The following is a 57,671-nucleotide window of genomic DNA, read 5'->3' on the forward strand; positions in this document are numbered from 1 at the left end:
ACTTAATTCTTGAAGTATATAAAGATTTTGGCTTAAACGAATACTCATTCCGCTTGTCTTACCGCGACCCGCATGATAAAGAAAAATATTACGATGATGATGCGATGTGGGAAAAAGCGCAAAGCATGCTGCGTGAAGCGATGGACGAGCTTGGGCTTGAATATTATGAAGCGGAGGGAGAAGCGGCGTTTTATGGTCCAAAGCTAGATGTGCAAGTGCGCACGGCGCTTGGAAAGGATGAAACGCTGTCGACCGTTCAGCTTGATTTCTTGCTGCCAGAGCGTTTTGATTTAACATATATCGGCGAGGATGGAAAACCGCACCGACCAGTTGTCATCCATCGTGGCGTCGTGTCCACCATGGAACGCTTTGTCGCTTTCTTAATTGAAGAATATAAAGGAGCGTTCCCTGCATGGCTTGCTCCAGTGCAAGTGGAAGTCATTCCAGTATCGCCAGCCGTTCATGCCGACTACGCGCATCAAGTGAGAGAAGCGCTACAATCGCAAGGATTTCGCGTGGAAGTTGACGAACGCGATGAAAAAATTGGCTATAAAATTCGCGAAGCACAAATGCAAAAAATTCCGTACATGCTTGTTGTTGGAGACAACGAGGTAAAAGAGCAGGCTGTCAATGTCCGCAAATATGGCGAACAAAAAAGCGAAACGATGCCTCTTGCCGCTTTTATCGATGCATTAAAGGCAGAAGTGCGCCGTTGAAAAAAAGTGTTGCTAAAATAGAAAGAGTTAGATATAATAATATGCGTTGTGTTGAAAAATGCTTATATTGACATGCTGCTTCCAATATGGTAATCTATATAAGTCAAATTGAATACTTGTTTGTGACAAAAGCAGAAGCACCCGGCTTCTCACCTGTCTGACGCGGATCGCTGTTAGCGGGTTGTTACGGTTCGTCTATGAAAAGTCCGATCGTAAAAGCATGGGTGTCGTATGCACTCATGCTTTTTTGTATGCAAGGCTGCGAGTCTTCCAAAGCCCCGTATTCTTCATGAGTATATGGTGGAGAGGAAAGACAACGGCCAAGCAAAAATGAAACGCAGAAACGAGTGTTTCGCTTCGGTTTCCTAGCAAAGGGTGCATTATGCAAACAAGTCATTCGTAAAAAACCTTGGAGGTGGCTAGTTATTAGCAAAGATTTTATCGTTAACGAAAGCATTCGTGCGCGCGAAGTTCGTTTAATTGATCCAAACGGAGAGCAATTAGGCATTAAATCAAAACAAGAGGCGTTGGAAATTGCAGCCAGATTGAACCTTGATTTGGTTATGGTCGCGCCAAACGCTAAACCACCGGTATGCCGAATTATGGATTACGGCAAATTCCGTTTTGAGCAACAAAAGAAAGAAAAGGAAGCGCGTAAAAAGCAAAAAGTCATTAATGTGAAAGAGGTTCGTTTGAGCCCGACAATTGAAGAGCATGATTTTAATACGAAGCTTCGCAATGCGCGCAAATTCCTTGAAAAAGGCGATAAAGTAAAGGCAACCATTCGCTTTAAAGGGCGGGCTATTACCCACAAAGAAATTGGCCAGCGCGTGTTGGACCGTTTTTCTGAGGCCTGCGCTGATATTAGCGTTGTTGAATCTGCTCCGAAAATGGACGGACGCAGCATGTTTTTAGTGCTCGCACCGAAAAACGACAAATAACCGAACGAGGAGGATACACCCTATGCCAAAAATGAAAACTCACAGAGGCTCTGCAAAGCGTTTTAAAAAGACGGGTACTGGTAAATTGAAGCGTTCTCATGCGTTTACTAGCCACTTGTTTGCTAATAAAACTCAAAAGCAAAAACGCAAGCTTCGCAAAGGAACGCTTGTATCTTCTGGAGATTTTAAACGTATTCGTCAAATGTTAGACAACTTAAAATAATTTTTGGAATGAAACATAATCGTAGGAGGGAATAACAGATGCCACGTGTTAAAGGCGGAACAGTAACGCGCAGACGTCGCAAAAAAGTTCTTAAACTTGCAAAAGGCTATTTCGGTTCTAAGCATCGTTTATATAAAGTCGCAAACCAACAAGTAATGAAATCATTAATGTATGCATATCGCGACCGTCGTCAACGGAAACGCGATTTCCGCAAGCTTTGGATTACGCGTATCAACGCGGCAGCTCGCATGAACGGACTTTCTTACAGCCGCTTAATGCATGGCTTAAAGCTTGCTGGTGTAGAAGTAAACCGCAAAATGCTTGCTGAGTTGGCTGTAAACGATGCAGCAGCATTCGCGCAACTGGCTGATATTGCAAAAGCTAACTTAAATAAATAAAGAGACAGATGGAAGTTGTAGACAAAGTCGGTGTTGACTTTGTCTACAACCATTTTAAGCATCATGTATTTCCACATCAGGCCGGATGTAAAACGCTTAACCAAACATGGAACGAAGCCGGATGAAGACGCGAAGCGAACAAAAGAAGCTCATGAGCGGGCGAACGCGGTCATTGGCCCAAGATGCAAGCGTTGAACAACAGTCTGTGATGACCATTCTCCAAACGAGAATGGTCATTTTTTCATCAGCATGGTCATCCGGTCATGACTCAAGAGAGGTGGAGAGGAGCATGGAATGGTATATGGCGATTGTGAATGCCGTTAGCTTTTTAATAATGGGGCTTGATAAACAGAAGGCAAGAAAAGGGAAATGGCGGATTGCTGAGCGGACGATCTGGTTGTTTGCTTTTGCCGGAGGCGCAATCGGAGCAGCCATTGGCATGTATGGCTTTCACCATAAAACGCGACACCGCCTCTTTCGTTATGGATTGCCGCTTTTGGCTATTTTCGATATGCTTATTTATGTTATTCTTTATCAATAGCGGGGGAGAAGAAAATGAACGTACAAATGCTTTATTCATTGCAGCGCCAGCTTGATGAACGAATTGAGACACAGCATGGGCTGCAACATGAAAATCTTGTCGACCGGAAAGTGCTAGCTTTGCTTGTTGAGCTTGGAGAGCTCGCCAATGAAACACGCTGTTTTAAGTTTTGGAGTGTGAAGCCGCCAGCGCCGCAAGACAAGATATTAGAAGAATATGTGGATGGCTTGCACTTTATTCTATCGCTTGGTTTGGAATGCGGATTTGATTTTACAGCTGATGATCGAGTATCAGAGACTCGTTCGTTAGTTGAACAGTTTTTATTCGTTTTTCAAGCTGCCCACCAGTTTTATGAAGCCAAATCTTTGGCAAGCTACCAGCATTTATTTGCTGAATATTTGCGTTTAGGCAACCAACTAGGTTTTTCCCTTGAGCAAATGGAACAAGCCTATAGGAAAAAAAATGAAATTAATCACGAACGGCAAAATCAGAATTATTAACAAATTTTGTACATTGGTACTTCTTTTCGCTATAATGGGGATGAAGTACATATGAAAGGAGTTTGAATATGGCAAAGCTAGATCCGACGTTAACCATGCTAAAGGAATTAACCGATGCCAAAGGTGTGCCCGGCAATGAACGAGAAGTGCGGGAAGTCATGAAAAAATACATAGCTCCTTATGCCGATGAGGTCACAACAGACGGGCTCGGCAGTCTTGTCGCGAAAAAAGCAGGAAAAGAAAACGGTCCGAAAATTATGGTGGCTGGCCACCTTGATGAAGTCGGTTTTATGGTGACGCAAATTGATGAAAAAGGATTTATCCGCTTTCAGACGCTTGGAGGCTGGTGGGGACAAGTGATGCTCGCCCAGCGTGTCACCATCATCACGAAAAAAGGAGAAATCACCGGTGTGATCGGTTCAAAGCCACCGCATATTTTACCGCCGGAGGCGCGCAAAAAACCGGTCGAAATCAAAGATATGTTTATCGATATCGGCGCATCTAGCCGCGATGAAGCGATGGAATGGGGGGTGCGCCCGGGTGATTCGATCGTTCCGTATTTTGAATTTACGGTCATGAATAATGAAAAAATGTTGCTTGCGAAAGCGTGGGACAACCGTATTGGCTGTGCCATTGCCATTGATGTATTAAAGCAGCTGAAAGATGTCGAGCATCCGAACGTCGTTTATGGTGTTGGTACTGTTCAAGAAGAAGTCGGATTGCGCGGCGCGAAAACGTCGGCAAATTTCATTCAACCGGATATTGCGTTTGCTGTCGATGTCGGCATTGCTGGAGATACACCAGGTGTTTCGGAGAAAGAAGCGATGGGCAAACTCGGTGCTGGCCCGCATATCGTGCTATATGATGCGACGCTCGTGTCGCATAGAGGGTTGCGCGAGTTTGTCATTGATGTAGCAGAAGAATTAAATATCCCATACCATTTTGACGCGATGCCGGGCGGAGGAACGGATGCGGGCGCTATCCACCTGACGGCAAGCGGTGTTCCGGCGCTGACGATTGCCATCCCGACACGTTACATCCACTCGCATGCTGCGATGCTTCACCGCGACGATTATGAAAACACGGTGAAACTACTTGTCGAAGTGATTAAGCGCCTTGATGAAGCAAAAGTGAAAGAGATTACGTTTGATTGAGGAATAAACGGACTGTCATACGATGTAAGAAGAATGCTCCATTTCATACGATGGAGCATTTTTTGTTAAAAATGCTTGGAAATAATGGAAAGACGAACTCAATCCAATATGGGCTGTGAGGGGGAAAGTCAATGGCGTCTTTGAATGCATGGGATCCAAGTTTATATGATAAAAAGTTTCGTTTTGTTTCTGATCTCGGAAAAGGAGTCATTGAATGGCTGAATCCACAAGCAGGGGAGAGAATCCTTGATTTAGGTTGTGGCACGGGCGATTTGAGCTATGAAATTTCTAAATCAGGAGCCATTGTTGTCGGAATGGACGCATCTTCTGAAATGATTGCGAAAGCTCGTGAAAAGTATGAAGATATTTGCTTCATTGTAGACAACGGGGAGTCATTTCGAACAAGTGAGCTGTATGATGCAGTGTTTTCCAATGCAGCATTACATTGGATGAAAAATGTGGAGAAGGTGGTTGAATCCATTTTCCTGTCATTAAAGCCCAACGGAAAGTTTGTGGCTGAATTTGGTGGAAAAGGAAATATATCAGCGATTGTTCAAGCGATTCAAATGGTGCTAGCGCAGTACGCCGGAATTTATGAGAAGAGGAACCCGTGGTATTTTCCGAGCATTGGAGAGTATAGTGCGTTGCTTGAAAGGTATGGATTTCGCGTGTTGCACGCAATCCATTTTGACCGTCCAACTCCACTGGCTGATGGCGAACAAGGCCTTATCCACTGGCTTGATAGTTTTGCCGGCGATTTTTTTCTAGGAATCGATGTAGAAGAAAAGCTATTTCTCTATGAAAAAATAAAAGAATCACTAAAGCCTTATCTATGGAAGAGAGGAGAATGGGTGGCGGATTACAAGCGCATACGCATTGTCGCGGTGAAAGAACAGAAAGCCTTATGACCTTTTTAATTTTAAGGGAGGTGCCGATGATAAAAAAAGCGTGGCTATTCATCATGGCCTTTGTTATATTCATTGTTGCTTGTTCTCATCCAAAAGATGCGGAGAATCAACTTTCTGATAAAATACCTGTCACTATCAAAATCGTAGATCAAGACGGCCAATATTCTAAATTCTTGGTCCATGTCGTTTCAGAAGGATATCAAAACAAAAACATTGCTCATATTCCTCAAGTTCAATTGATGATTGTAAATAGTAAATCCCTTAAGTTGCATTTATATTCCGGCGTTACTTATACGTTTGAGGTTTCTCCTACTCACTACCGCACGATTGACGAGTATTTAAAAAATAAAAAAGAGGGCGTAAAGGATAGCAAGAAAGAACGGTTACCAACGGGAAAAACAACATTTACGCCTCATGCAAAAAATGCGGCATTAACCATTGATCTGAAATAGATAAACTGGATTATCAGCATTTGTCCCAAAATAGGCAGAGGATGAACCCGCTCGTCTTTGACTATTACAAAAATGGGAATGTTGTTTTGGAATCGTTCATGCGTTCCCATCTTTTCGTTCACAGATGCAACAACCGACATAAACAAAGACATCGACTTAAAAATCAGTCATAAAGAAAACGCCGTCCCGCTGCATCATTTGATGGAAAGCGGCGGGACGGACATTTTCGAGAGTCTGTTTTATTGTTTTACTGCCTGCTCAAGCGTCACTAGCATATCGTTTTTTTGTTCCGGGGATGAGTGATTCCAAATCGCTTCAAACAAAACGCCAAGACCTGGCAAATATTTTTCCTCGCCGCGTTGGATCGCATCCATAATCGTATCTTCAAGCTGTTCTTTTGTATTGTTGGCTACATTGTGCATGACTGCATGCCGTAAATTTAGATCCAAATTCCTCACCTCGCTTTATGTATTACACATTTATTTTTGTCGTCGTTTTCGTTTATTATGTATAGTGACAGGCAAAAAAGAAAAGGAGAATGGAGATTGAAACGGATTGAATCGACAAAAAATCCGCAAGTAAAGCAATGGAAGAAGCTGCTGACAAGAAAAGAACGAGACAAGACAAGACTTTTTCTGATTGAAGGGTTCCATTTAGTGGAGGAAGCTTTAGCAAGCGGTGTTTCGCTTGTTCAATTGATCATTGAGGAAAGCAAGGCCATTCCTTCAGAATGGAATGTGGGCCATATTCCGATTACAGTTGTTACAGAAGGAGTAATGCGGGAGATCAGCGATACGGAAACCCCGCAAGGAATTGCGGCCGTATGCAGGCAATTAAGCGATGAATCGCTTGATTGGAGCAAAGCTAAGCTGCTTCTTGTGGATGCGGTGCAAGATCCGGGGAATGTGGGGACGATGATTCGCACAGCTGATGCGGCCGGCGTGGATGCTGTGATTCTTGGAGAGGGATGTGTAGATGTGTACAATCCGAAAGTCATTCGCGCTACACAAGGTTCGCTTTTTCATTTGCCGATCATCCGCGGTTCCCTTAGCAAATGGATGCAAACGTTAAAGGAAAAAAATATTCCAATTTACGGGACATCTTTAGAAAATGGCGATGATTATCGAAAAGTACACGCTAGCGGTGCGTTTGCTCTTCTTGTCGGCAATGAAGGAAGCGGCGTCAGCAAGGAATGGCTTGAGCAGACGACGAAAAATTTGTACATTCCTATTCATGGACAAGCTGAATCACTGAACGTGGCAGTGGCCACCGGGATTTTGCTTTACCATTTGCGGGGATAAACGTAAAAGATACACTACTGAATGAATCCTAAAAGAAACGATTCAATATGGAAAAGCATTGTTCCATGCGGTTATTGAACGGCTCGATGTACAAAATGCCCGAAATGGAACAAATGAAGAGGGGCATTGCTCATTTGCAAGGAGAGGTGATGCGGTTCAAAGAAGACGCCTCTGCGCAAAAAGAAGATGTGGCTATGTTAAAAAAGAGAGAGTTCCAGTTTAACATCATCCACCGAGAAGTCTTCCATTTCTTAACGAGGGGGAGATGGGGAGGTTCGTCAGAGGAACAAGCACGGCAAGTAGAGCGGCTTTCGGCTCACACAATGGAGCAAGAAGCTGATATAGTGGAATGGCGAAGCATGAGATAGTAATCGTATATGTTTGTTCGCTCAGCAGATAGTGGTTGCAACAGATGGATGGATTGCCTATAATATAAAAATAATGAAATAAGAAAAATAACGATGAAAGAGAAGAGTAGCTTGTCCCTCGCCATCCAGGGAGAAAACGCCGGAGACTGGGAGCGTTTTTATGGTAGAAGCAAGTGAATTCACCTCTGGAGTTGACGCTTGGACCATTTTGCTATTGCAAAATGTAAAGGCGTTCCGGCCATGGCCGTTATCGCAATGAAGTGAACAGCGCTTTTTCGCTGTTAACAAGGGTGGTACCGCGATTTCACTCGTCCCTTATGCAGGGGGCGAGTTTTTTATTTTTGCATAGAGGAGGTTTTTTCATGAAAGAACGTTTACAGCAGCTTCAGCAAGAGGCGCTTGAAAAAATTACGCAGGCGAATGACTTAAAAGCGCTCAATGAGGTGCGCGTAGCGTATCTCGGCAAAAAAGGACCGATTACCGAAGTGCTGCGCGGAATGGGAGCATTGTCTCCTGAGGAACGCCCAGTGATGGGGGCGCTTGTCAATGAGGTGCGTGAAGCGATCCAAACAGCAATCGAAGAAAAACAAGCAGAGCTTGAGCAACAGGAGGTCGAGAAAAAATTAGCAGCTGAAGCGATTGATGTAACGCTTCCAGGGCGCCCAGTGCGCCGAGGAAATCATCATCCTTTGACGCGCGTAATTGAAGAAATTGAAGATTTGTTTATCGGCATGGGGTATACGATTGCCGAAGGGCCAGAAGTCGAAAAAGACTATTACAACTTCGAGGCTCTCAATCTTCCGAAAGGTCATCCGGCGCGCGATATGCAAGATTCGTTCTATATTACAGAGGAAATTTTGCTGCGCACGCATACATCTCCGGTACAGGCGCGCACGATGGAGAAGCATCAAGGACGCGGTCCTGTGAAAATCATTTGCCCGGGAAAAGTATACCGACGGGACAACGACGATGCGACGCATTCACATCAGTTTACTCAAATTGAAGGGCTCGTTGTCGATGAGAACATCCGCATGAGCGATTTAAAAGGAACGCTGCGCGAGTTTGCCCGCAAGATGTTTGGCGAAGATCGCGACATTCGTTTTCGTCCAAGCTTTTTCCCGTTTACGGAGCCGTCTGTGGAAGTGGATGTCTCTTGCTTTAATTGTGGCGGCCATGGCTGTAACGTATGTAAAGGTACAGGCTGGATTGAAATTTTAGGGGCTGGAATGGTACATCCAAATGTATTAGAAATGGCCGGTTTTGATTCAAAAAAATATACCGGCTTTGCGTTCGGGATGGGGCCTGAACGCATCGCGATGCTGAAATACGGCATTGACGACATCCGCCATTTCTATCAAAACGATGTTCGTTTCTTGCAACAATTCAACCGGGTGTAAAGGGAGGTTTGATGGATGTTTGTTTCATATAAATGGCTGCAGGAATATGTTGATTTAACAGGAGTAACAGCAAAAGAATTAGCAGACCGCATCACGAAAAGCGGAATCGAAGTGGAAAGTGTTGAAGTGTTAAACAAAGGGGCGAAAGGCGTCGTGATCGGCCATGTCGTGGAGCGTGACCAGCATCCAAACGCCGATAAATTAAGCAAATGCCTCGTCGATGTTGGTGAGGGAGAACCGGTGCAAATCATTTGCGGCGCTCCGAATGTCGCTAAAGGACAAAAGGTAGCAGTCGCAAAGGTTGGCGCGGTATTGCCAGGCAATTTCAAAATTAAACGTGCGAAATTGCGCGGTGAAGAATCAAACGGAATGATTTGCTCATTGCAGGAGCTTGGCATCGAGCCGAAACTTGTGCCAAAAGAGTACGCTGACGGTATTTTTGTGTTTCCTAGCGATGCTCCGGTGGGAGCCGATGCGCTTGAACTGCTCCATTTGGATGATGAAGTGTTGGAGCTTGGTTTGACGCCGAACCGCGCGGATTGTTTAAGCATGATCGGTGTCGCTTATGAAGTGGCCGCGATTTTAGGCCGAAGCGTGAAGCTGCCTGAGAGGGGGGTTCATGAAAATCATGAAGATGTTCACCATTACATTTCTGTGCGCGTCGATGCACAAGAGGATAATCCTCTTTATGCCGGACGAATTGTGAAAAACGTCAAAATTGGCCCATCACCGCTTTGGATGCAAGCGCGCTTGATGGCGGCCGGCATTCGTCCACACAATAACGTTGTTGATATTACAAACTACATTTTGCTTGAGTACGGCCAACCGCTTCATGCTTTTGATTATGACCGCCTTGGCTCCAAAGAGATTGTCGTCCGCCGCGCGAAAGCGGGTGAAACAATGGTAACGCTAGACGATGTCAAACGAACATTAACCGACGATCATCTTGTTATTACGAACGGAAGCGAGCCGGTTGCGTTAGCCGGAGTGATGGGCGGCGCGAATTCCGAAGTGCAAAATAATACGAAGACGGTATTTATTGAATCGGCCTATTTTACAAGTCCGATTATCCGCCAAGCGGTAAAAGACCATGGCTTGCGCAGCGAAGCGAGCACGCGCTTTGAGAAAGGGATCGATCCAGCACGTACGAAGGAAGCGCTGGACCGTGCGGCAGCGTTAATGGCGGAGTACGCAGGCGGTGAAGTGGTCGGTGGCGTAGTGGAAGCAAATACATGGCAGCCGAAAGAAGTGACGGTCACAATTACGCTTGATCGCATTAATCAAGTGCTTGGCACAGCGATTACGAAAGAAGAAGTGGCCCATATTTTGACGAACTTGCAATTTGCTTTCACGGAAGATAACCAAACGTTTACGGTAACTGTGCCATCACGGCGCCGCGATATCGCCATTGAAGAAGATATCATTGAAGAAGTGGCACGTCTGTACGGCTATGACAACTTGCCGGCCACTCTCCCAGTTGCTGAAGCCACTCCGGGCAAGCTGACCGCATATCAGGCGAAACGCCGCAAAGTGCGCCGTTATTTAGAAGATGCTGGCTTATTCCAAGCGATTACGTACTCGCTCACCAATGAGGCGAAGGCGACTATGTTTGCGCTTGAGGCTGCCGCGCCGATTCGTTTGGCCCTACCGATGAGCGAAGAGCGAAGTGTTCTGCGGCAGAGCCTGGTGCCTCATCTGTTAGAAGCAGCCAGCTATAACCGCGCTCGCCAAGTCGAAAACGTATCGTTATACGAGATCGGCTCTGTCTATTTGACAAACAGCGAGAGCGAGTTGCCAAACGAAAAAGAACGTCTTGCTGGAGTGATGACAGGGGCGTGGCATGTGCACTTATGGCAAGGAGAGAAAAAAGCGGTTGATTTCTATGTAATCAAGGGAATTTTAGATGGATTGTTTGCGCTGTTAGGATTAGAGAAACGCATCGAATACAAGCAAGCGAAACGCGAACATCTTCATCCGGGAAGAACAGCCGATATTTTGTTAGACAGCCAAACGATCGGCTTTGTCGGCCAGCTTCATCCGGTCGTGCAAAAAGAGTATGACTTAAAAGAAACGTATGTGTTTGAACTTGCGTTAGCGGACGTATTAAACGCCGATGTCGAAGAAATCCGCTATGCGGCGATTCCGCGCTTCCCATCGATCGCGCGCGACATTGCCCTTGTCGTCGACGAACATGTCGTCGCTGGCGATGTGCAAAAAGCGATTGTCGCAGCGGGCGGTGCGCTGTTGAAAGACGTCGCGATTTTCGACGTGTATAAAGGCGACCGCCTCCCAGACGGGAAAAAATCAATCGCCTTCGCGCTCCGTTACTACGATCCAGAGCGCACGCTTACTGATGAAGAAGTTACAGTTGTTCACGAACAAGTCATTAAAGCAGTGGAACAACAATTCGGCGCTACGTTGCGTGGATAAAAAGGAAATCCCCATCTTATGCCAAGGCGTAGGATGGGGGTTTTTATCATCATGAACTTTTCCGTACTAAAAATAACTTACCTCCCACTGTTGAAAAATAGAATCTGTTTTTGAATATATGTCCCAGCTTGATTATTCGATTTATATCGCTCTCCAATAGATCCAATACCGAAAGCTTATACCGATTTTTCAATCTGAGTCAATCGATCTTTATATTTTTTTGATTCCATGTGTCATTTTTTTGATATAATACCAGTTCAGAGAAATTAAACTTATAGGTCCCCCTCTCTTTATTTTATGGAATAATTTTGAAACCTATTGCAGCCTATGTTCGTTATTATGGAGGGAGGGGAATGGATGAACATGATCTCATATCTTATGAGGCTGTCTTGATCGAAGCATGGCTGTTCTATGATTTGAAAAAAGAGAATTCGTTGATAGGTCCATTCATAGGGAACCGTGTAGCGATTTTTTGCTTTTTCTTGGCGCTTGGAGGATGGCTTCATGCAGGACAGCAAGAAAGAAGGGATCAGAAAACGAGGCAAAGGAGAGAAAAAGCTTATGAACCCGCTTTTGCAGTTAAAGAATGTCCGAAAAGATATTGGAAGTAAAACGATTATTCATGATTTGTCACTCGAGGTATTTGCCGGTGAAGTATTTGGCTTTCTTGGGCCGAATGGAGCCGGAAAAACGACAACCATCCGGATGATTGTGGGATTAATGGATATTACGAGCGGCGAAGTGCTGATCAATGGCATCGATGTCGCTAAAAATTTTGAAAAAGCGATTCGGTATGTTGGCGCTATCGTTGAAAATCCAGAAATGTATAAATTTTTGACTGGGTACCAAAACTTGCTGCACTATGCCCGGATGACAAGTGGAGTGACGAAAGACAGAATTGATGAAGTGATCAAACTAGTAGGATTAGAGCATCGCATTCACGACAAGGTCAAAACATATTCACTCGGTATGCGGCAGCGTTTAGGACTCGCCCAAGCACTGCTTCATCGTCCCTCTCTGCTTATTTTAGACGAACCGACAAATGGACTTGATCCTGCGGGTATTCGTGAAATTCGCGATTATTTACGGAAGCTGGCCAGAGAAGAAGGATTGGGAATTGTTGTATCCAGCCACCTTTTATCTGAAATGGAGATGATGTGCGACCGTTTTGCGATCATCCAGCATGGAAAGCTAGTGACGATTGAAGCGGTACAGGAGCTGTCAAAACAAGCGCAAAAGGTATTATGGATCGTAGACCCGATTGAAAAAGCGGCACAGGTGGTTCAAGAACGCTTTCCTCACTATCATATTCAGCAAAATGGGCAAGGGATAGAAGTGGACATCGATTATCACGACATTCCAAAGCTCAATGCCGCTTTAGTAGCCGAACATGTCCAAGTATACGGAATTCAGGTGCTAGCAAAATCGCTGGAAGAAAGATTTCTTGAAATGACGGGAGGAAACGAAATTGTCTAACTTTTTTTCACTTATTCGCAATGAAAACATGAAAATTTATTATCGGTTTGGCACATGGTTTATGATTGGGTTGCTCGTGCTAGTTGCCGTTGCCGGTGCGATTATCGTCAAAACAAGCTATCGCGAACCGACGGACTGGAGAAAGGAGGTAACAGCAGAGACTGCTAGTTTTAAAGCAAGTTTAGAAGAAGGGAATATTTCAAAAACATATAAAGATTATTTAACACAGCAGCTGAAAATTAACGAATATCGTCTAAAACATGATATTAAACCGATCGCGTCCAATACATTTTGGGGATATCTTGAAAGCTCGGCTGGCATGATTTCTCTTGTTACGTTGTTTACAATCATTGTCGCCGCAGGAAGTGTGGCTAGCGAGTTTTCATGGGGAACGATTAAACTGCTGCTGATCCGGCCGACAAACCGCGCTAAAATTTTGCTTTCGAAATACATGGCTGCTTTGTTGTTTGCGATTGGGTTGCTCGTTCTTTTGTTTGCGGTTTCCGCGATAAGCGGCGCTGCCCTTTTTGGGATCGAGACGATCAAAGAGCCGTATTTAGCGTATCAAAACGGCGAGGTCGTAGAAAAGAGCATGATATGGTATGTATTGCAAATGTATGCGCTCAATTGCGCTGACTTAGTGATGATGACCACTTTCGCTTTTATGATTTCGACCGTTTTTCGCAATCAATCGCTTGCGATTGGCTTAGCCACTTTTTCCTTATTTATTGGTCCGCAGATCACATATTTCTTAGCGATGAAATTTGACTGGGCTAAATATTTGTTGTTTGCCAATACCAATTTGTCCCAATATCTTGATGGAATGCCGATGGTCGAAGGAATGACGATGTCGTTTTCGATTATGATGCTGCTTCTTTATTTTCTCGTGTTTAATGCACTTGCATGGTTGATTTTTCAAAAGCGTGACATCGCTGCTTAAAAGAGGAGGACACGAACGATACAAGTTTGAGAAAGGATGCCGAATTTTAAAGGCATCCTTTTATGCTGGAAAAGCAGCGATTGGCTTTAAAGCTCATTCGGTGATTGGATCTTTGCAAACGGCTTTTCTTTTCGAAAAAATCATTTGGATAGCAACATCATCCACTGAAAAGTCTTCCACTTCTTTAACCAAGTGTCGGTGGGAGACATACATTTATCGGGGGTTCCGAAGCACCTGCTTGACGAACTCCCCTACGTTTTGGACATGAGAGCATCGCTGTCGTCAAAATTTGAAAGTAAGAGCATATGATTAAGAATGGCCGCCCCCATATTCTGAAGGTTACACGCTATAAGCCTCGCATAAGAATGCTATTGCGACATAAAATATATGTGCGGTTTTTTGGCGTCTCCGATTTCATCTCATTCTTTCGCTTTTTATTATGGCATGATCAATATTTTTCTCATTGACTTTTTCGAGTGTAATAGTTATATTGTTTAACAGTTAAATAGTTTAACTATTGGGTGGTGATTTTTTGCAGTCGAAAAAAGTAAAAGAGCTGGTTGAACGGTATCTTTCCGTTTCATTTGATGTGATGAAAAGGGGGGCGATGCTTGTCAAGTGTGAGCTTGACGAAGACATAACAAACGATCAATATTATTTGCTGCGCTATATGTACAAGCGAGGCATTTGCACCTCGACAGAGCTTGCTTCCGCATTTATTGTCAATAAAAGTGCGATTACTGCGATGACCAATCGTCTTGTAGAAAAAGAAATGGTTCGCAGGATACGGGATGAAAAAGATCGCCGCGTTATTTACTTAACATTAACCGAAAAAGGGATGCGGTGGTTTCAAGAGACAGAAGAAAAAATTCATAAACTTGTCGGATCATTCATAACTAAATTTTCAGAGCAAGAAATTGAAATGTTTCTTCAACTGTATGAAAAACTGGCATCTGCTTTGCATGAAATGGAGGTAGAAGCGTGAGGGCGATTATTAAAGGGAAATGGTTGGTATTAGGCATATGGGTGCTTGCAGCTGTGCTGTTAGTCATGACAGCCCCGAATATGGCCGACCTTATTCGCGAAAAAGGACAAATTACGGTTCCGAAAGGATATTCCTCGACATTGGCTTCCGAGATCTTGGAGGAAGTCCAGAAGAAGCAGAAAACGGGCGATGAATTGAGCGTGGCGCTTGTGTTTCACCGCGATGGGAAGTTGACCGATCGGGATTGGAAAGAAGCGGAACAAGCGATTGAACAATTAGAAAAGAATAAAGATAAGCTTGGTATTACACAAATTGTATCGCCTTTTCAAGAAAAAGAGCTAAAAGATCAGCTTGTGTCCAAAGATGGAACCACCATACTCACATCGCTTAAAATAGAGCGGAACGATCGCAGCGCCAAACAAATGAGTGATGCGTTGTACAAGGCGATTGATAATATTTCGTTAGAGCACTATTATACAAGCGGCTGGATGATCGATGAAGATGTTGTAGTCAGCTCGCAAGAAGGAGTAAAGAAAACAGAAGGAATTACAGTCGTCTTTATTTTAGCGGTTTTATTAATTGTATTCCGTTCACCAGTGGCGCCGTTTATTCCGCTGCTCGCAGTCGGAATCACATATGTCGTATCGCAATCCATTGTGGCCTTTTTAGTTGATCAAGTGAATTTTCCGCTTTCGACGTTTACTCAAACCTTTTTAGTGGCGGTATTGTTCGGAATTGGAACAGACTACTGCATTTTGCTTTTAAGCCGTTTTAAAGAAGAATTGTCGCGGCAGGGAACCAAAACAGAGGCCATTGTGGCCACGTATCGCACCGCTGGAAAGACCGTGTTATTTAGCGGTTTTGCCGTTATGATTGGTTTTGCGGCGATCGGGTTGTCAACATTTAAGTTATATCAATCCGCCGCAGCTGTTGCCGTTGGGATTGCTGTGCTTCTCATAGCGCTGATGACACTTGTTCCATTTTTTATGGCGGTGCTTGGTCCAAAGCTATTTTGGCCATTAAAAGGCTCGCTTGAGCATAAACAAAGCAAGCTATGGGAAGTAGCAGGACGCTTTTCCTTTGCCAAACCGCTTGTATCGCTCGCGATTGTAGCGGTGATTACGCTTCCTGTCTTATTAACATATGATGGGAAATTGTCGTTCAACTCTATGGAGGAGATTGGTGACCATTATTCATCGGTTAAAGCATTTAATATTATTGCCGATAGCTTTGGTCCAGGAGAAGCGATGCCGACGCAAATTGTCATGAAAAATGATGAAAATATGAATTCTGATGAATATTTTTATTTAATTGAAAAAATGAGCAGAGAAATTGAGAGGGTCGATGGCGTCGACCACGTTCGCTCTGTCACTCGGCCAACAGGAGAGCCGATTGAGCAGCTATTTGTGACAGAACAAGCAAAGCAGCTGAAAGATGGAATTGGCCAAGGAGCAGACGGCATCGAACAAATTCGCTCCGGATTAAGTCAAGCAAGCCAACAGTTGTCTGCTTCTGCGCCGCAATTGAAACAGGCGACAGATGGGATTCAAGGGCTTGTATCAGGCACGAATCAATTGAAAACAGGAGTCAGCGATTTGCAGAAAGGATTACAGCAAATTGAGAAAGGCGTTCGCGATGGCTCAGTAGGGGCTGGAGAAATTAAAAACGGCCTTGCATCCGTGCAAGCAAATGCTAAAAAATTGCTGGCAGGAGCAGAACAGCTTCTGCAAGGCTATGAAAGCGCCGGTTCTGGATTATCGTCATTGCTTGGGCAATATGAACAAATACAGTCCGGCATGAGCGTGTTATCACAGCAATTGTCAGCGGTAAATGGTTCGTTGAATCATATTGAGCAAACACATCCGGAGTTACAGCAAGATGCTGAGTATCAACAAACAAAAGCAGGAGTGGCTCAGCTTGCCGAGCAGTCCAAGCAAATGGCTGGAGGATTGGCCCAACTGAATGGCGCATTGCAAAAAACAACCGCCGGTGTGCGCCAAGCCAATCGTTCGTTTCATGATCTGATTGCTGGACAAAAAGCGCTGATTGATGGCATGACCAAATTAATCGCTGGATTGGAACAGTTGCAGCAAGGAATGGATAAAGCTGCGGACGGCCAGCAGCAAATTGTTCAACAATTGCCGCAACTCGCTAATGGATTAAATCAAGTGAATAATGGACAGGAGCAGCTATTGACAGGTTTTTCACAGCTTGATGGGCAAATGAATGAGCTTATCGGGGGATTAGACCAAAGCGTGAACGGGCTCAAACAGGTCGAAAATGGCCTTGGCTCTGCACAAAGCTACCTCTCTGAGTTATCATCTTCGCCAGATGAAGAATTAGCGGGATGGTATATGCCAAAACAAGTGCTTGAAAGCCAAGAATTTGCTCAGGCTAAAGAAGCTTATATGTCGAAGGATGGAAAAGTTGTCACAGTAGATGTTGTATTTAAGAAAAATCCTTATTCGACAGAAACAATCAATCAAGTGAAAGAATTGAAGCAGGCCATTAAGCGAGCGGTTAAAGATACAAAATTAGAAAACGCCAAAGTAGGAATCGGCGGAGTTACAAGCGTTTATTCGGATTTAGACCAAGTTTCGCAAAAAGATTATTCGCGCACGGTCATGTTTATGTTTATCGGAATTGCGCTGATTTTGATCGCTTTATTGCGCTCGTTTATCATGCCGATGTATTTGATTTTATCGCTTGTATTGACATACTACACGTCGATGGCTGTCACAGAATTGATTTTCGTCAATCTGCTTGGTTATGCCGGAATTAACTGGGCAGTGCCGTTTTTCGCTTTTGTGATCTTAATGGCGCTTGGCATTGATTACAGCATTTTCTTAATGGATCGTTTCAACGAGTATAAGGATAAGCCAATACAGGAAGCGATGATTGAGGCAATGAAAAATATGGGAACGGTCATTATTTCTGCCGTTGTCATTTTAGGCGGAACATTTGCAGCTATGTACCCATCCGGCGTGCTTTCATTGCTGCAAATTGCGACCATTGTTTTAACAGGATTAATTCTATATGCTTTTGTCGTCCTGCCGCTATTTATCCCTGTGATGGTCAAAATGTTCGGAAAGGCGAACTGGTGGCCGTACATCAGACAATAAATAGGTTTTTCGTTAGCTTAAAAACCGGAGCAAGAGAGATGTTGTGCTCCGGTTTTTGTTTTTGAACAGTTGAAGATCTAGAGGAGACGGACAAAAGCTATATAAGAAGTAAGCAATGCCCAGATGGTCGCAAAAAAGCTATGCGTTCCCGCTTCGATATAATTGGAGGATGAGATTGAAAAACGGCTTCGCTTCTTTACCTATCGCCCTGTTTTCCTGGATGGTTACTTAAACTTCATAGCGATTTGCTTCGCTTTTTCCGTATTGGCGAAATGGAGTTTGGCACATGCTTCGAGAGAGGCCTCGCCGTGGGTTTGAATGAGGCTGGCGGCCGCTCTGTCAACATGCTCTCCTGCGCCTTTAGGGAGATTCATTCCCATTTGCTCGCTTAATTTGTCCATTTCGTGCAAAAATAGATAACGGGCAATGATCGAAGCGGCCGCTACCGCGATATGGACCGTTTCTGCTTTTGGAATGCAATAGACGTGATCGCGGATGACATGGCGTTCCCCTTCTAGATAGAGAAAATATCGATCACGTTCAATAAACTGATCAATGATAATGGCTTCAGGTGATGCGGGAGCCAGCTTTTGTACAAGCTTTTTGATCGCTTCATTATGAAGCAGCGCCTTTATTTTTGTTTGCGGCATTCCGTTTTGTTGCCACTGGTTATAAGTGTGGTTTGAAAGCACAGCTTGCTCATACTCGATTTTTTCCATCAATAAAGGAGCAAGACGGCAAATCGCCTCATCTGTCAATTGCTTCGAGTCTTTGACGCCCATTTTTGCAAGTGAAGAGATTTGCTCTTTAGCGACATAAGCGGCCACAACGACGATCGGGCCGAAATAATCGCCTGTCCCTACTTCATCTGAACCGACGGCAGACACAATGGACAATCGCGAAGAAGATGTGTTTTGCTCTTTCAATGTCGGCTGCTGTGAAGCAGGAATGCTCCATATTTGTGCTTCTTTCTCTGCTTCTTTCCCTTGGAATAGCACCTTTCCTGATCGGTAGGCAGTAATCGTGCAGCCATTTTTTTTTGCAACAAATAAAGCGCCGGCAGGAAGATGCCCTGTTATATACGAATTATAATACTGTTCCATGCGCTTTATCGTACTTTCTGTCGCTTGTATAACATAATTAGCCACTATATTCACCTTCTTATCAATGGATTGGGATGTTGAATCATCCTTGTTTTTTCATTCGATTCTTCGCGTTTCGGCTGTAATCACTCCATGTTTCTTACTATTTTGACCGATCATGAAGAAAAATCGATTTCATTTTATGATACTATCATAAAGAATGGAATGCTGTCTTTTATGGTTTCACTATGTACATAGCTGCATCTTGAAGAAAGAACTGCTCATCTATGAACGTCCCCCGCCTCCACTTTGTTTAGAGGTGGGTGACTTCTCGGTGGATGATGTTAAACAGCTAAAGAATGCCTTCGTCACGTATAGCGTGGCAAACATTCAAACGAATGTTCGTTGAAGCGATGTTATAAACCAAGAATGAATTCTTTCTAAATGGAGAGACTTGATACTTGGATAGATAAGTAAGAAAAACATGTTTACTTTAACTATAACAGCATTCATGATATGATAAACAATAGGATTTTGCAGAATGGGGGAAATCATTTGGCGGAGCAACACAAAACGCGAATTACAGTCGATATATACGGACAACAATACTCCATTGTTGGTACGGAAAGCTCTAGCCATATTCGGTTAGTAGCATCGATTGTAGATGATAAAATGCGGGAAATAAGCTCAAAAAATCCGACACTTGATGTCACAAAGCTAGCCGTGTTAACAGCAGTTAACGCTGTTCATGAATATATTAAATTGAAAGAGGAATATGACCGACTTTTACAACAAATGAAGAAACGAGAAAAGGATGAGTGATTCCATGGTGGATGTCGTATTGCTTTTCATCCTTTTAACAGGGTTTATGATCGGATTAAAGCGAGGATTTATTTTGCAGTTTATCCATATGGCAGGTTTTCTGATTGCTTTTATTATTGCCTATATGAATTATGAAAAATTGGTGCCGACGCTGCGATTGTGGATTCCATATCCTTCCTTTGGAGATCCAGAGACGGTAAAGATGCTATTTGAAAGCGCTCACCTTGATGAGGCATATTATCGAGCAATGGCGTTTGCCCTTTTATTTTTTGCGACAAAAATTGTGATGCAAATCATCGGCTCGATGCTTGATTTTGTTGCACAACTGCCTCTTTTAAGAAGCATCAACCGCTGGGCGGGCGGAGCTCTTGGATTTGTCGAGGTGTATTTGCTTGTCTTTTTATTGCTGTATATCGGAGCTCTTATTCCGATTGAAAGCTGGCAGGCTCAATTGCAGAATTCTTTGATGGCAGGTGCGATTGTCAAGCATACTCCTTTTTTATCGGATATGCTGAAGCATATGTGGATTCACTACATATCGTAGTAACTTCTCTATGAGAGTAGAGAAGTTTTTTGTGTTTTTCCAAGAAAACCTGTATCATTTTTGTAGTGAATGGTACGGACAGGTGGTGTTTCAAATGAAAAATAAAAAAGATGTTATTCATTTACTAGAAACGATTGCTTTATATATGGAAATCAAAGGAGAAAACCCATTTAAAGTTTCTGCCTTTCGCAAAGCCGCTAACGCTTTAGAGACGGATGAGCGCAGCCTAACGGAAATGGATGACTTTACGAAATTGGCTGGCATCGGAAAGGGAACAGCGGCTGTGATTACTGAATTTCTCGAGACGGGAACCTCTAAAACGCTTGAAGAATTGCAGAAGGAAATTCCCGATAGTCTTCTTTCTCTTTTAAAGATCCCAGGACTTGGAGGGAAAAAAATTGCAAAGTTGTACCAAGAGCTGGGTGTAACGGATATGGCTACTCTCAAAGCTGCTTGTCTGGCACAGCGTGTTCAAAAGCTTCCTGGATTCGGAAAAAAAACAGAGGATAAAATTCTTGCCGCCATTGAAGAGGTGGGGTCGCGTCCCGAGCGCTTGCCTGTTGCCGCTGTCTTGCCTATTGCGGAAGAGATTGAGGCACAGCTTAGAGAAATGAAAGAAATCATTCGTTTTTCCCGTGCTGGCAGCCTGCGGCGCATGAAAGAAACGGTAAAGGATTTAGATTTTATAATTGCGACGAAACGTCCGGAGAAGGTGCGTGAACAACTGCTGCAACTTGCCCATATTTCGCAAATTATTGCCAAAGGAGATACGAAAGTTTCGTTGCAGCTTCGTTATGAATATGAAATTGCTGTTGATTTTCGCTTAGTGACCGAAGAACAGTTTGCGACAACTCTGCATCATTTTACAGGCTCTAAAGAACACAATGTTCGCATGAGGCAACTGGCGAAAGAACGAGGCGAAAAAATCAGTGAATACGGGGTTGAACAAGTAGAAACAGGGAGAGTCATGACATTTGCAAGCGAGCAAGAGCTTTTTGCTCATTTTCAGCTGCCGTTTATTCCTCCTGAGCTGAGGGAAGATGGAAGCGAGGTTGAAAAATATCAGAAAGATTATCCACTCATTGAGCTATCTGATATTCGCGGCGATTTGCATATGCACTCAACTTGGAGCGATGGCGCTTGCTCCATTGAAGAAATGGCAGAAGCGTGCCGAAAAAAAGGCTACCATTATATGGCCATTACCGATCACTCCCAATTTTTGAGGGTAGCCAACGGTTTAACGGTGGAACGTCTGAAGAGACAAAGGGAAGAAATTGAACGTTTAAATGCAAAATATCGCGATTTTACTATTTTAGCAGGCATTGAAATGGATATTTTGCCAGATGGAACGCTTGACTACGATGACGATGTATTGAAAGATTTAGATTTTGTGATTGCTGCCATTCATACGGGATTCTCTCAAGATCAAGAGACGATCATGAAGCGGCTAAAGACGGCTTTCGAAAATATTCATGTCGATTTAATTGCTCATCCAACGGGACGGCTGATTGGGCGGCGCAGCGGTTATGCGGTTGATATCGACAGGCTGATTGAGTTAGCCAAGGAAACGAATACAGCCCTTGAGCTGAACGCCAATCCCCATCGTCTCGATTTAACCTATGCCTACTTAAAAAAAGCGCAGGAAGCAGGAGTAAAAGTGGCTATTAATACAGATGCCCATCACCTGCAGATGCTTGATGATATGAAGGTGGGGGTTGCGGCTGCGCGCAAAGGTTGGATTCGCAAAGAAACGGTGATGAATACATGGCCGCTTGAAAAGCTGCAGGAATTTTTACGCCGCCATGAGTACAATCACGAACGGAAGAGGTGACACCAGTGCAGGCACGAATGTTGAAAGCACTAGAATTCGATAAAGTAAAAGCACAGCTGTTGGAGCATGTTTCTTCCTCATTAGGAAGAGAAAAAGTGGAAAGGCTTGTTCCTTCATCCGATTTTGCTCAAGTCGTTCAGTGGCAGGAAGAGACGGACGAAGCGGTTTTGGCATTGCGGCTGCGCGGACATGCTCCGCTTGGCGGAATTTTTGATATTCGTTCAAGCTTAAAGCGAGCGAAAATTGGCGGAACATTAAGCGCCCATGAACTGTTGGACATTGCTAGCACTATTTATGCGAGCAGACAAATGAAACAATTTATTGACGCGCTAAACGACGAAAAGGAAGGGATTTTGCATTTGCTGCAATATGCCCAGCAAATGGTGGCCCTCCCAGAGGTGGAGCAGGCGATTAAGCGCTGTATTGATGATCATGGAGAGGTACTAGATCATGCTAGCGACAGGTTGCGCTCGATTCGTCAACAGCTCCGCACGACAGAAGCAAGAGTAAGGGAAAGGCTCGAAAGTATGATTCGGTCATCTTCAGCGCAAAAAATGTTGTCAGATGCGATTATTACCATTCGCAACGACCGCTATGTGATTCCAGTTAAGCAAGAATATCGCCATGCATACGGCGGTATTGTCCATGACCAATCATCTTCGGGAGCGACCTTATTTATTGAACCGCAAGTGGTGGTTGATTTGAACAATCAGCTTCAGGAAGCGCGGGTGAAGGAGAAACAGGAAATTGAGCGAATTTTAATAGAGCTGACAACAAAAGTGGCAGAGCATGCCGATGTGCTTTTGGCCAATGTCGATTGCCTAGCGGAGCTTGATTTCATTTTTGCTAAAGCAAAGTATGCAAAAAAAATAAGCGCAGCAAAACCGAAAATGAACCATGAAGGGTATATTCGTTTATTAAAAGCGCGCCATCCGCTCATTGACCCGAATATCGTTGTCCCAAACGATATCGAGCTTGGCAAGGAGTATACAACAATTGTCATTACAGGACCAAATACAGGAGGAAAGACGGTCACATTAAAAACGATCGGTTTATTAACTTTGATGGCGCAGGCCGGTCTTTTTGTCCCTGCTCTTGATGGCTCCGAGCTGGCTGTATTTCGCTCTGTTTACGCTGATATTGGTGATGAGCAATCCATTGAGCAGAGCTTAAGTACTTTTTCCTCGCATATGGTCAACATTGTAGAGATTTTGCGGGAGGTGGACCACGAGAGCCTTGTTTTATTTGATGAGCTTGGAGCGGGAACAGATCCTCAAGAAGGAGCGGCATTGGCGATTGCTATTTTGGATGAGGTGTATGAGCGTGGAGCACGAGTGGTAGCGACCACTCATTACCCGGAATTAAAAGCTTACGGCTATAATCGCAGCGGTGTCATGAATGCGAGCGTGGAATTCGACATTGATACGCTAAGTCCAACGTACAAGCTGTTAATCGGTGTGCCGGGACGAAGCAACGCATTTGAAATATCGAAGCGGCTTGGATTAGCGGAAGCGATTATTGATCGCGCTAAGTCACAGATCAGCGTGGAAAGCAATAAAATTGAGAATATGATTGCCTCGCTTGAGCAAAGCAAAAAGCAGGCAGAGGAAGAATTACAAAAAGCGGAAGCCGTGCGTAGGGAAGCTGAACAGCTTCGCAGCGAATGGGAGAAAAAATGGGAAGACTTAAACGAAAAACGCGATGAATGGATGGATGAAGCGAAACGAAAAGCAGCAGAAATTATTAGAGCTTCACAGCGGGAAGCGGATGAAGTGATTCGGGAATTGCGGCATATGCAAAAGGAAAAGCTGGCACAAATTAAGGATCATGAATTAATTGCAGCAAAAAAACGATTAGAAGAGGCGATGCCGGCAATGGATGGACGCAAAAAGACAGCGATTAAACGGACAACTCGCCAATTCCAGCCAGGAGATGAGGTCAAAGCGATCCATTTAAATCAAAAAGGATATTTGCTCGAAAAAGTTTCTGACGATGAATGGCAAGTGCAGCTTGGTATTTTAAAAATGAAGCTGAAGGAAAAAGATCTCGAATATATTGGGAATGCCAAACAAGCTGAAACAAAGCCGATAGCAACAGTAAAAGGGAAGGAGTACCATGTTGGTTTAGAGCTTGATCTGCGTGGCGAACGATATGAGGATGCGATTGTTCGCGTTGAAAAATACATTGATGATGCTCTGCTGGCTGGATACCCACGTGTATCGATTATTCACGGAAAAGGAACAGGTGCGCTGCGCAAAGGAGTACAAGAGTTTTTGAAAAAGCATCGTTCTGTGAAAAGCATTCGCTTCGGAGAAGCTACGGAGGGCGGTACAGGCGTCACCATTGTCGAATTGAAATAGTGAGGGGAGAAGGCCATGAACTCCTTTTGGGAAAATGAAATCGTGAAGATTGCTGCAAATTTTAGTGTGGCTGTTTTATGTATGGTAGTTTTTTTAGCCATATTTGAATTAGTGACAAAATATAAAAATTGGGACGAAATAAAAAATGGGAATGTGGCCGTGGCTATGGCGACAGGCGGAAAAATTTTTGGCATCGCTAACATTTTCCGATATGCCATCAATCATCATGAATCCCTTTTATCGGTGATTGGCTGGGGTGTTTACGGATTTATTTTGCTGCTAGTGGCTTACTTTATTTATGAATTTTTAACGCCGAAATTTAACATTGATGAAGAAATTTCTAAAGATAATCGGGCAGTTGGACTGATTTCGATGATCATTTCCATTGGCTTATCATTTGTGATTGGGGAAAGCATTCGCTAGAACGGAGAGTTAATCAGATGGAAACATTGGCAAAGGTATTGTTTGTATTATGTGGCGTATTTCTTGTGATCGGTGTTATATATTGGCTCTTTTTTATATGAGAAGCGTCTACATCAAGTAGGCGCTTTATTTTTTCTAATGAACGACTTGTGATGTCAGATACGAAATTGGCTTGTCGCCTGCTTATACAGCGATAAAGGCTGACGCAGCACATGATCAGCTAGCACTGCGGGGGTCCTCCATTATGTTGAGATGAAGACGATTCTGTAACACAGGCTATTTTTTTAATGTAATTTTTTAAAAAATGTAATAAAATGAAAATAAATCGTCAGAATTATCAAAAATGGAGGAGATACGATGGAAAAACCTTGGCTTGCCCACTATCCCCCGCAAATCCCGCATCATCTGGATTATCCGCAGAAAACGTTGACTGATTATTTGCGAGAAACAGCAGCTCAGTTTGGACAAAAAGAGGCAATTGATTTTTTAGGAAAACGATTAACGTTTCACGATATTTATGAGCAGTCACTGAAGCTAGCGCGCTACCTCCTTGAGATTGGCTTGGCAAAAGGAGACAGGGTGGCGATCATGTTGCCTAATTGTCCGCAGGCCGTAATTAGTTATTATGGAGTTTTATTGGCTGGCGGAATTGTCGTTCAAACGAATCCTCTTTATATGGAAAGAGAACTGGAATATCAGCTTAAAGATAGTGAAGCAAGCATCATCATCACATTGGACATTTTATATCCGAAAGTAATGAAGGTGAAGGGAGCGACGCCATTAAAGCATGTGATTGTCACAAGGCTTCAGGAATATTTGCCGCTTGTCAAAAAAATCCTCTATCCATTCGTTCAAAAAAAGCAAAAGCAGCCCCTTGTCCGCATTGAAGAGCGAGACCACCAACATCGATGGGAAACGATCATGGCGACGTTCCAAAAGGAAGAAATTCATGTGGAGATTGATCCGATGGAGGATGTAGCCTTGCTACAATATACAGGCGGCACCACAGGGTTTCCTAAAGCAGCGATGCTGACCCATCACAACTTAATCGCTAACACAATTATGTGCGTTCACTGGATGTATCGCTGTCCGAAAGGAGAAGAAACCATTTTAGGAGTGTTGCCGTTTTTTCACGTGTATGGAATGACAACCATTATGAATTTATCGATTATGCAAGCTTATAAGATGATTTTGCTGCCGAAATTCGATATTAAGACGACATTAAAAACGATTGAAAAGAAAAGACCGACGTTGTTCCCAGGGGCCCCAACGATGTATATTGCCTTATTAAATGACCCCGATTTATCAAAATATGATTTATCATCCATTAAAGCGTGCATTAGCGGATCGGCTTCTCTTCCAGTGGAAGTGCAAGAAAAGTTTGAAGCGCTTACAGGTGGGAAAGTGATTGAAGGATATGGCTTAACGGAAGCTTCGCCAGTTACTCATGCCAACTTTTTATGGGATGGGGAGCGAGTGAAAGGAAGCATCGGTGTCCCGTGGCCTGATACAGAAGCAAAAATCATTTCTTTAGAAACGGGCGAGGAAGCGGATATGAACGAGATTGGCGAGCTTGTGGTCCGCGGGCCACAAGTGATGAAAGGCTATTGGAACCAGCCGTTTGAAACAGAGAGCGCACTGCGCGATGGGTGGCTTTATACAGGTGACATTGGCTACATGAATGAAAAAGGATATTTCTTCATTGTGGATCGCAAGAAAGATATGATTATTGCGAGTGGATATAATATTTATCCGCGAGAAGTAGAAGAAGTTTTGTATGAGCATCCGAAGGTTCGCGAAGCGGTTGTGGTCGGAGTTCCGCATGAATATCGCGGAGAAACCGTTAAAGCGTTTGTCGTTTTGAAAGAAGGGATGAATTGCACGGAGGAAGAATTGAATGAATTTATGAGAAGCAAGCTAGCATCCTATAAAGTACCGCGCATTTATGAATTTCGCAAAGAACTGCCAAAGACGGCGGTCGGAAAGATTTTACGCCGCGCATTAATTGAAGAAGAAACAAAAAAAGGAGAGGCAAAGCTTGGATAATTTTTTTTCTTGACAAATAGATGAGATAATTTTTAAAATTAAAACATGAATGATTATTCATTCATATTTGAAGAAGGGGAATGACGATTGAAACGTAACAGTCCAAAATTTATGCAAATTATTGAAGCGGCAGTCATTGTAATTGCCGAAAACGGCTATCACCATGCACAAGTCTCGAAAATCGCTAAGCAAGCAGGTGTAGCCGATGGAACCATCTATCTCTACTTTAAAAATAAAGAAGATATTCTTGTGTCACTTTTTCAAGAAAAAATGGGTTCGTTTATTGAAAAAATTCAAAAAGAAATTGAAGGAATTTCGAGTGCTTCAGAGAAGTTATATATGTTAGTTAAAAAACATTTTGAGCTTCTGTCAGCTGATCATCACTTGGCGATTGTAACCCAGCTTGAATTGCGTCAATCAAACAAAGAATTGCGCACTCGTATTAATGAAGTGCTGAAAGGTTATTTGCGGGTAGTGGAACAAATCATTAATGAAGGAATAGAGTCTGGCGAGTTTCGCAGTGACTTGGATGTCCGCTTAGCAAGGCAGATGATTTTTGGAACAATTGACGAAACGGTGACAACGTGGGTGATGAATGAACAGAAGTATGACTTGGCCGCTTTGGCCAAACCGGTTCATGAGCTGCTAATAAGAGGCTGTTCAGCCTCTTGATTTTTGTAAAGGGGAGAGGAAAATATGGAGTTTTTGAAGGTCAATATGGAGGAATTAGTTGCAACTGTCACTTTTTCTCGTCCTCCTGCGAACGCATTGTCGTCCGCCGTTTTGAAAGAGCTTTCAAAACTGCTGGATCAGTTGAAGGACGATGAACGCGTTCGTGTCATTTTACTTCACGGAGAAGGTAGATTTTTTTCAGCTGGTGCTGATATTAAAGAATTTACAACCATTGGTGCAAGGGAGCAGGCAACGGAGTTGGCGCGTGCCGGACAGCAGGTAATGGAGAAGCTTGAACAGTTTCCAAAGCCAGTTATTGCCGCTATTCATGGTGCCGCTCTTGGTGGCGGATTGGAACTGGCGATGGGTTGCCATATTCGCATTGTGGCTGAAAATGCAAAGCTTGGATTGCCAGAGCTCCAGCTTGGTCTTATTCCGGGATTTGCAGGAACACAGCGCTTAACACGCTATGTAGGGATTGGAAAGGCGGCTGAAATGATGTGGACGGCTGAACCGATCACGGGAGTGGAAGCTGTTCAGTGGGGATTAGCGAATAAAGCTGTACCAGAAGAACAGCTGCTGCAGGAAGCGTTGGCATTAGCCAATAAAATCGCACAAAAGAGCCCTGTATCGATAAGCGCGACGCTTGAACTGCTTAATGCGGCAAAATCGCAGCCTTTTCATGAAGCAGTACAGCTTGAAGCGGAGCTGTTCGGCAAGGTATTTGTATCCGAAGATGGAAAAGAAGGTGTGCAAGCGTTCATTGAAAAGCGCCCGCCGCAATTCCAAGGAAAGTGAAAACGCTCTTTATTGCCTTTAATTTACAGAATATTTAAAAGTGAACAAATGTTTGATAAACACACAGGGAGGGCTTTCCATGAATATTTTTGTTTTAATGAAACGCACATTTGATACAGAAGAAAAAATTGTCATTCAAAATGGCCAAGTCAATGAAGATGGAGCAGAATTCATCATCAATCCATATGATGAATATGCGATTGAGGAAGCGATCCAAGTGCGCGATAAGTTTGGAGGAGAGATTACTGTCGTGGCGGTCGGCAATGAAGAAGCTGAAAAAGAATTGCGAACCGCTCTTGCTATGGGATGCGATAAAGCGGTCTTGATCAATACAGAAGACGATGTTGAAGAAAGCGATCAATATACAACCGCGAAAATTATTGCGGAATTTTTAAAAGATAAGCAGCCGGATTTGATTCTCGCGGGCAATGTTGCCATTGACGGAGGATCAGGGCAAGTAGGTCCGCGCGTAGCAGAAATGCTTGGCATTCCTTATGTAACCACCATTACAAAGCTTGAGATCGACGGTGGAAAAGCGACGGTTGTCCGCGATGTAGAAGGCGATGAGGAAGTCATCGAAGCCTCGCTTCCATTATTAGTGACAGCACAACAAGGGCTTAACGAGCCTCGCTATCCTTCGTTGCCGGGAATCATGAAAGCGAAAAAGAAACCGCTTGATGAATTAGAATTAGATGATCTTGATCTCGAAGAAGAGGATGTAGAGCCAAAAACAAAAACAGTGGAAATTTTCTTGCCGCCGAAAAAAGAAGCGGGGAAAATTCTTCAAGGAGAATTAGAGGAGCAAGTGAAGGAGCTTGTAACGCTTTTGCGCACAGAAGCGAAAGTAATTTAACCGCTTTCCAAAAGAAGTCTCCATCTTCAAGGAACGTGAAGGGCGACAGGCCAGCGAGTAGGTGGGGAGATGAATTTCGATTGGCAATCGCCAACGGATAGGATGCTCTATCGTTCGAACGGACTCCTTCGGAACGAAGGGAAGCGAAAGGGTTCTTGTGTGTGGCTTACCGTTCAGCGAACACGCACAAGTCGCTTGAAGCCCCCTCCTCTAAGCGAAGCGTAGGTGGTGGGGAGATCACTTTGAACAAAACCGAATGGCATAGCAAAACAGCCTATTTTTCACATACGGGGGGATCCAATATGACTCGAAAAGTATTAGCATTAGCGGAAATTCGTGACGGATCATTAAGAAATGTATCATTTGAGGCCATTGCGGCAGCTAAAACGATTGCCCAAGGCGGAGAGGTTGTCGCTGTATTAGCAGGAGAAAGCGTCCAAGCTTATGCCAATGAACTGATTGCTTACGGCGCCGATCGTGTGGTTGTCGTGGAAAGCGATCAATTAAAAACGTACACACCAGATGGATATGGTCAAGCACTAATGGCAGCGATTGATGCCGAAAAGCCAGAAGGAATTGTATTTGGGCACACTGCTCTTGGAAAGGACTTATCGCCAAAATTAGCAACTAAGCTGAATGCTGGATTAATTTCAGATGTTGTTGCTATTGAAGAAAAAGATGGAGAGCTCCTATTTACGCGTCCTATCTACTCCGGAAAAGCCTTTGAAAAGAAGACAGTGACAGATGGCCACATCTTTGTGACGATTCGTCCAAACAATATTTCAGCCCTTTCTCGCGACGATGCTCGCTCTGGCAATGTAGAGAGCCTGTCTGTTGACATTAAAGACTTGCGAACAATTGTGAAAGAGGTTGTGCGCAAAACAGCGAAAGGCGTTGACTTATCAGAAGCGAAGGTCATTGTGGCTGGCGGACGCGGAGTGAAAAGTGCGGAAGGATTTAAGCCGCTTCAAGAATTAGCTGATGTTCTTGGAGGAGCTGTGGGAGCCTCGCGGGGAGCATGCGATGCCGGATATTGTGATTATTCCTTACAAATCGGGCAGACCGGTAAAGTAGTCACTCCAGATTTATATATTGCTTGCGGAATTTCAGGGGCGATTCAGCACTTAGCTGGCATGTCCAATTCAAAAGTGATTGTTGCGATTAACAAAGATCCAGAAGCCAATATCTTTAAGGTAGCCGATTATGGAATCGTAGGGGATTTATTTGAAGTGGTGCCGTTGCTGACAGAGGAATTCAAAAAGCTAAAAGTTCACTCCTAAGTTTTAAGAAAACGGGCAAAGTTCTATCGGCTTTGCTCGTTTTTTTGTTATAATTATTGGCTGAAAGCAAATATTAGAACTGAAGCAAAAAGTTAGCACCTTCTGTTATAAAGTGATATACTTCTTACAGATGTGTAGCTGAAAAGCGATTGGATGAGAAAAAACGCCGAGTTTCGTCGCGCAACATTCACATTTATTATGAAAGTAGGAGGAATGAAATAATGGCGATTGTCAATGCGACTGATCAAACATTTACAACTGAAACAAGCACAGGGGTTACATTAGTGGACTTCTGGGCTCCATGGTGCGGACCTTGCCGCATGATTGCGCCAGTATTAGAAGAATTAGCTGAAGACTTGGGCGATAAAGTAAAAATTGTTAAAGTAAATGTTGATGAAAATCAAGAAACTGCATCTAAATATGGTGTAATGAGCATCCCGACTTTGTTGGTATTCAAGGATGGCGATGTTGTCGATAAAACAGTTGGTTTCCAACCGAAGGAAGCGCTTGCCCAACTATTAGAAAAGCATCTGTAATAGCAAACATGCTTTAAAAAGAGACTCGCTTGGCTGAGTCTCTTTTTTGACTATATAGATGCCATGGACAGGTTAATGTTCGGGTCATGCGTGGCGAAAAGGACTATTTGCTGTAAGTTTGAGCTTCCGGCTGTGAAGGTTGACACATACCGTTCCATTCATCATATGTATACAGCACAGGGACCATAAGTGAATCAATGAAATTTCACATCACAAGTATCTACATAAAAATGTAAAAAAAGGATTGACGAGAGAATATGTTATCGCTTATAATCTTAACCAACAAATCCGATGTATTAACTAGGAATAGAGAGTGGCTGATCGGATAGACCGAAGGCTTTTGATGTAGATCATCAAAAGCTTTTTTAGTAAAAAAAAATCATAGTTAATTCATCGGGATAATATGAATTAAAAGGAGGTGCGATGTATATTCAAGACTGCATGCCTGACTTTTTATTATATCATTACATAAAAGAAGGAAGTGAGGCTGGTGAGCATTCAAGTCTGGATAACAGATAAATCCTTTCAAAATGGAGTAGCCACAGTACCTGTGCTGCAAAATATTCAGTTAGATATTGAAGAAGGAGAATTTGTTACGATCATTGGTCCAAGCGGTTGCGGGAAAAGCACGCTCTTAAAGATCATAGCGGGTCTTGATGAAGATTACAAAGGAACAGTTAAGTTCAATGATCAAGAGACGGAGAGAGGATTTATCTTTCAAGAACATCGCCTATTCCCTTGGTTTACAGTAGAGGAAAATATAGCACTGAATTTACCATTAAAAGATCGTCAGATTCGCCAAAAGATAGATGAATTAGTGGACATTGTAAGATTAAAAGGATTCGAAAAAGCTTATCCAAAGGAATTGTCTGGGGGAATGGCACAAAGAGTTGCCATTGCCAGAGCGCTGTTGCGCGAGCCTAAAGTTTTATTGCTGGATGAACCTTTTAGCGCTCTTGATGCGTTTACGCGGAAGCATTTGCAGGATGTCCTCTTTGAAATATGGAAAAGCAAGCAAATTACGATGATTTTAGTCACTCATGACTTAGATGAAGCCGTTTACCTTGGGACGAAATTAGTTATTATGAATGCAAAGCCAGGGAGGATCAGTAAAACGATTCCTGTCCATTTGCCATTTCCGCGCCAGCGAGCGCATGCTTCTTTTCAGGAGATGAGACAAAAGGTTTTAGAAGAATTCGAAAAAAACGAAGCCTCTCTTTTTATAAAAAGCTAGAGATGTTAACGGGAGAAGGAGCTGATGCGATATGAAAAAAATCCATCTTTTTCTAGTACTATTAGCATTCATGGTTGCAAGTACAGGATGCTCAAAGCAAGAGGTTAAGAGCGCTGGGGAATCTAAAACGAAAACGATTCGCATCGGCATTCAGCAAAGTTTAGGACCGCTATTGCTAGCAAAGGAAAAGGGATGGTTTGAAAAAGAATTTGCCAAAGACGGTGTGAAGGTGCAATGGATTGAATTTCAAAGCGGCCCCCCTCATTTTGAAGCGATGGCATCCAATAATCTCGACTTTGGAGCTGTTGGAAATTCTCCAGTTATTTCTGCTCAAGCAGCTGGAATTGATTTTAAGGAAATTAGTAAAGGATCAAATGGAGAAAAGGGAGATGCGATCCTTGTTCCCAAGGACAGCAACATTCATGATTTAAAAGATTTAAAAGGGAAAAAAATCGCAGTGGCTAAAGGAAGTAGCGGTTTCAATTTTTTATATAAAGCGCTTGAATATGCAGGCTTAAAGGCATCTGACATTGAAATGATTCAGCTGCAGCCAGATGAAGCACAGGCCGCCTTTGAAACAAAAAAGGTAGATGCTTGGGCTATTTGGGAACCATTTATTTCATATGAAGTGATTAAAAAACAAGCAAGAGTGATTGCAGATGGCGAAGATTTGCATGCATACTCTCCGGGTTTTGTTATAGCGCGTACGAAGTTTATTGAAAAAAATCCGGATTTAACAGTCAAATTTTTAAAAGTATATGAGCAAGTCCGCCGCTGGCAAAACGAACATTTTGAAGAAGCTGTTGATCTTTATGCCAAAGCTAAGAAATTGGATAAACAAGTCGTGATACGAGCATTGCAGAACAATCCGCCACTCAACGAACCGATTACGGAGAATATTATTCAGACACAGCAACAAACTGCAGATTTTCAATATGAACAAAAGATTATCAAAAAAAAAATTGATGTAAGCAAGGTTGTTGATAATCGCTATATTAACAAGGCATTACAAGAATTAAAGAAAGAAGGTGAGAAACAGAATGAATAAAACGACGATTGTGGCCAATCCTCCGTTGAAGAGGAGAGCTTGGAGCAAAATCCCGTTTCAAAAGGTAGAAGCGCGAAAATGGATATCACCGCTCCTCATTCCGCTAGTCATTCTCATTATTTGGCAACTGTTTGGACAATTTGGAGAGGTTTCTAAAACGGTCTTGCCAACCCCGTTCGATATCGCAACAGCAACCTACAAGCTCATCCTCTCTGGGGAGCTAGTCATGCACTTGAAAATTAGCACCATTCGCGCACTCTCCGGGTTTTTAATTGGAGCAGCCGCAGGACTAATCGCGGGAATTGCTGTTGGCTTTTCAACAAGAACAGAAGAGGTGCTTGATCCAACGCTGCAAATGCTGCGTACGATTCCGCATTTGGCGGTAGCTCCCTTGTTTATTTTATGGTTGGGGTTTGGTGAAGCCTCCAAGGTCCTGCTTATTGCTAAAGGAGCATTTTTCCCTATTTATGTAAATACTTTTCTCGGCATACGGGGAGTCGATGCCAAATTGTTTGATGTGGCACGTATTTTTCACTTTAATACGTGGCAAAAAATTAAGCTGCTTATTTTTCCTTCTGCTCTTCCTAATGTTTTGCTAGGAATTCGCTTATCTTTAGGGGCAGCATGGCTTAGCCTTGTGGTTGCAGAGCTGATGGGGTCAACGGAAGGAATTGGCTATATGATGATGGATGCAAGACAATTTAGCAATACAGATATTGTATTTGTAGGGATTATCTTATTCGCACTCGGTGGAAAAGTAACCGATTCGTTTGTACGACTGTTGGAAAAATGGCTGCTTCGTTGGCAGGATACGTATAAAGGAACGATGTAAAACGAACAAGGAGGAAGATCAAATGGCAACCATTATCTTAATTTCAGGAAGTCCATCCAAGCAATCAAAAACGGCCAAAGTGGCGAATTATTTGCAAAAACAACTCCAAGAACGCAATCACGATGCTCAATGCATTCACGTTCGCGATTTGCCGGCAGAGGATTTATTACACGCTAAATTTACTAGTGAAGCGATAAGACATACACACGAACTAATTGAAGGAGCTGACGCCGTCATTGTCTTAAGCCCTGTCTACAAAGGGAGCTATACAGGAATTTTAAAAGCGTTTCTCGACTTATTACCAGAGAAGGCTTTTGCAAACAAAATCATTGCCCCGGTGGTTACGGGAGGAACAATCGCTCATTTGTTATCGATTGAATATTCCTTAAAGCCGATTTTCTCTATTTTAGGGGCGCGGGAGATTTTGCATGGAGTCTTTATATTAGATCAGGCGATTGAGAAGGATGAAAGAGGAGAAATCACCTTTCAAGGAGACGCAAAGCAGCGGCTAGAGGATCTGATTCGCTCAATCTCCATAGAAAAAGCATCGGTTTAACTTTTAAATGGGAAAAGGGGGAAAAAGAGTGGAACTATTATGGTTTATTCCTTCTCATGGGGATGGTCGCTATCTTGGAACGACTAAAGGTGGGCGTGAAGCAGAATATACGTACTTTCGGCAAATTGCTCAAGCAGCGGATCGCCTTGGTTATAAGGGGGTATTGATTCCGACGGGAAAGTCATGCGAAGATCCATGGCTACTTGCTGCAGCATTGGCAGCGGAAACTCGGCAGCTTCGATTTCTTGTAGCCGTTCGGCCAGGCTTAATGACACCTACTCTTGCTGCAAGAATGGCCTCCACGCTTGATCGTTTGTCTGAAGGGCGCTTGCTGATTAATGTGGTAGCTGGAGGAGATCCGGTAGAGGATGGAGTATTTTTAAGCCATGATGAGCGATATGAGGCGACAGATGAATTTTTAACGATTTGGCGCCAGCTGTTAAGCGGAGAAGAGGTAACATTTTCAGGAAATCATTTGAAGGTAGAGGGAGCAAAACTGCTGTTTCCGCCTGTAAATAAACCTCATCCGCCGATTTATTTCGGAGGTTCGTCATCAGCCGGCCAGCGTGTAGCTGCCAAACATAGTGATGTCTATTTGACATGGGGGGAACCGCCGAAACAAGTGGAACAGAAAATTGCGAGTGTGAAAAAATTAGCGGAACAGCACGGAAGAAATATCGAATTTGGCATTCGCCTTCATGTCATTGTGCGTGAAACGGAAAAAGAGGCGTGGGAAGCAGCGGATCGCTTGATTCAATATGTAGATGAAAAAACCATTCAAGAAGCACAGCGGGTATTTTCTCGCTATGATTCGATCGGTCAGCAAAGAATGAAGCAGCTGCATAACGGCCGGAGAGAGTCGTTGGAAATTAGCCCGAATTTATGGGCTGGAATTGGTCTTGTAAGAGGCGGGGCGGGAACAGCTTTAGTAGGGGATCCGCAAACGGTAGCCAATCGTTTATTAGAATACCATCAATTAGGGATTAAACATTTCATTCTATCAGGTTATCCTCATCTTGAGGAGGCCTATCGCGTAGCGGAATTACTATTTCCTCTTTTACCACTCCATCACAGTAAACAAAAACAAGCAGTCGTTCAAGGAGAAGTGATTGGAAACGAATTTTTCCCATCCTTTATTAAAGTTTAAATAGGAAAAGGAGCCTGCTTTTTATCAACAGGCTCTTTTCTGTTTGGATAAAATCAATCTAAGAGATGTGATGGTGATTATTGACATTGATTATTATTCTCTCTATAATCGATTTGCAATGAAGCTTCATTTTTGAATCACAATCTGTTTGGAGATAAGGACGCTTTTGCTGTTAGAAACGGAATATCGTGTCTTTGCTTTCTTGTTGTGGTACGATGAATGGGGAAAAGTGTAGTGGGGTGAAGTCATTGAATGTTTTAGTAACAGGAGGAGCTGGCTTTATTGGCAGTCACCTCGTAAAAAAACTCCTTTCTCTCGGACATCGTGTTGCGGTGATTGATAATTTCCATCCTTATTATTCTCCAGAACGAAAGCGGAGGCAATTTCAGGTTTTGACAAGCGGATACGATGTGCATCTATATGACGTAGATTTGCTTGACGAGAAACGGACTGAATCCATTTTTAAGCAATATCAACCCGATTGTGTTTATCATTTAGCGGCTTTGCCTGGCGTTCCAAAGTCTTTGCTACAGCCGCTTGATTATGTTGATTATGATATTAAAGCGACGATTAATGTTTTGACTGCTTCAGGACGCTCAGGGGCCAAGCATGTTTTGTTCGCTTCTTCTTCCTCAGTATACGGTAATCAAGAGAGAGTACCACTCAAGGAAGAGATGGCGACAGGAAACGTTATTTCTCCCTATGCTGCTGCAAAATATGGCGCAGAATCATTTTGTCATGCTTATGCTCATTTATTTGGCTATCGGCTTACCATTTTTCGTTATTTTACAGTCTATGGTCCTTGGGGACGGCCGGATATGGCGATCAGCCGATTTATTCATCTGCTTTCTCGCGGGGAAGAAATTGTGGTGTATGGAACGAGGACGGCGCGCGATTATACTTTTATTGATGACATTGTCGACGGGATGGTTTTAGCTTTGCGGCGCAACGGACCAAACGATGCGTTTAATTTAGGTTCGGGACGGCCGATTACAATGGAGCAATTGTTAAAGAAGCTGCGGATTTATTTTCCAAAAATGAGAGTAAACTATGCATCAGAACGAAAGGGGGATGTGAAAGAAACATGGGCCGATATTACAAAAGCGCAGCAGGCTTTCGATTATCGACCAACGATTCCATTTGAAAAAGGATTGGAAAAAACGATTGAGTGGGCGAGAGAATATGAGGCGTAAATACAAGATATATGGGTCATACGAACGATAGGATTTATACTTATGTTTGTGATTATAAGAATGGCGCTATGATATGTTTACTATTTCCGAAGGCGATGAACCAGATGCATTTGTTGATGGAAGGGGAGGGGACTCAAATGAAAAAAGCCTCGAAGTTTGAAAAAATTGCAGCCCGTTGTTGGAATTTATTAAATGAAGGAAAGCCATTTACCCCTATTTTTGTCATTGGTACAATGCTGCTTTATCATAGTATGGATATCGGACAAGGGGAGCATATAAAGCCGCTTTTGCTTGGTTTGCTGCTTGTGCTTCCGCTTTTTGTGATGTATTACCGATATGATTATCCGTTATTTTTGCGGAATTATTTATGGATTCCATACATCGTGTTTTTGCTTGTGTGGCCATTTACCGATGTGAAGCTATTATTGTTAGCTGTCGGGCTCTACTTCTTTTTTACCGTCTTTTTTTGGGGAACGCTCTATTATCATTTGCGAATTGGTACAACCTGGTGGAATTTTACTCGATTTTGGAAGCTTGTATTAAAAAATAGTGATTCGACGAGCGGTAATGCCCAAGAACAGCTTCCGAAATTTTTATTGCTATTGTCCCTTTGGCAATACAGCTATGAGCAGATCAGCATGGATTGGAAAATGATTTCATATGAAGTTCTCGGGCTTTATTACGCTTTTGTTTTTTTATTTTCTTTTATTCTCCATAAATATTTATTTGATTGGAAGCCGAAAGTAATTCCTACCTACACGAATAATGTAGAAGAACCGAAGCGTGCACTCAATGAAAAAGTAATTGTGATCGTCATTGACGGAATGCGGAAAGACCGCTTTGAGCAAGCCGAAGCGCCATTTTTAAAAGCATTGCGCAAGAACGGAACGGAGTTTAAGCAAATGGAGACTGTTTATCCAGCTCGTACGGTCGTTTGTTTTACTTCCATGTTTACGGGCACATATCCATTTGAGCATGGCATTCAATCAAATATGGTATGGAAGCTGGGCATAAAAGTAGAAAGCATTTTTGATTCGCTTAGAAAAGTTGGCAAAAAAGGCCGATTGTTAGGAATTGCCCATCTTGTGGATTCGTTTGGCGCCGATGTTGAAACGGTAACCGCGGTGATGAAGAATGATGTTGCGGATCGAAACATTATAGAACGCGCCAAGTTCATCATGAAGGAGCAAGACCCTGATTTATTAATTATTCAGTTGATTGCAACAGATCAAACAGGGCACAGCCGCGGTGTATTTTACGATGAATATGCTCAAAAAATCGCCGAGGCCGATGCTCTGATTCAAGAATATGTCGAATGGCTCGAAAAAGAGGGAAAATTACAAAACGCCACATTCATTATTTGCTCTGACCACGGTCAATCAGACGGAATTGGGGGACATGGTCATCTTGATGAAGGTGAACGATATGTTCCTTTTTTTATGTATGGACCAACTATAGAAAGCGGAAAACAAGTAGAAGAAAAGCATAGTCTTGTGTCGCTTGCCCCAACGATCGCTTATTTATTGGGAGCACCCTATCCGAGCCATAGCCGTGGACCTGTTCTGATTGAAGCGATACGAAAGAAGGGAAATCATGAAAAAGCAGAAAGTAATCGTATTTCTACCGGCGCATAATGAGGAAGCTGCTATTGCTGAGGTGATACAAAAAGTACCACGTCATTTCCATCCGCTTGTAGAAGTGAGCGTATTAGTGATTGATGATGGGTCAACCGATCAAACAGTAGCGGTGGCTAAAGAAGCAGGAGCGGACTATATATACAAAATGGGGCGCAATTGCGGGCTTGGCGCGGCCGTCAGAAAAGGATTGCAAGAATGCCTGCGCCTTGGTGCTGATATTAGCGTAATGATTGATGCGGATAACGAGTATCCAGCGGAGCAAATTCCGGAATTACTGGCTCCTATTTTTAAAGGGGAGGCAGATTATACGATGGGATCGCGTTTTCTTGGTGAAATTCGCGGAATGAAATGGCATCGCCGCATCGGCAATTATTTTTTCACATGTCTGCAATCTTTGCTCCTACGAACATGGATTTATGACGGCCAGTCGGGTATGCGCGCTTTTTCGCGTCAAGCAATGGAGCATGCGCATATTATTCATGACTATAATTATGCCCAAGTATTGACCCTTCATTTAGTTCGCAAAGGGTTTCGGATGAAAGAAGTGCCCATCCGTTATAAAGCAAGGACAACGGGCCGTTCGTTTATTAAGTTTTGGGCCTATATGTCAGCGGTTTTTCCGGCAATATGGAAAGAAATGAAGCGCCCTGTAAAAAAAGTCGACATCGACTTTACAGCCCATCGATTGCCCGATATGGTTAAAAAGCAATGCTCCTAGCGGGACAGAGCGCGGAATGGATAAACGCGCTTTTCTAAGAAAGGGAGGCTTCGCTCTTTTCAGTAATAAGATAGATTTCTCTCAATCGCAGCTCCGTATGACAAACGCGGCATGGTCGGCTGCCGAAAAGCGGGTGATGGGCTCTGTCGTCTATCTAAAATGCAGCTGAAAGATTGAACGAGCTCCATGGTAGGAAGGCAGGTCCACAGGCTTGCCTTTTTGTCACGCATTCGCGTGATGAAGATTGGAACAGCAAGACCTATTCGTGGGTTGGCCAAGCATTGTTGTTCGGATGCCCGACGGTGGAAAAAGCTCTAAGCTTTATATCGAGGTAAACCTATCAATATCAAATTGCATGAATGCATACAGTGCATGATTGACAGGAATCGTGATAATCATTATCATTGAATATGTGGGAGGAGATCATTGGATGAAGGCGATGCGCTTATTTTTTTGTTTGTTATTGATATTCATTCTCAATTACATTCCGAACCATGTTTTGGCTTATTCATACGGTGATCCAAATCAAGAAAAAATAGCAGAGGCTTATAAACAAATGGCTGAAAAGCTGAATCAGGAGCCGCCAAACTTTTCTGAAGCCAAAACGATTTTTGAAACGGTGAAGGAAGAAATTGAGATGCATATGGGGGAGGAGCCAGTGGAAACGGTGCTGGCTGATATTAAGAAAAAAGATAAAGAAGCGACTATAAAAGATATGAAGAAAGTTCTTGTTTTAAATATTGCCCGCCGTCTTGAAAATATTGAGGAGAATTTTGACCAGTACGAAACAAGTAAACGATTATTAGCGAAAGCGTTTGCTACATATGAAGCCCTTTCTCCCGCTGTTCAATCGCAAGACGCTGAGCTTGATCAACGGTTGCGGGACGAGTTTAATAAAGCGCTGCAATCATTAGGAAATCCGGGATTGTTTGGCGTCGGTCAAAAACAATCGAATGTTGAGCAATTTAAAAAAAGCGAACAAACGATTTTGAGCTCGCTGCAAAAGCAGTTTGCATTGAAAAGCTTAAAAGTTGGGCATTTTTCAGAGAACGCCACTGAAAAAAAGGAAACGGCATCAAGTCAAAACGAATGGACAGATTTATCGAAGGTAAAAAACTGGCTTCCGCTTCTTGTATTAGTGGCGGCTATTGTTGCGGTTGTCATCTATGCCGTGCGCCGGAAACGAAACTGACCGTTTAGAAAGGAGAGCTGCTGATGGAGGTTCAAGCGCTGTTAATTACGTTTCGTGAAGTATTAGAGGCCCTGCTTATCGTCGGAATTATTACCTCTTATTTAAAGAGAGTGAATCATACGAAATATACGAAATATGTATGGCTGGGGGCCGGCTTGGCGGTGCTGGCAAGCGCTGGAGTGGCTCTTCTTTTTCAGGTCGTTTTTACCGGGTTTGCGGCAATGGGCAGCGAAATGTATTTAAAAGTTTCGATTATGCTTGTTTCGACCATCTTATTGACACAAATGGTGTTTTGGATGGCTGAGCATAGCCGCGACATGAAAAGAAATATGGAAGGAAAGATGGATCGCTTTATTACTACAGGAAATGTCATTGGGATGGTGATCCATTCGTTTTTAGTGGTGCTCCGTGAGGGGGTTGAAACGGTCTTTTTCTTTGCAGCCATCACAGGAGGAAATATCAGTGCCGCTATGCAAGGCTGGGGAGCCATTACTGGTGTGCTGCTTGCTGCGCTAGTAAGCTATTTCTTCTTTAAAGGAACGATGCGCATTCCGCTCAAAACCTTTTTTAAAGTCACAGGAGCTTTTATTCTATTGATTGCAGCCGGTCTGCTCGTTCAAGCGATTTCAATGCTGCAAGATTTAAATATTATTGGTAGCGTGATGCCTCATGTATATGATTTAACATGGCTGCTGCCTGAACATCCTATTGATTATGAGCACTATATTCGTGATCACGGGGTGCATCCGCTGCTTTCAGGGAACATCGGCGTCTTTTTAAAAGCGTTATTTGGCTATTCAGCGATGCCTTCTCTTGAAGAAATCGTTGCTTATATTGGTTATTTTGTCGTCATTTCTTTGCTCATTAATAGTCGACACGCAAAAAAGGGGGAACCAACAAGCGCTGATTCGCAAACGCTTGAACCCAAAACGAAGCAAATTATGTAAAAAGTACAGGACATAAAGGTCTTGTACTTTTTCATTTGTGAAGGTGAATGAGATGAAAAAATATTTTCTGGGAAATCATCGATATATGTCATATTTTGGTTTTTTAGCACTGGTTTTGCTGTTTGGAATTGAAATCTACTATGCAAGTCCATATGCTGCATCGTGGGACCAAGTGGATTTTGCCTTTGCTTTAGACCGCTATGATTTATTAGCGATGCAACCTCATTTTCCTGGCTATCCTTATTTTGTTTTGGGAGGAATGCTCGTTCATTCGTTTGTCGCTAATCCGGCAAAAGCTTTATCCGTTTTTAATGTGATGATGCTCGCGTCAGCTTCAGTGCCTATTTTTTTGCTGGCAACACAATATAGTTCAAAAGAAAAAGCATGGATTGTTACAGTGCTAGTGCAATCAGCTAGCTATGTCGTATTGATTTGTCTTCAGCCGATGTCGGACGGAGCGGCATTAGCGGTTTTATGGTGGTATCTATGGGCGATTGAGCGGGCCAAAACTAGGCTTTCTTGGCACGCTCAACTATTGTCTTTGTTTGTATTTAGTTTGCTGTTAGGCATCCGGCTTTCATACGCTCCTTTTGCCCTTGCTTTCGCTTTTGTATGGTATGAAGATTGGCGAAAATATCGAAGAATCTCCCGTTTATTGCTCTTTATTTGTTTTGCCGCCATTTTTCAATCCATTTGGATCATAGGGGTTGCTATGACAGAAGGAGGCTTGATGAGCTTTATTAAACTGGCTTTTTCGTTTACGAATGGGCATTTTCAGGAATGGGGAGGAACGGCCGCAACGGATCAGCAGTCGCTTTGGGAGCGAACAAGCTATTTTTTATTTCATAATATGGTTTGGATTGGTCTCTCTAGTCGTACTTTCGTCTTGTTGACAATATATATCGCGTTATTCGTTTGGGCGTTTTACTCTGTCCGACGCTTCTCTTTTCCGCGCTGGCTGCTTATTTGCATTTTTATGTATGGGATTTGGGCTTTGTTTGCTCAAAATATTGAGAAGCCGCGCCATGCTCTTCCCATTGTTCACTTTTTTCTTTTTTATGGATGGCTTCGTTTTTTGGACAGAGGGATGCCGGCGTATAAGAAGCTGTTTGCTCTCGCTGTTCTTGTGATCCAGCTTGTTGTTGGCACATGGAACTTGCGTGAGCAAGCCTTACACTTGCCAGCCACCTATCAATTAGCATATGATTTACAACAGAGGAAGGAACGGTTTGTTTTGTACACATGGGAAGAAGCGAGGGTGCTCGAATACCTTCGTGTTACCTTTCCGTATGAACAAGCCTTGCATTTTTCATTTTTTTTACAACATCAAACGAACTATCCACATGCTAAAATTTATATAACGGATCATGTAGTGAAGGGATTCCAGTCACAAGGTGTATCGCTGACCGGACATTTGCGGAAAATCAAAACGTATGATTCAAGTAAGCTGGCGGATCCGGTATACGGCAAAATTACACTTTATGAATGGAAAGACTAAGCATTGGAGTGATTATGATGCATGATCACTTAAAAGAGAAGCTATCGGTTTTGCCAGAGCAGCCCGGCTGCTATTTAATGAAAGATAAAAATGGCACAGTGATTTATGTAGGAAAAGCGAAAGTATTAAAAAACCGTGTTCGTTCTTATTTTACTGGAACGCATGATGGAAAGACGCTGCGCCTTGTGAATGAAATAGCGGATTTTGAATATATTGTGACCTCATCAAATATTGAAGCGCTTATTTTAGAAATGAATTTAATCAAAAAATACGATCCAAAATATAATATCATGCTCAAAGATGATAAAAGCTATCCATTTATTAAAATTACAGCTGAGGAGCATCCACGTCTCATTATTACAAGAAAGGTAAAAAAAGATCGCGGCAAATATTTTGGACCGTATCCGAACGTGCAGGCTGCAAATGAGACTAAAAAATTGCTCGATCGCATGTATCCGCTTCGCAAGTGCGCGTCCCTGCCGAACCGCGCCTGTCTTTATTATCATATGGGACAATGTCTCGCTCCGTGTATCTATTCGGTTTCGGAACAACAAAATAAAGAAATAGTGGAACAGATTGTCCGTTTTTTAAACGGGGGACACCAAGACATAAAAAAAGAATTGGTTGAAAAAATGAACAAAGCAGCAGAAGCCCTTGAATTTGAACGAGCTAAAGAATACCGTGATCAAATTGCGCATATTGAAGCGATGATGGAAAAACAGAAAATGACGATGAAGGATTTTGTTAACAGAGATGTGTTCGGCTACTCCTATGACAAAGGATGGATGTGCGTCCAAGTCTTTTTTATTCGTCAAGGAAAGCTAATCGAGCGAGATGTTTCGATCTTTCCGCTGCATCAAGATCCCGATGAAGAGCTGCTCACATTTTTAGGACAATTTTACTCCAAGGAGAATCATTTTAAGCCAAAAGAAGTAATCCTGCCGCTTGAGGTTGACGGAAGCTTGGCTGAGCAGTTGCTCCAGGTGCCTGTTATTCAGCCGAAAAGAGGAAAGAAAAAAGAGCTGGTCGATCTTGCGAGTAAAAATGCAGCGATCGCTTTAAAAGAGAAGTTTTATCTTATTGAACGCGATGAAGAACGAACGGTTAAAGCGGTTGAAAACTTAGGAGTTGCGTTGAACATTCCAACACCGCATCGAATCGAAGCGTTTGATAATTCTAATATCCATGGGGCTGATCCGGTTTCGGCGATGGTGGTGTTTATCGACGGCAAGCCTGAGAAAAAAGAATATCGCAAATATAAAATTAAAACTGTGAAGGGGCCAGATGATTATGAATCAATGCGCGAGGTTGTACGGCGGCGATATAGCCGTGCTTTAAAGGAACGCCTTCCTCTTCCGGATTTGATTTTAATTGATGGAGGAAAGGGACATCTGGCGGCTGTTCGCGATGTGTTAGAAAATGAGTTGGGCTTGGAAATTCCGCTTGCCGGTCTTGTAAAAGACGACAAGCATCGCACATCGGAATTAATCATGGGAGATCCACCACAAATCGTGCCATTGTCGCGAAACAGCCAAGAATTTTATTTGCTGCAGCGCATTCAGGATGAAGTCCATCGTTTTGCTATTACGTTCCATCGCCAGACGCGAGGAAAATCGTTATTTCAGTCCGCGCTTGACCACATTCCGGGAGTTGGAGAAAAGCGAAAAAAAGCGCTTCTTAAGCATTTTGGCTCTTTAAAAAATATAAAAGAAGCGACGATTGAGGAGCTGCAAAAAGCGGCGATTCCTCGCGCAGTTGCTGAAAAAATTTATGAAAAGCTGCGAGAATAGTATTGTCAATTGGAGAAAAAGCTGATACAATCACCTTAATTGCATATTTATACACTTCTAAGCACAGAAGTGAAGATAGAGGTGCGAACTTCAAGAGTAGGCATTTGGAGGAAAATGGGTTCCAAAGAAAAATGCCGAAAGGGGAGGCTCGCCGAAGTGGGGGAAGTCTCATTGCTTTTCCTGCTGGTCCTGCGTTTAAGAAATGTAGGACTGTCAAGATGACCCATCTTGGAGAGCTATCTCACTGTGTGGAGCGAATTCGTTTCTTTTCTTATTTCGTTATGCACAGCAATGAGAAGCCTCTCATTGCTGTTTTTTATTTGTTTCTATACCGGTATGGATGCTGAAATCAACATTTTAAGAACAAGGGATGAGAAAAATGGGAATGATTGTGCAAAAATTTGGCGGAACGTCTGTAGGATCTATTGAACGTATTCAGCATGTCGCTGATCGAGTAATGAGCGAGGTGCAAAAAGGACATCAAGTGGTCGTTGTCGTTTCAGCGATGGGAAAGACGACGAATCAGCTTGTGGATTTAGCCAAACAGCTAACGTCCCAACCTAGCAAGCGGGAGCTGGATATGCTTCTTTCGACAGGGGAGCAAGTGAGTATTGCCCTATTAGCGATGGCTTTGCAAGAAAAGGGGTATGCAGCTGTTTCTTTAACGGGCTGGCAAGCTGGAATCAAGACAGAGACTGTTCATGGCAATGCTCGCATTATAGATATCGACACAACGAGAATTCATCAATATTTGCAAGCAGGACAAATCGTCATTGTGGCTGGTTTTCAAGGAGTGACGGAAAAGGGAGATATCACGACTCTTGGTCGCGGCGGTTCTGACACGACAGCTGTAGCTTTAGCGGCCGCTCTACAAGCGGATAAGTGCGATATTTATACAGATGTGACAGGAGTGTTTACTACCGATCCGCGCTATGTAAAAGCAGCGAAAAAGCTAGAGGAAATTTCCTATGATGAGATGCTAGAGCTGGCCAATCTTGGAGCAGGAGTGCTTCATCCGCGGGCTGTAGAGTTTGCTAAAAATTATCAAGTATTGCTGGAAGTTCGTTCGAGTATGGAGGAAGAGAGCGGAACAACGGTAAAGGAGGATGTTTCAATGGAACAGCATTTAATTGTCAGAGGGATTGCTTTTGAAGATCAAGTAACAAAAGTGACGGTCCAAGGGCTCCCGCACGAGTTGCCTATGTTGCCAACCGTTTTTACAGCGTTAGCGAATCGCGGGATTAATGTCGATATTATTATTCAAAACACAACTAATAGCGGAGCAGCAGCTGTGTCGTTTTCCATTCGCACAGAGGATTTGCTTGAGACTTTGCAAGTGTTGGAATCATTCAAGGGAGCAAAGATAGAATATGAAAGCCAACTGGCCAAAGTATCGATTGTCGGCTCAGGAATGATCTCTAATCCAGGTGTAGCTGCACAAATGTTTCAAGTGTTAGCGGATAAAGGGATTGAAATAAAAATGGTCAGCACGTCCGAAATCAAAATTTCAACCGTCGTGTCTCAAGAAAATATGGTTGCAGCAGTAGAAGCGTTGCATACGGCGTTTCAATTGGATGAAAAAGCCGCCGTGCGTTCATAACCAGACAAGACCGTACTGCTCGAAATCATGGCAAGCGTTTTGAGAGCGAAGGTGCATTCAATCGTGCTGTGCCGACTGTTTTGACTAAAAAAGCAAGCAAATGCTTGCTTGCCTCAAGTGGTAGACAAAGTCAAAATCGACTTTGTCTACCACCATTTTATACGATTCTTCTATCATAGTGGTAGTTCTACATCAAACTGGCTTGAAGGCGCTTGGCAGACAAGAAACGCCAGCCGAGTGAAGACGCGAAGCGAACCCAAACGTTCATGAGCGACGAATGAGGCCCGTGACGCAGGATGAAGCGTTTGTTAACAGTCTAAGGCAAGCAAATACGTATACTTGCCTTTGTTCTTGTCGTGCATCGATAGGCTAATACAATTGAAAAGGTGCAGAAAATCTGTCTATTCAGCAATTTCGTGTTTACGGTCCCATTTCACAGTAAAAGTCACTTTTTGATCACGCTTTTTTTGCTGCTCATATGCTTCCGAGACGAAGCGTTTTTGCTGTTCAATCTGCTGTGCGAGAAAGCCGGCCTCAAGCTGAAATGAACAGTGAGCATTCATGGCGATCCGAGCGGATACCGCGGGCCCTGTCAGCTCGATTTCTAATTCATCTTGGCGTTCTTTGATGACAGCGAGCGTACCCCATCCTGCTTTTTCAAAAAATAAAATGATGTCATCGAATGTTTCTAAGGGGTAGCAGCGCGCTAAATGCTTTCCCGCCCAATATAAAATGCTGTCGGTTTCTTTGCCAAGCAAATCGGGAAGAAGGACTTCTCGAATTAGATGATATCCAAATAAAGGAATTTCAACGTGCTGTAATGCTTCATAGTGTTCCTGAAATGAATGTGTTTTCACATAATTCCCCTCTTTCTATCAAACATTATAGCCGAACAATGAGAAGAAATCAGTATTTTTCTTTCGATTTTTGCACAAATATTGTTTTAATTTTCAAACGATTGAACATTTTATGAACTCGTTTTCTTGACGCTACTACATTGTGGGAGTACAATGGATGTGACGCGTGATTAATGGAAATGGAAGCATTTACAGTTCTATTAATCATTTAGTTAGTGTGGATGGGGAGTGCATAAATCTTTTATTATCACTATTTAAAAAGGGGGTATACTATATGGCAGGAAATCGAGAATTTTTTTACCGCCGACTCCATTCATTACTAGGGGTTATTCCGGTTGGAATTTTCCTAGTCCAGCATTTAGTAGTGAACCACTTTGCGACTAAAGGTCCAGAATCATTTAACCGGGCAGCATCATTTATGGAACATTTACCGTTCCGCTATTTTTTAGAAATATTTATCATTTTTTTGCCTTTGCTGTTTCATGCTATTTATGGACTTTATATCGCTTTTACCGCTCAAAACAATGTGGGCAGATTTGGATATTTCCGAAATTGGATGTTCATGCTTCAACGGCTGACAGGAATCATTACGCTCATTTTTGTCACGTGGCACGTATGGCAAACACGTGTACAAGCTGCTTTTGGAGCTGATGTGAACTACGACATGATGGCCAACATTGTTGACAATCCTTTTATGCTTGCTTTTTATATTGTCGGTATTTTGTCAACGGTGTTCCATTTTTCGAATGGGCTATGGTCTTTCTGTGTAAGCTGGGGATTAACAGTTACTCCTCGTTCACAGCAAATTTTTACTTACGTGACGATGATCATCTTTGTAGCGCTTTCAATCGTTGGCATTCGTGCCATTTTAGCATTCGCTTAATCCACGACTAGCAATTTTTTAGGGAGTGAGTAACGATGAAAAAAGGAAAAATCATAGTAGTTGGCGGCGGTTTAGCCGGACTAATGGCCACCATTAAAATCGCAGAAGCGGGTGTGCCAGTGGAATTGTTTTCGCTTGTGCCAGTAAAGCGGTCTCACTCTGTTTGTGCTCAAGGTGGGATTAACGGTGCGGTGAATACAAAGGGTGAAGGAGATTCCCCGTGGGAACACTTCGACGATACGGTATATGGTGGTGACTTTTTGGCAAACCAACCACCAGTCAAAGCAATGTGTGAAGCAGCACCAGGCATTATTTATTTATTAGATCGTATGGGTGTTATGTTTAACCGTACACCTGAGGGATTGCTAGATTTCCGGCGCTTTGGTGGAACGCAGCATCACCGTACTGCATTTGCGGGGGCGACAACGGGTCAGCAGCTGCTTTATGCGCTTGATGAGCAAGTGCGCCGCCATGAAGTCGCTGGCTTGGTTACGAAGTATGAAGGCTGGGAGTTCCTTGGTGCGGTACTAGATGATGAGCAAATTTGCCGTGGGATTGTTGCGCAAAACTTAACGACGATGGAAATCCAATCATTTGCTGCTGATGCTGTGATTATGGCAACGGGTGGCCCAGGCATCATTTTCGGAAAATCCACCAACTCGATTATTAATACAGGTTCAGCTGCATCGATTGTTTACCAGCAAGGTGCCTATTATGCGAATGGAGAATTTATTCAAATCCATCCAACGGCGATCCCGGGTGATGATAAATTACGGCTTATGAGTGAATCGGCGCGCGGTGAAGGCGGTCGAGTCTGGACATATAAAGATGGTAAACCATGGTATTTCTTAGAGGAAAAATATCCAGCATACGGAAATCTAGTTCCGCGTGATATTGCGACTCGTGAAATATTCCATGTTTGTGTTGATTTGAAGCTTGGCATCAACGGCGAAAATATGGTGTACCTCGATCTTTCTCATAAAGATCCTAAGGAGCTCGATATTAAATTAGGTGGCATTATTGAGATTTATGAGAAATTCATGGGAGAAGATCCGCGTAAGGTGCCGATGAAAATCTTCCCAGCTGTGCACTACTCCATGGGGGGATTATGGGTTGACTATGATCAAATGACGAATATTAAAGGATTGTTTGCTGCTGGAGAGTGCGACTATTCTATGCATGGCGCTAACCGCTTGGGAGCTAACTCGCTCTTATCGGCGATTTATGGCGGAATGGTTGCAGGTCCGAAGGCCGTTGAATATATTAAGGGATTGGACAAGTCATCTGATGCGCTTCCTTCTTCTTTATATGAGCGATATGCAAAACAAGAAGAAGAACGTTGGAACAATATTTTATCGATGAATGGAACAGAAAATGCTTATGTGCTTCATAAAGAGCTTGGCGAATGGATGACCGATAATGTGACGATTGTTCGGTATAACGATAAACTTTTAAGAACGGATGAAAAAATTCAAGAGCTTATGGAGCGTTATAAAAATATTAATATTAGCGATACAGCTAAATGGAGTAATCAGGCGGCTTCATTTACTCGCCAGCTTCATAACATGCTTCAATTAGCTCGTGTGATTACACTTGGTGCATACAATCGAAACGAAAGCCGCGGCGCTCATTACAAACCGGAGTTTCCAGAGCGCAATGATGAAGAGTGGCTAAAAACAACAATGGCTCGCTTTACTCCAGATGGTCCAGCGTTCCATTATGAAGATGTGGATACATCACTAATTAAGCCTCGTAAACGTGACTATTCGAAAAAGAAAGAGGATGTGAAATCATGAGCGAGAAAAAAACGATTCGTCTCATTGTAACGCGACAAGATCGTCCGGATTCTGCGCCATACGAAGAGGAATTTGAGATTCCATACCGTCCCAATATGAACGTTATTTCCGCTCTCATGGAAATTCGCCGCAATCCGGTAAATGCTAAGGGAGAAAAAACAACTCCAGTCACATGGGATATGAACTGTTTAGAAGAAGTGTGCGGAGCTTGCTCCATGGTCATTAACGGAAAGCCGCGCCAATCCTGTACAGCTCTTATCGATAAGCTGGAGCAGCCAATCCGTTTAGAACCGATGCGTACATTCCCGGTTGTGCGCGACTTGCAAGTCGATCGCAGCCGGATGTTTGATTCCTTGAAAAAGGTAAAAGCATGGATTCCGATTGATGGAACCTATGATTTAGGTGCTGGTCCGCGCATGCCAGAACGAAAACGTCAATGGGCATATGAGCTTTCTAAATGCATGACTTGCGGCGTGTGCTTGGAAGCTTGCCCGAATGTGAACAGCAAATCAAACTTTATCGGTCCTGCACCCCTTTCACAAGTGCGTTTATTTAACGCTCATCCAACTGGTGCCATGCATAAAGAGGAACGTCTTAAAGCCATTATGGGGGATGGAGGGCTAGCGAACTGCGGTAACTCGCAAAACTGCGTGCAGTCTTGCCCGAAAGGCATTCCGCTCACCACCTCCATTGCAGCGTTAAACCGCGCTACAACTGTTCAAGCGTTTCGCAGCTTTTTCGGAAGCGACGAAGTGTAATAAAAATCCTCTTCATGGAGTTTTCCATGAAGAGGATTTTTTTTGAGAAAAAAGAGATTGAAAGAAAAAGCAGATTCTATAAACGGTTTGAAGATACTTGTCAATTGCTTAGGTTACGTCAACATATGGCCAAGTACCGAATAATAGGACACATCTATTTGTTAATAAGCGGTATTGTTCGCTTGCTCAATCATCGAAATCAGCTCAGCACTCGCTCATTTAGAGGGATGTTGACGCATCAAATGATGTCCATACAGGCTGCTGTTTCATCGCATTTTCTATAAATACCTATTTTTCTAGAAGTAATGTGAATTTTTGTCACCGTCACCCGTTATTCCACATACTATATGGTGAATAAATACCCATCCGGTAGTTCAGGTCTGGCTAAAGCAAGGAGGGTTATCTTAATTGAAGGACAAATCATTTCACTCAAAGCCATTGCTTACGAAAAGAGAAAGAGAAGTATTTGAATTATTAGTTCAAGATAAAACAACAAAAGAGATTGCTAGTGAGCTGTTTATTAGCGAAAAAACGGTTCGCAACCATATCTCAAACGCCATGCAAAAGCTTGGGGTAAAGGGGCGCTCCCAAGCGGTGATTGAGTTGCTTAGAATGGGAGAACTTGAACTATAGGTAACACCGGCTACCCTTAGCAACGAGGGAGCCGGTTTATTATTGTTGGCAAATTTTTTATTGATTATACGGAAAAGTGTAGTAAAATGTATATGGCTTGTTTTGCTTGCAATTTTATCAAGAAATATGAACAATATAAATGTGCATAAATCTTATAGGGGAGATTGTATGCCAGTTGAAATGGATGAAAAGGCTATTGCTGAGCTAGAAAAATCGCTCCGTTATATTGCGGCGATTTTAAAACGAAAAGGAAGAGAAGTTTTAGTTCGATATCCAATTACAAGACAGCAATTTATTGCCTTGCAGCTGCTTTTCGAAGAAGGAGATATGACCATCGGCGAGCTATCGAATAAAATGGAGCTAGCCTGCAGCACAACAACCGATTTAATTGATCGAATGGAAAAAAACAAGCTAGTAACAAGAGTGAAAGATCAAAAGGATCGCAGAGTGGTGCGCATTCATCTCCTTCATGAAGGCGAACGCATTATTCGAGAAGTCATCAAAAAACGTCAGCATGATTTGGCGTTAGTGCTGGAAAATTTTTCAGCAGAGGAAGTTGCTCTTTTAGAAGAAAGCTTAAAAAAATTGCATCAAGAAATGAAAAAAGAATGAGGCGAATCACTTGGAAAGATCAATAGGAGTTATCGATTCAGGAGTTGGAGGACTAACGGTCGCAAAGGAAATTATGCGGCAGTTGCCAAAAGAACGAATTATTTATCTAGGAGATACAGCAAGGTGTCCATACGGTCCTCGACCGGAAGAGGAAATTCGTCGATTCACTTGGGAAATGACGAATTATTTGCTGCAATATGATATTAAAATGCTTGTCATTGCATGTAACACGGCGACAGCCGTTGTGCTTGAAGAAATTCGCAACGAATTGAATATCCCGGTGTTAGGAGTGGTGCATCCGGGGGCGCGTGCAGCGTTAAAAATGACAAAGAACGAGCAAATCGGTGTGATCGGCACAATAGGAACAGTGAAAAGCCGCGCATATGAAAAGGCGTTGAAGTCCATTAATCACCGTGTTCATGTAGAAAGCTTGGCTTGTCCAAAATTTGTTCCACTTGTTGAAAGCGGGATTTTCGAAGGAGAAGAAGCGAAGCAGATTGTGGCTGAATCGCTTAAGCCTTTGAAATCAAGCGGAATCGATGTATTGATTTTAGGATGCACGCACTATCCGCTGTTAAGTCCGCTTATTCACGAATATATGGGGAAAAAAGTGAAGCTGATTTGTTCGGGCGATGAGACGGCTCGTGAAGTGAGCACGATTTTACATCATAGCGAGTTGTTGCAGACAGGAGAAAAAATAGCCGATCACCTCTTTTTGACAACTGGTCCGAAGGAAATGTTCCAAAAAATTGCATCAAGATTGTTTGGACAGCCTGTTGATAATATCCAAACGATTGAATTATAAAAAAATCCTTCAGCGGTAAGCTGAAGGATTTTTTTATTCTATTTTTTTAAGCGGCTCGTATACATAATAGTACAAACCACTGTTAGGAGGGACTATGTGATGTTGAATCGGCGAACGTATAAACTTGCTGCACCGGTTATAGCTTCCATGATTTTGTTAAGCGGATGCGGATTATTTGGAAAGGATCAAGCAGTAAAAGAAATTGATCCACCGCAGGATGTCAGCTACTTGAAAAACGGGGAGTCGCTGCAACAGCCAAAAGAGAAAGCGAACGGAACGGCAAAAGAATCACAGGCAACAGAAACAGTCAAACGCGAGCTTTATTTAATTGATAAAAATGGTTTCGTTGTGCCTCAGACCCTTTCATTGCCTAAAACAGATGCCGTTGCGAAACAGGCCCTTGAGTATTTAGTACAAGGAGGACCTATAGAAGATATGCTGCCGAATGGGTTTCGAGCAGTATTGCCAGCTGACACCCGCGTATTAAGCGTTAATTTGCAAAAAGATGGAACGATTGTAGCTGATTTTTCGCCAGAATTTGCTCATTATAAGGCAGAAGATGAAAAGAAAATTTTGCAAGCTATTACATGGACATTAACGCAATTTGATAATGTTAAAAAGGTGAAAATACGTATTAATGGACACGATCAAACAGTTATGCCGGTGGATGGAACACCGATTCAAGATGGGGTCAGCCGCGAAGATGGCATCAATATCGATACAAGCAATGTTGTCGATATTACGAACACTCGCCCGATCGTCGTCTATTTTGTAGAGCAGCAAGGGGAGCAGACATACTACGTGCCAGTGACACGACGCATCTCCAACGAGCAAAAGGATGATATTGCCGCAGCCGTTAATGAATTGATCAAAGGTCCGAAATATGGCAGCGGACTGGTCAGTGACTTCCAGCCAGATGTTCAGCTTATTGACAAGCCAGTTTATAAAGATGGCAAAGTGACGCTAAACTTTAACGACGCGATTTATGGAAGCAATAAAAAACATGTGATTTCTGAAGCTGTGCTGAACTCTCTTGTTCTATCATTAACAGAACAAAAAGGAATTGAAAGTGTGTCCATCACAGTGAATGGAAAAGCTGATCTTGTTAAAGAAGATGGAAAAGCACTTTCAGAACCAGTAACAAGACCAGAAAATGTGAACACCGGTAGTTTTTAATGTTATAATATGGTATAAAAAGAGGTAGGTCATATACTACCTCTTTACTATTTTATTTTTGGTACTTTTAAGGGGGCTTTTTTCATGAGAGGCGATGGAAGAGAAAGCTTGCAACTTCGACCAGTACATATTGAAACAAACTTTATTAAACATGCGGAGGGCTCTGTGTTAATTGCTGTCGGCGATACAAAGGTGATTTGTACAGCCAGCATCGATGATAAGGTTCCGCCGTTTATGAGAGGCGGCGGAAAAGGATGGATTACAGCGGAATATGCGATGCTGCCGCGAGCAACTGAACAGCGCAATATTCGAGAATCCAGCAAGGGAAAATTATCGGGCAGAACAATGGAAATTCAACGTCTGATTGGCAGAGCGCTTCGTTCGGTTGTCGATTTAGACAAAATGGGGGAAAAAACGATTTGGATTGACTGTGACGTGATCCAGGCCGATGGAGGAACAAGAACAGCCGCAATAACAGGCGCCTTTGTTGCGATGGTGCTCGCTTTTGCGAAATTACTTGAAGAAAATAAAGTGGCTGAATTTCCTGTGCGTGATTTTCTTGCGGCGACATCTGTGGGGATTGATCCGCAGCATGGTATCATTCTTGACTTGAACTATGCGGAGGATTCGCAGGCCAATGTTGATATGAACGTCGTGATGACCGGTTCCGGGCGTTTCGTAGAAATTCAAGGAACGGGAGAGGAAGCGACATTTTCTCGAGCCGAGCTCCAAGAGATGCTAGAAGCAGCGGAATTAGGAATTCGCCAATTAATTGAGATTCAGAAGAACGTGCTAGGAACACTAGCAGAAAAAATTCAATATGATGCAGAGGAACGTGTGAAGAAATGATAAAACAAGTGATTATTGCAACAAAAAACACTGGAAAAGCAAGAGAATTTGAAGCATTATTCAATGAAAAAGGAATGCAGGTTAAAACGTTATTAGATTTTCCTAATTGTCCAGATGTCGAGGAAACGGGAGATACATTTGCAGAAAACGCGCGATTAAAAGCTGAAGCAATGGCCGCGTACTTTCAGCAAATGGTGATTGCTGACGATTCGGGCCTGTCCATTGATGCTCTCGACGGCAGGCCTGGTGTTTACTCGGCGCGTTATGCCGGCGAAGAAAAAGATGATCAAGCGAATATAGCAAAAGTATTAAAAGAATTAAAAGGAGTTCCATTTGAACAGAGAACAGCGCGTTTTCATTGCACATTGGCGATTGCGATTCCTGGAAGGCCGACGGCGATTGTCGAAGGAACATGTGAAGGCTATATCGCAGAAGAGCCAAAAGGTGAGAACGGATTTGGCTATGATCCGATTTTTTATGTTCCTGAAAAAAATAAAACAATGGCCGAATTGCCAAAGGAAGTAAAAAATAAAATAAGCCACCGCGCTGATGCGCTGGCTAAATTAAATGAAAAATGGGATACCATCATAAGCGGGGAGTAACAAAATGAGAGTGCTCATTGTCAGTGACAGTCATGGAATGACGAAAGAGCTAACAGAGATCAAACAGCGCCACGCTAACCAAGTGGATGCGTTCATTCATTGCGGGGATTCTGAATTGCCGAGCGACTGTGCCGAATTGCAAGAATTTCGTTCGGTTGCTGGCAATTGTGATTTCGACAAAGGCTTTCCAAAAGAAAGAAGCGAAGAAATTCACGGCGTGCGATTTTTTATTACGCATGGTCATCTATATAATGTCAAAATGACGCTGATGAATCTTTATTACCGCGCTCAAGAAGCGAATGCTCAAGTGGTCTGCTTTGGCCATTCGCATATTGCTGGAGCGGAGATGGTCAACAATCTTTTGTTTATTAATCCGGGAAGCCTTCTTTTGCCGAGGATGCGAAAGGAGAAAACATATGCATTGCTTGAAATTAAGAATGGACAAGCAACCGTTCAATTTTATGATGTGAACGGTCAAGAAGTGCCTTCCTTGGCTCAATCATTCATTCTTTGAGCGGGAAACCATTCCCGCTCTTTTTTATATTATTGACTTTATCCACTCCCTTTCGTATAATAAAAAATGGCTTTAAGAGTCGCCAAATCGGCACCTTGTTTGTTGTGTGGATTGGCTTTCTAGGGCTGAATAAGGTGAAAGAAAAGACGAGGCGAACAGAGAACATGCGGGCGCTGCTATGGTAGCCAAGCAGACGCAAATTGTAGACTTATTAATTTCATATACGATGTCCCAGTAGCTCAGTTGGATAGAGCAGCGGCCTTCTAAGCCGTCGGTCGGGAGTTCGAGTCTCTCCTGGGACGCTAAGAAAAAGCCTTTGCATATGCAAGGGCTTTTTCTTAATTTGCCGGCCTATCACGCTTGAATGGTGGCTATGGAATCTTGTAAATAATAAAACGCTCAGCCTCCTCTGTAAGTATAGCTTATGAGTAAGCCTCTGAAACATAAGTAGAAGGTGTCTAGCCTCTCCCACCGTTGTTTTTTAGAAAATCCACATGTATGTATCCCATGATCGAAGACTGTGAAAATAGGACTTAAGGAATGGACAGAAAACTGTTTCTGCACTTCAATAACAAAATTGGAATATTATCCTCTTACTCCATAAAAAAGAACTAAAAACCCGTTTTTGCCATGAATTTTAAAAAAATTTTCCTTCTTTCTATTGCTTGGTACAATCATAATGTAAGCGTATTCAAATATTCGAACGAATCTAAATATTCAAAAAATAGTATTGACTCTTCCTTATTTTGCCCTTATTATAATTTTCAAATAAATTAATCGAATAAAAAAATAAGACGCTTACAAGATGGCGCACTTACCAAGGGAAGAGGGGAAAAACATTGAGTGAACAATGGATTTTTTTAAACGGCGAGTTTGTTACGAAAGAAAATGCAAAGGTTTCCGTATACGACCATGGTTTTCTGTACGGGGATGGCGTGTTTGAGGGAATACGCGTCTATAGCGGAAACGTCTTTCGCCTCCAAGAACATATTGATCGTTTGTATAACTCGGCCAAATCCATTTTATTAACTATTCCTTACACAAAAGAAGAACTAACGGATTTAATTGTTCAATCGGTTCAAAAAAACCAATTTCAAGATGCATATATTCGAGTGGTTGTTTCGCGGGGGGTCGGAGATTTAGGTCTTGATCCGTATAAATGTCAAAATCCGCAAGTCGTCATTATCGTGGAGCCGTTGGCTATCTTTCCAAAACATTTATATGAAACGGGAATCGAAGTGGTGACAGTGGCGACAAGAAGAAATCGCCCAGATGTGCTAAGTCCAAAAGTAAAATCATTGAACTATTTAAATAACGTTCTCGTTCGAATTGAAGCTCATTTAGCCAATGTCAGCGAAGCGTTAATGTTAAACGATCAAGGCTATGTAGCTGAAGGATCAGCGGATAATGTGTTTATTGTGAAAAATGGTGTTTTGTATACACCGCCGGGATATGTAGGCGCTCTTGAAGGAATTACAAGAGAGGCGATTATCGATATGGCTAGAGAGCTTGGCTATGTCGTTAAAGAAGAACCGTTCACTCGCCATGATGTTTATACTGCTGATGAAGTATTTTTAACAGGAACGGCGGCGGAAGTGATTGCCGTTGTAAAAGTGGATGGCCGGACCATCGGTGAAGGGGTTCCGGGAGTTCATACGAAAAGGCTGCTTGAAGCCTTTAGACAAAAGGTAGTAG

At 43.0% G+C, this 57,671-nt stretch carries 55 protein-coding genes, 1 tRNA gene, 1 riboswitch and 2 other annotated features (2 of these 59 running past the window's edge); of the genes, 53 read left to right on the plus strand and 3 right to left on the minus strand.

Annotation, left to right across the window (positions count from 1 at the left end; translation table 11 throughout):
• The 9 genes from thrS to GGQ95_RS06825 form a co-directional block, all read left to right on the plus strand.
• Positions 1-716: the 3' end of a threonine--tRNA ligase gene (gene thrS, locus GGQ95_RS06785; protein ID WP_183186523.1), read on the plus strand. The gene continues 1,216 nt to the left of window position 1, outside the view; only the last 716 of its 1,932 coding nucleotides appear in the window; its start codon lies off the left edge, out of view; its stop codon occupies positions 714-716.
• 123 nt (positions 717-839) lie between these two features.
• Positions 840-971 (plus strand) — a sequence feature (ribosomal protein L20 leader region).
• Between the two features lie 140 nt (positions 972-1,111).
• Positions 1,112-1,657, plus strand: a complete 546-nt coding sequence (gene infC / locus GGQ95_RS06790) for a translation initiation factor IF-3 (RefSeq protein ID WP_080862150.1) — start codon at positions 1,112-1,114, stop codon at positions 1,655-1,657.
• A gap of 22 nt (positions 1,658-1,679) precedes the next feature.
• Positions 1,680-1,880 carry a 50S ribosomal protein L35 gene (gene rpmI, locus GGQ95_RS06795; RefSeq protein WP_044745967.1) on the plus strand — a complete coding sequence of 67 codons (201 nt, stop codon included), beginning with the start codon at positions 1,680-1,682 and terminating at the stop codon, positions 1,878-1,880.
• A 38-nt stretch (positions 1,881-1,918) separates the two neighbouring features.
• A complete protein-coding gene (rplT, locus tag GGQ95_RS06800; RefSeq protein ID WP_044745968.1) occupies positions 1,919-2,278 on the plus strand; it encodes a 50S ribosomal protein L20 in 360 nt (119 codons plus the stop codon).
• 121 nt (positions 2,279-2,399) lie between these two features.
• Positions 2,400-2,819, plus strand: a complete 420-nt coding sequence (locus GGQ95_RS18715) for a DUF1294 domain-containing protein (RefSeq protein ID WP_312856943.1) — start codon at positions 2,400-2,402, stop codon at positions 2,817-2,819.
• Positions 2,820-2,833: 14 nt separating this feature from the next.
• Positions 2,834-3,319: a dUTP diphosphatase gene (locus GGQ95_RS06810; RefSeq protein WP_044745970.1), complete on the plus strand. Its 486-nt coding sequence runs from the start codon at positions 2,834-2,836 to the stop codon at positions 3,317-3,319.
• A 68-nt stretch (positions 3,320-3,387) separates the two neighbouring features.
• Entirely contained in the window at positions 3,388-4,473 is a 1,086-nt protein-coding gene (locus GGQ95_RS06815; protein WP_044745971.1) for a M42 family metallopeptidase, read from the plus strand.
• A gap of 131 nt (positions 4,474-4,604) precedes the next feature.
• Entirely contained in the window at positions 4,605-5,381 is a 777-nt protein-coding gene (locus GGQ95_RS06820; RefSeq protein ID WP_172798664.1) for a class I SAM-dependent methyltransferase, read from the plus strand.
• 26 nt (positions 5,382-5,407) lie between these two features.
• Entirely contained in the window at positions 5,408-5,833 is a 426-nt protein-coding gene (locus GGQ95_RS06825) for a hypothetical protein (RefSeq protein ID WP_244963622.1), read from the plus strand.
• Positions 5,834-6,072: 239 nt separating this feature from the next.
• Here GGQ95_RS06825 and sspI read toward each other — a convergent pair whose 3' ends face one another.
• Entirely contained in the window at positions 6,073-6,282 is a 210-nt protein-coding gene (gene sspI / locus GGQ95_RS06830) for a small acid-soluble spore protein SspI (protein ID WP_044742995.1), read from the minus strand.
• Positions 6,283-6,378: 96 nt separating this feature from the next.
• On the opposite strand from sspI, the gene GGQ95_RS06835 reads away from it, so the two are divergent.
• From GGQ95_RS06835 to GGQ95_RS06870, 8 genes are all read left to right on the plus strand, one after another.
• A complete protein-coding gene (locus GGQ95_RS06835) occupies positions 6,379-7,134 on the plus strand; it encodes a TrmH family RNA methyltransferase (protein ID WP_066146382.1) in 756 nt (251 codons plus the stop codon).
• A 47-nt stretch (positions 7,135-7,181) separates the two neighbouring features.
• Positions 7,182-7,502, plus strand: coding sequence for a hypothetical protein (locus GGQ95_RS06840; protein ID WP_183186524.1), 321 nt, complete (start codon positions 7,182-7,184; stop codon positions 7,500-7,502).
• A gap of 84 nt (positions 7,503-7,586) precedes the next feature.
• Positions 7,587-7,821: a binding site (T-box leader), on the plus strand.
• Between the two features lie 43 nt (positions 7,822-7,864).
• Positions 7,865-8,899, plus strand: a complete 1,035-nt coding sequence (gene pheS / locus GGQ95_RS06845; protein WP_044742992.1) for a phenylalanine--tRNA ligase subunit alpha — start codon at positions 7,865-7,867, stop codon at positions 8,897-8,899.
• 15 nt (positions 8,900-8,914) lie between these two features.
• Entirely contained in the window at positions 8,915-11,329 is a 2,415-nt protein-coding gene (gene pheT / locus GGQ95_RS06850) for a phenylalanine--tRNA ligase subunit beta (protein ID WP_183186525.1), read from the plus strand.
• Between the two features lie 561 nt (positions 11,330-11,890).
• Positions 11,891-12,805, plus strand: a complete 915-nt coding sequence (locus tag GGQ95_RS06855) for an ABC transporter ATP-binding protein (protein ID WP_066146374.1) — start codon at positions 11,891-11,893, stop codon at positions 12,803-12,805.
• Positions 12,798-13,745: an ABC transporter permease gene (locus GGQ95_RS06860; RefSeq protein WP_066146372.1), complete on the plus strand. Its 948-nt coding sequence runs from the start codon at positions 12,798-12,800 to the stop codon at positions 13,743-13,745. Before GGQ95_RS06855 ends, GGQ95_RS06860 begins: the two co-directional genes overlap by 8 nt.
• A 532-nt stretch (positions 13,746-14,277) precedes the next feature.
• Positions 14,278-14,730 (plus strand): MarR family winged helix-turn-helix transcriptional regulator, encoded by a 453-nt coding sequence (locus GGQ95_RS06865; RefSeq protein WP_066146369.1) that lies wholly within the window; start codon positions 14,278-14,280, stop codon positions 14,728-14,730.
• Positions 14,727-17,852 (plus strand): MMPL family transporter, encoded by a 3,126-nt coding sequence (locus GGQ95_RS06870; protein ID WP_066146366.1) that lies wholly within the window; start codon positions 14,727-14,729, stop codon positions 17,850-17,852. Before GGQ95_RS06865 ends, GGQ95_RS06870 begins: the two co-directional genes overlap by 4 nt.
• Before the next feature lie 224 nt (positions 17,853-18,076).
• On the opposite strand, the gene rnhC is transcribed toward GGQ95_RS06870, so the two are convergent.
• Positions 18,077-19,000, minus strand: coding sequence for a ribonuclease HIII (gene rnhC, locus GGQ95_RS06875; RefSeq protein ID WP_159720243.1), 924 nt, complete (start codon positions 18,998-19,000; stop codon positions 18,077-18,079).
• 489 nt (positions 19,001-19,489) lie between these two features.
• Between rnhC and zapA the strand changes: the two genes are divergently transcribed.
• The 24 genes from zapA (at position 19,490) to GGQ95_RS06995 (ending at position 46,491) form a co-directional block, all read left to right on the plus strand.
• A complete protein-coding gene (gene zapA / locus GGQ95_RS06880; protein ID WP_044742986.1) occupies positions 19,490-19,756 on the plus strand; it encodes a cell division protein ZapA in 267 nt (88 codons plus the stop codon).
• 4 nt (positions 19,757-19,760) lie between these two features.
• Positions 19,761-20,300 carry a CvpA family protein gene (locus tag GGQ95_RS06885; protein WP_066146359.1) on the plus strand — a complete coding sequence of 180 codons (540 nt, stop codon included), beginning with the start codon at positions 19,761-19,763 and terminating at the stop codon, positions 20,298-20,300.
• A gap of 94 nt (positions 20,301-20,394) precedes the next feature.
• On the plus strand, positions 20,395-22,131 hold the full coding sequence (polX, locus tag GGQ95_RS06890) for a DNA polymerase/3'-5' exonuclease PolX (RefSeq protein WP_080862092.1): 1,737 nt from the start codon (positions 20,395-20,397) through the stop codon (positions 22,129-22,131).
• 5 nt (positions 22,132-22,136) lie between these two features.
• Complete coding sequence (locus GGQ95_RS06895) at positions 22,137-24,491, plus strand: endonuclease MutS2 (RefSeq protein ID WP_183186526.1); 2,355 nt, start codon at positions 22,137-22,139, stop codon at positions 24,489-24,491.
• 15 nt (positions 24,492-24,506) lie between these two features.
• The gene (locus tag GGQ95_RS06900; RefSeq protein ID WP_044742983.1) at positions 24,507-24,914 is read left to right on the plus strand and encodes a DUF350 domain-containing protein; all 408 of its coding nucleotides are present in this window, start codon (positions 24,507-24,509) and stop codon (positions 24,912-24,914) included.
• 357 nt (positions 24,915-25,271) lie between these two features.
• Positions 25,272-26,960 (plus strand): AMP-binding protein, encoded by a 1,689-nt coding sequence (locus GGQ95_RS06905; RefSeq protein WP_080862093.1) that lies wholly within the window; start codon positions 25,272-25,274, stop codon positions 26,958-26,960.
• Positions 26,961-27,047: 87 nt separating this feature from the next.
• Positions 27,048-27,632, plus strand: a complete 585-nt coding sequence (fadR, locus tag GGQ95_RS06910; RefSeq protein WP_183186527.1) for a fatty acid metabolism transcriptional regulator FadR — start codon at positions 27,048-27,050, stop codon at positions 27,630-27,632.
• A gap of 24 nt (positions 27,633-27,656) precedes the next feature.
• Positions 27,657-28,430: an enoyl-CoA hydratase gene (locus GGQ95_RS06915; RefSeq protein ID WP_183186528.1), complete on the plus strand. Its 774-nt coding sequence runs from the start codon at positions 27,657-27,659 to the stop codon at positions 28,428-28,430.
• Positions 28,431-28,509: 79 nt separating this feature from the next.
• Complete coding sequence (locus GGQ95_RS06920; RefSeq protein ID WP_066146343.1) at positions 28,510-29,283, plus strand: electron transfer flavoprotein subunit beta/FixA family protein; 774 nt, start codon at positions 28,510-28,512, stop codon at positions 29,281-29,283.
• A 302-nt stretch (positions 29,284-29,585) separates the two neighbouring features.
• Positions 29,586-30,563: an electron transfer flavoprotein subunit alpha/FixB family protein gene (locus GGQ95_RS06925; protein WP_066146340.1), complete on the plus strand. Its 978-nt coding sequence runs from the start codon at positions 29,586-29,588 to the stop codon at positions 30,561-30,563.
• A gap of 221 nt (positions 30,564-30,784) precedes the next feature.
• The gene (gene trxA, locus GGQ95_RS06930) at positions 30,785-31,099 is read left to right on the plus strand and encodes a thioredoxin (RefSeq protein WP_044742977.1); all 315 of its coding nucleotides are present in this window, start codon (positions 30,785-30,787) and stop codon (positions 31,097-31,099) included.
• 490 nt (positions 31,100-31,589) lie between these two features.
• Positions 31,590-32,333 carry an ABC transporter ATP-binding protein gene (locus GGQ95_RS06935; protein WP_066146337.1) on the plus strand — a complete coding sequence of 248 codons (744 nt, stop codon included), beginning with the start codon at positions 31,590-31,592 and terminating at the stop codon, positions 32,331-32,333.
• 70 nt (positions 32,334-32,403) lie between these two features.
• On the plus strand, positions 32,404-33,381 hold the full coding sequence (locus GGQ95_RS06940) for an aliphatic sulfonate ABC transporter substrate-binding protein (RefSeq protein WP_376768707.1): 978 nt from the start codon (positions 32,404-32,406) through the stop codon (positions 33,379-33,381).
• Positions 33,374-34,213, plus strand: a complete 840-nt coding sequence (locus tag GGQ95_RS06945) for an ABC transporter permease (protein ID WP_183186530.1) — start codon at positions 33,374-33,376, stop codon at positions 34,211-34,213. Before GGQ95_RS06940 ends, GGQ95_RS06945 begins: the two co-directional genes overlap by 8 nt.
• Positions 34,214-34,235: 22 nt before the next feature.
• Positions 34,236-34,769 carry an NADPH-dependent FMN reductase gene (ssuE, locus tag GGQ95_RS06950; protein ID WP_159720233.1) on the plus strand — a complete coding sequence of 178 codons (534 nt, stop codon included), beginning with the start codon at positions 34,236-34,238 and terminating at the stop codon, positions 34,767-34,769.
• Between the two features lie 28 nt (positions 34,770-34,797).
• On the plus strand, positions 34,798-35,916 hold the full coding sequence (gene ssuD, locus GGQ95_RS06955; protein ID WP_183186531.1) for an FMNH2-dependent alkanesulfonate monooxygenase: 1,119 nt from the start codon (positions 34,798-34,800) through the stop codon (positions 35,914-35,916).
• Positions 35,917-36,164: 248 nt separating this feature from the next.
• The gene (locus tag GGQ95_RS06960) at positions 36,165-37,109 is read left to right on the plus strand and encodes an NAD-dependent epimerase/dehydratase family protein (protein ID WP_183186532.1); all 945 of its coding nucleotides are present in this window, start codon (positions 36,165-36,167) and stop codon (positions 37,107-37,109) included.
• Positions 37,110-37,246: 137 nt separating this feature from the next.
• On the plus strand, positions 37,247-38,743 hold the full coding sequence (locus GGQ95_RS06965; RefSeq protein ID WP_183186533.1) for an alkaline phosphatase family protein: 1,497 nt from the start codon (positions 37,247-37,249) through the stop codon (positions 38,741-38,743).
• Complete coding sequence (locus tag GGQ95_RS06970; RefSeq protein WP_080862101.1) at positions 38,703-39,464, plus strand: glycosyltransferase family 2 protein; 762 nt, start codon at positions 38,703-38,705, stop codon at positions 39,462-39,464. The genes GGQ95_RS06965 and GGQ95_RS06970 overlap by 41 nt, the downstream gene beginning before the upstream one ends.
• A gap of 430 nt (positions 39,465-39,894) precedes the next feature.
• A complete protein-coding gene (locus tag GGQ95_RS06975; protein WP_066146312.1) occupies positions 39,895-40,656 on the plus strand; it encodes a hypothetical protein in 762 nt (253 codons plus the stop codon).
• Between the two features lie 23 nt (positions 40,657-40,679).
• Positions 40,680-41,603 carry an FTR1 family iron permease gene (locus GGQ95_RS06980; RefSeq protein WP_044742972.1) on the plus strand — a complete coding sequence of 308 codons (924 nt, stop codon included), beginning with the start codon at positions 40,680-40,682 and terminating at the stop codon, positions 41,601-41,603.
• 52 nt (positions 41,604-41,655) lie between these two features.
• Positions 41,656-43,101, plus strand: coding sequence for a nucleoporin-interacting protein (locus tag GGQ95_RS06985; RefSeq protein ID WP_183186534.1), 1,446 nt, complete (start codon positions 41,656-41,658; stop codon positions 43,099-43,101).
• Between the two features lie 17 nt (positions 43,102-43,118).
• Positions 43,119-44,891: an excinuclease ABC subunit UvrC gene (gene uvrC / locus GGQ95_RS06990; RefSeq protein ID WP_183186535.1), complete on the plus strand. Its 1,773-nt coding sequence runs from the start codon at positions 43,119-43,121 to the stop codon at positions 44,889-44,891.
• Positions 44,892-44,959: 68 nt separating this feature from the next.
• Positions 44,960-45,138: riboswitch (Lysine riboswitch) on the plus strand.
• A gap of 132 nt (positions 45,139-45,270) precedes the next feature.
• A complete protein-coding gene (locus tag GGQ95_RS06995; RefSeq protein WP_183186536.1) occupies positions 45,271-46,491 on the plus strand; it encodes an aspartate kinase in 1,221 nt (406 codons plus the stop codon).
• A gap of 401 nt (positions 46,492-46,892) precedes the next feature.
• Here the strand turns inward: GGQ95_RS06995 and GGQ95_RS07000 are convergent, their stop codons facing one another.
• Positions 46,893-47,348: a YslB family protein gene (locus GGQ95_RS07000; RefSeq protein ID WP_044742968.1), complete on the minus strand. Its 456-nt coding sequence runs from the start codon at positions 47,346-47,348 to the stop codon at positions 46,893-46,895.
• Positions 47,349-47,622: 274 nt separating this feature from the next.
• On the opposite strand from GGQ95_RS07000, the gene GGQ95_RS07005 reads away from it, so the two are divergent.
• From GGQ95_RS07005 to ilvE, 12 genes are all read left to right on the plus strand, one after another.
• Positions 47,623-48,231 (plus strand): succinate dehydrogenase cytochrome b558 subunit, encoded by a 609-nt coding sequence (locus tag GGQ95_RS07005; protein WP_044742967.1) that lies wholly within the window; start codon positions 47,623-47,625, stop codon positions 48,229-48,231.
• A 35-nt stretch (positions 48,232-48,266) separates the two neighbouring features.
• Complete coding sequence (gene sdhA / locus GGQ95_RS07010; protein ID WP_183186537.1) at positions 48,267-50,027, plus strand: succinate dehydrogenase flavoprotein subunit; 1,761 nt, start codon at positions 48,267-48,269, stop codon at positions 50,025-50,027.
• The gene (sdhB, locus tag GGQ95_RS07015) at positions 50,024-50,785 is read left to right on the plus strand and encodes a succinate dehydrogenase iron-sulfur subunit (RefSeq protein ID WP_066146305.1); all 762 of its coding nucleotides are present in this window, start codon (positions 50,024-50,026) and stop codon (positions 50,783-50,785) included. The genes sdhA and sdhB overlap by 4 nt, the downstream gene beginning before the upstream one ends.
• 408 nt (positions 50,786-51,193) lie before the next feature.
• A complete protein-coding gene (gerE, locus tag GGQ95_RS07020; RefSeq protein ID WP_044742964.1) occupies positions 51,194-51,418 on the plus strand; it encodes a spore germination transcription factor GerE in 225 nt (74 codons plus the stop codon).
• A gap of 168 nt (positions 51,419-51,586) precedes the next feature.
• On the plus strand, positions 51,587-52,030 hold the full coding sequence (locus GGQ95_RS07025; protein ID WP_066146302.1) for a MarR family winged helix-turn-helix transcriptional regulator: 444 nt from the start codon (positions 51,587-51,589) through the stop codon (positions 52,028-52,030).
• 10 nt (positions 52,031-52,040) lie between these two features.
• Entirely contained in the window at positions 52,041-52,835 is a 795-nt protein-coding gene (gene racE, locus GGQ95_RS07030) for a glutamate racemase (protein ID WP_066146297.1), read from the plus strand.
• Between the two features lie 99 nt (positions 52,836-52,934).
• Positions 52,935-54,011: a GerMN domain-containing protein gene (locus GGQ95_RS07035; protein ID WP_066146294.1), complete on the plus strand. Its 1,077-nt coding sequence runs from the start codon at positions 52,935-52,937 to the stop codon at positions 54,009-54,011.
• Between the two features lie 84 nt (positions 54,012-54,095).
• Positions 54,096-54,860, plus strand: a complete 765-nt coding sequence (gene rph, locus GGQ95_RS07040; protein WP_066146291.1) for a ribonuclease PH — start codon at positions 54,096-54,098, stop codon at positions 54,858-54,860.
• Complete coding sequence (locus GGQ95_RS07045; protein WP_066146567.1) at positions 54,860-55,462, plus strand: XTP/dITP diphosphatase; 603 nt, start codon at positions 54,860-54,862, stop codon at positions 55,460-55,462. Before rph ends, GGQ95_RS07045 begins: the two co-directional genes overlap by 1 nt.
• 4 nt (positions 55,463-55,466) lie before the next feature.
• Entirely contained in the window at positions 55,467-55,976 is a 510-nt protein-coding gene (locus GGQ95_RS07050) for a metallophosphoesterase family protein (protein ID WP_044742959.1), read from the plus strand.
• Positions 55,977-56,204: 228 nt separating this feature from the next.
• A tRNA-Arg gene (locus GGQ95_RS07055) sits at positions 56,205-56,278 on the plus strand.
• A gap of 537 nt (positions 56,279-56,815) precedes the next feature.
• A protein-coding gene (ilvE, locus tag GGQ95_RS07060; RefSeq protein ID WP_044742958.1) for a branched-chain-amino-acid transaminase crosses the window boundary here: on the plus strand, positions 56,816-57,671 show its 5' portion. It continues 44 nt past the right edge of the window; only the first 856 of its 900 coding nucleotides appear in the window; it begins with the start codon at positions 56,816-56,818; its stop codon lies off the right edge, out of view.

This window comes from Anoxybacteroides rupiense, from assembly GCF_014196195.1.
Lineage (GTDB): Bacteria > Bacillota > Bacilli > Bacillales > Anoxybacillaceae > Anoxybacteroides > Anoxybacteroides rupiense.

What these genes read in the sequence shown, in the direction of transcription:
- rpmI (WP_044745967.1), top strand. Translation starts at nt 1,680, where the DNA reads ATGCCAAAAATGAAAACTCACAGAGGCTCTGCAAAGCGTTTTAAAAAG.
- rplT (WP_044745968.1), top strand. Translation starts at nt 1,919, where the DNA reads ATGCCACGTGTTAAAGGCGGAACAGTAACGCGCAGACGTCGCAAAAAA.
- GGQ95_RS18715 (WP_312856943.1), top strand. Translation starts at nt 2,400, where the DNA reads ATGAAGACGCGAAGCGAACAAAAGAAGCTCATGAGCGGGCGAACGCGG.
- GGQ95_RS06810 (WP_044745970.1), top strand. Translation starts at nt 2,834, where the DNA reads ATGAACGTACAAATGCTTTATTCATTGCAGCGCCAGCTTGATGAACGA.
- GGQ95_RS06815 (WP_044745971.1), top strand. Translation starts at nt 3,388, where the DNA reads ATGGCAAAGCTAGATCCGACGTTAACCATGCTAAAGGAATTAACCGAT.
- GGQ95_RS06820 (WP_172798664.1), top strand. Translation starts at nt 4,605, where the DNA reads ATGGCGTCTTTGAATGCATGGGATCCAAGTTTATATGATAAAAAGTTT.
- GGQ95_RS06825 (WP_244963622.1), top strand. Translation starts at nt 5,408, where the DNA reads ATGATAAAAAAAGCGTGGCTATTCATCATGGCCTTTGTTATATTCATT.
- GGQ95_RS06840 (WP_183186524.1), top strand. Translation starts at nt 7,182, where the DNA reads ATGGAAAAGCATTGTTCCATGCGGTTATTGAACGGCTCGATGTACAAA.
- pheS (WP_044742992.1), top strand. Translation starts at nt 7,865, where the DNA reads ATGAAAGAACGTTTACAGCAGCTTCAGCAAGAGGCGCTTGAAAAAATT.
- pheT (WP_183186525.1), top strand. Translation starts at nt 8,915, where the DNA reads ATGTTTGTTTCATATAAATGGCTGCAGGAATATGTTGATTTAACAGGA.
- GGQ95_RS06855 (WP_066146374.1), top strand. Translation starts at nt 11,891, where the DNA reads ATGAACCCGCTTTTGCAGTTAAAGAATGTCCGAAAAGATATTGGAAGT.
- GGQ95_RS06885 (WP_066146359.1), top strand. Translation starts at nt 19,761, where the DNA reads ATGGTGGATGTCGTATTGCTTTTCATCCTTTTAACAGGGTTTATGATC.
- polX (WP_080862092.1), top strand. Translation starts at nt 20,395, where the DNA reads ATGAAAAATAAAAAAGATGTTATTCATTTACTAGAAACGATTGCTTTA.
- GGQ95_RS06900 (WP_044742983.1), top strand. Translation starts at nt 24,507, where the DNA reads ATGAACTCCTTTTGGGAAAATGAAATCGTGAAGATTGCTGCAAATTTT.
- GGQ95_RS06905 (WP_080862093.1), top strand. Translation starts at nt 25,272, where the DNA reads ATGGAAAAACCTTGGCTTGCCCACTATCCCCCGCAAATCCCGCATCAT.
- GGQ95_RS06915 (WP_183186528.1), top strand. Translation starts at nt 27,657, where the DNA reads ATGGAGTTTTTGAAGGTCAATATGGAGGAATTAGTTGCAACTGTCACT.
- GGQ95_RS06920 (WP_066146343.1), top strand. Translation starts at nt 28,510, where the DNA reads ATGAATATTTTTGTTTTAATGAAACGCACATTTGATACAGAAGAAAAA.
- GGQ95_RS06925 (WP_066146340.1), top strand. Translation starts at nt 29,586, where the DNA reads ATGACTCGAAAAGTATTAGCATTAGCGGAAATTCGTGACGGATCATTA.
- trxA (WP_044742977.1), top strand. Translation starts at nt 30,785, where the DNA reads ATGGCGATTGTCAATGCGACTGATCAAACATTTACAACTGAAACAAGC.
- GGQ95_RS06940 (WP_376768707.1), top strand. Translation starts at nt 32,404, where the DNA reads ATGGTTGCAAGTACAGGATGCTCAAAGCAAGAGGTTAAGAGCGCTGGG.
- GGQ95_RS06945 (WP_183186530.1), top strand. Translation starts at nt 33,374, where the DNA reads ATGAATAAAACGACGATTGTGGCCAATCCTCCGTTGAAGAGGAGAGCT.
- ssuE (WP_159720233.1), top strand. Translation starts at nt 34,236, where the DNA reads ATGGCAACCATTATCTTAATTTCAGGAAGTCCATCCAAGCAATCAAAA.
- GGQ95_RS06965 (WP_183186533.1), top strand. Translation starts at nt 37,247, where the DNA reads ATGAAAAAAGCCTCGAAGTTTGAAAAAATTGCAGCCCGTTGTTGGAAT.
- GGQ95_RS06970 (WP_080862101.1), top strand. Translation starts at nt 38,703, where the DNA reads ATGAAAAAGCAGAAAGTAATCGTATTTCTACCGGCGCATAATGAGGAA.
- GGQ95_RS06975 (WP_066146312.1), top strand. Translation starts at nt 39,895, where the DNA reads ATGAAGGCGATGCGCTTATTTTTTTGTTTGTTATTGATATTCATTCTC.
- GGQ95_RS06980 (WP_044742972.1), top strand. Translation starts at nt 40,680, where the DNA reads ATGGAGGTTCAAGCGCTGTTAATTACGTTTCGTGAAGTATTAGAGGCC.
- GGQ95_RS06985 (WP_183186534.1), top strand. Translation starts at nt 41,656, where the DNA reads ATGAAAAAATATTTTCTGGGAAATCATCGATATATGTCATATTTTGGT.
- uvrC (WP_183186535.1), top strand. Translation starts at nt 43,119, where the DNA reads ATGCATGATCACTTAAAAGAGAAGCTATCGGTTTTGCCAGAGCAGCCC.
- GGQ95_RS06995 (WP_183186536.1), top strand. Translation starts at nt 45,271, where the DNA reads ATGGGAATGATTGTGCAAAAATTTGGCGGAACGTCTGTAGGATCTATT.
- GGQ95_RS07005 (WP_044742967.1), top strand. Translation starts at nt 47,623, where the DNA reads ATGGCAGGAAATCGAGAATTTTTTTACCGCCGACTCCATTCATTACTA.
- sdhA (WP_183186537.1), top strand. Translation starts at nt 48,267, where the DNA reads ATGAAAAAAGGAAAAATCATAGTAGTTGGCGGCGGTTTAGCCGGACTA.
- sdhB (WP_066146305.1), top strand. Translation starts at nt 50,024, where the DNA reads ATGAGCGAGAAAAAAACGATTCGTCTCATTGTAACGCGACAAGATCGT.
- GGQ95_RS07025 (WP_066146302.1), top strand. Translation starts at nt 51,587, where the DNA reads ATGCCAGTTGAAATGGATGAAAAGGCTATTGCTGAGCTAGAAAAATCG.
- GGQ95_RS07035 (WP_066146294.1), top strand. Translation starts at nt 52,935, where the DNA reads ATGTTGAATCGGCGAACGTATAAACTTGCTGCACCGGTTATAGCTTCC.
- rph (WP_066146291.1), top strand. Translation starts at nt 54,096, where the DNA reads ATGAGAGGCGATGGAAGAGAAAGCTTGCAACTTCGACCAGTACATATT.
- GGQ95_RS07050 (WP_044742959.1), top strand. Translation starts at nt 55,467, where the DNA reads ATGAGAGTGCTCATTGTCAGTGACAGTCATGGAATGACGAAAGAGCTA.